General features: G+C 65.0%; 43 protein-coding genes and 1 pseudogene (1 of these 44 only partly in view). 21 read left to right on the forward strand and 23 right to left on the reverse strand.

Features of this window, described 5'->3' with window-relative positions:
* On the reverse strand, positions 1-4,829 hold the 5' portion of the coding sequence (locus tag PQT43_RS29020) for a non-ribosomal peptide synthetase (protein ID WP_272755365.1). 4,468 nt of this gene lie to the left of the window's left edge; 4,829 of the gene's 9,297 nt are visible here — the first part of the coding sequence; the start codon lies at positions 4,827-4,829; the stop codon falls past the left edge of the window.
* Between the two features lie 174 nt (positions 4,830-5,003).
* Here PQT43_RS29020 and PQT43_RS29025 point away from each other — a divergent pair, with 174 nt between their 5' ends.
* Positions 5,004-5,972: a siderophore-interacting protein gene (locus tag PQT43_RS29025; RefSeq protein ID WP_253085619.1), complete on the forward strand. Its 969-nt coding sequence runs from the start codon at positions 5,004-5,006 to the stop codon at positions 5,970-5,972.
* Positions 5,973-6,149: 177 nt separating this feature from the next.
* Here PQT43_RS29025 and PQT43_RS29030 read toward each other — a convergent pair whose 3' ends face one another.
* Both PQT43_RS29030 and PQT43_RS29035 read right to left on the reverse strand, forming a co-directional pair.
* Entirely contained in the window at positions 6,150-6,890 is a 741-nt protein-coding gene (locus tag PQT43_RS29030) for a thioesterase II family protein (protein WP_102880135.1), read from the reverse strand.
* Between the two features lie 72 nt (positions 6,891-6,962).
* Entirely contained in the window at positions 6,963-8,135 is a 1,173-nt protein-coding gene (locus tag PQT43_RS29035; protein ID WP_102880134.1) for an MFS transporter, read from the reverse strand.
* 135 nt (positions 8,136-8,270) lie between these two features.
* On the opposite strand from PQT43_RS29035, the gene PQT43_RS29040 reads away from it, so the two are divergent.
* The 11 genes from PQT43_RS29040 to PQT43_RS29095 all read left to right on the forward strand — a co-directional run bounded on the left by PQT43_RS29040 (position 8,271) and on the right by PQT43_RS29095 (position 18,768).
* A complete protein-coding gene (locus PQT43_RS29040; protein WP_253085620.1) occupies positions 8,271-8,867 on the forward strand; it encodes a TetR/AcrR family transcriptional regulator in 597 nt (198 codons plus the stop codon).
* Between the two features lie 81 nt (positions 8,868-8,948).
* Positions 8,949-9,326 carry a VOC family protein gene (locus PQT43_RS29045; RefSeq protein WP_253085621.1) on the forward strand — a complete coding sequence of 126 codons (378 nt, stop codon included), beginning with the start codon at positions 8,949-8,951 and terminating at the stop codon, positions 9,324-9,326.
* 671 nt (positions 9,327-9,997) lie between these two features.
* Positions 9,998-11,389, forward strand: a complete 1,392-nt coding sequence (locus tag PQT43_RS29055) for an S-type pyocin domain-containing protein (RefSeq protein ID WP_253085623.1) — start codon at positions 9,998-10,000, stop codon at positions 11,387-11,389.
* Positions 11,390-11,402: 13 nt separating this feature from the next.
* A complete protein-coding gene (locus PQT43_RS29060; RefSeq protein WP_253085624.1) occupies positions 11,403-11,864 on the forward strand; it encodes a DUF6392 family protein in 462 nt (153 codons plus the stop codon).
* Between the two features lie 164 nt (positions 11,865-12,028).
* On the forward strand, positions 12,029-12,490 hold the full coding sequence (locus PQT43_RS29065) for a cysteine hydrolase family protein (protein WP_102861767.1): 462 nt from the start codon (positions 12,029-12,031) through the stop codon (positions 12,488-12,490).
* Between the two features lie 83 nt (positions 12,491-12,573).
* Positions 12,574-12,960, forward strand: coding sequence for a hypothetical protein (locus PQT43_RS29070; RefSeq protein ID WP_170003234.1), 387 nt, complete (start codon positions 12,574-12,576; stop codon positions 12,958-12,960).
* A gap of 33 nt (positions 12,961-12,993) precedes the next feature.
* Entirely contained in the window at positions 12,994-13,446 is a 453-nt protein-coding gene (locus tag PQT43_RS29075; RefSeq protein WP_159892243.1) for a hypothetical protein, read from the forward strand.
* Between the two features lie 57 nt (positions 13,447-13,503).
* Positions 13,504-14,307 carry an alpha/beta fold hydrolase gene (locus PQT43_RS29080; protein ID WP_267268657.1) on the forward strand — a complete coding sequence of 268 codons (804 nt, stop codon included), beginning with the start codon at positions 13,504-13,506 and terminating at the stop codon, positions 14,305-14,307.
* Positions 14,308-14,383: 76 nt separating this feature from the next.
* On the forward strand, positions 14,384-14,857 hold the full coding sequence (locus PQT43_RS29085; RefSeq protein WP_265073501.1) for a hypothetical protein: 474 nt from the start codon (positions 14,384-14,386) through the stop codon (positions 14,855-14,857).
* Positions 14,858-14,872: 15 nt separating this feature from the next.
* A complete protein-coding gene (locus PQT43_RS29090; protein ID WP_272755366.1) occupies positions 14,873-16,315 on the forward strand; it encodes a TIGR01777 family oxidoreductase in 1,443 nt (480 codons plus the stop codon).
* Positions 16,316-16,329: 14 nt separating this feature from the next.
* Positions 16,330-18,768: an alpha/beta hydrolase gene (locus PQT43_RS29095; RefSeq protein WP_272755368.1), complete on the forward strand. Its 2,439-nt coding sequence runs from the start codon at positions 16,330-16,332 to the stop codon at positions 18,766-18,768.
* 16 nt (positions 18,769-18,784) lie between these two features.
* Here the strand turns inward: PQT43_RS29095 and PQT43_RS29100 are convergent, their stop codons facing one another.
* Complete coding sequence (locus tag PQT43_RS29100; protein WP_272755371.1) at positions 18,785-19,768, reverse strand: GlxA family transcriptional regulator; 984 nt, start codon at positions 19,766-19,768, stop codon at positions 18,785-18,787.
* A 92-nt stretch (positions 19,769-19,860) separates the two neighbouring features.
* Between PQT43_RS29100 and inhA the strand changes: the two genes are divergently transcribed.
* Positions 19,861-20,550 carry an isonitrile hydratase gene (gene inhA / locus PQT43_RS29105; RefSeq protein WP_267268659.1) on the forward strand — a complete coding sequence of 230 codons (690 nt, stop codon included), beginning with the start codon at positions 19,861-19,863 and terminating at the stop codon, positions 20,548-20,550.
* A gap of 20 nt (positions 20,551-20,570) precedes the next feature.
* Here inhA and PQT43_RS29110 read toward each other — a convergent pair whose 3' ends face one another.
* From PQT43_RS29110 to PQT43_RS29120, 3 genes are all read right to left on the reverse strand, one after another.
* Positions 20,571-20,918 (reverse strand): hypothetical protein, encoded by a 348-nt coding sequence (locus tag PQT43_RS29110; RefSeq protein ID WP_267268660.1) that lies wholly within the window; start codon positions 20,916-20,918, stop codon positions 20,571-20,573.
* A 362-nt stretch (positions 20,919-21,280) separates the two neighbouring features.
* Positions 21,281-22,084 carry an aminoglycoside phosphotransferase family protein gene (locus tag PQT43_RS29115; RefSeq protein WP_272755373.1) on the reverse strand — a complete coding sequence of 268 codons (804 nt, stop codon included), beginning with the start codon at positions 22,082-22,084 and terminating at the stop codon, positions 21,281-21,283.
* A 79-nt stretch (positions 22,085-22,163) separates the two neighbouring features.
* Entirely contained in the window at positions 22,164-22,622 is a 459-nt protein-coding gene (locus PQT43_RS29120; RefSeq protein ID WP_102880120.1) for an SRPBCC family protein, read from the reverse strand.
* A 194-nt stretch (positions 22,623-22,816) separates the two neighbouring features.
* On the opposite strand from PQT43_RS29120, the pseudogene PQT43_RS29125 reads away from it, so the two are divergent.
* The 3 genes and pseudogenes from PQT43_RS29125 to PQT43_RS29135 form a co-directional block, all read left to right on the forward strand.
* Positions 22,817-23,638, forward strand: a pseudogene (locus PQT43_RS29125) (ADP-ribosylglycohydrolase family protein); the annotation flags it as partial.
* Between the two features lie 51 nt (positions 23,639-23,689).
* Complete coding sequence (locus PQT43_RS29130; protein ID WP_311196049.1) at positions 23,690-24,139, forward strand: GFA family protein; 450 nt, start codon at positions 23,690-23,692, stop codon at positions 24,137-24,139.
* A gap of 36 nt (positions 24,140-24,175) precedes the next feature.
* A complete protein-coding gene (locus tag PQT43_RS29135; RefSeq protein ID WP_102880118.1) occupies positions 24,176-24,574 on the forward strand; it encodes a lysozyme inhibitor LprI family protein in 399 nt (132 codons plus the stop codon).
* Between the two features lie 104 nt (positions 24,575-24,678).
* On the opposite strand, the gene peaD is transcribed toward PQT43_RS29135, so the two are convergent.
* From peaD to peaA, 4 genes are all read right to left on the reverse strand, one after another.
* A complete protein-coding gene (gene peaD / locus PQT43_RS29140; RefSeq protein ID WP_102861804.1) occupies positions 24,679-25,797 on the reverse strand; it encodes a quinohemoprotein amine dehydrogenase subunit beta in 1,119 nt (372 codons plus the stop codon).
* A gap of 23 nt (positions 25,798-25,820) precedes the next feature.
* The gene (qhpC, locus tag PQT43_RS29145) at positions 25,821-26,144 is read right to left on the reverse strand and encodes a quinohemoprotein amine dehydrogenase subunit gamma (protein WP_102861784.1); all 324 of its coding nucleotides are present in this window, start codon (positions 26,142-26,144) and stop codon (positions 25,821-25,823) included.
* A 1-nt stretch (position 26,145) separates the two neighbouring features.
* On the reverse strand, positions 26,146-27,579 hold the full coding sequence (gene peaB, locus PQT43_RS29150; RefSeq protein WP_110597151.1) for a quinohemoprotein amine dehydrogenase maturation protein: 1,434 nt from the start codon (positions 27,577-27,579) through the stop codon (positions 26,146-26,148).
* A 79-nt stretch (positions 27,580-27,658) separates the two neighbouring features.
* Positions 27,659-29,239 carry a quinohemoprotein amine dehydrogenase subunit alpha gene (gene peaA / locus PQT43_RS29155; RefSeq protein WP_267268661.1) on the reverse strand — a complete coding sequence of 527 codons (1,581 nt, stop codon included), beginning with the start codon at positions 29,237-29,239 and terminating at the stop codon, positions 27,659-27,661.
* 380 nt (positions 29,240-29,619) lie between these two features.
* On the opposite strand from peaA, the gene PQT43_RS29160 reads away from it, so the two are divergent.
* Together PQT43_RS29160 and PQT43_RS29165 are read left to right on the forward strand one after the other, a co-directional pair.
* Entirely contained in the window at positions 29,620-31,275 is a 1,656-nt protein-coding gene (locus PQT43_RS29160; protein WP_102880115.1) for a WG repeat-containing protein, read from the forward strand.
* 93 nt (positions 31,276-31,368) lie between these two features.
* Positions 31,369-32,034: an HAD family hydrolase gene (locus tag PQT43_RS29165; protein ID WP_268561706.1), complete on the forward strand. Its 666-nt coding sequence runs from the start codon at positions 31,369-31,371 to the stop codon at positions 32,032-32,034.
* Positions 32,035-32,537: 503 nt separating this feature from the next.
* Here the strand turns inward: PQT43_RS29165 and PQT43_RS29170 are convergent.
* Positions 32,538-34,253 carry a 2-isopropylmalate synthase gene (locus PQT43_RS29170; protein ID WP_272755376.1) on the reverse strand — a complete coding sequence of 572 codons (1,716 nt, stop codon included), beginning with the start codon at positions 34,251-34,253 and terminating at the stop codon, positions 32,538-32,540.
* 338 nt (positions 34,254-34,591) lie between these two features.
* On the opposite strand from PQT43_RS29170, the gene PQT43_RS29175 reads away from it, so the two are divergent.
* Positions 34,592-35,359, forward strand: coding sequence for an AraC family transcriptional regulator (locus tag PQT43_RS29175; RefSeq protein ID WP_102861806.1), 768 nt, complete (start codon positions 34,592-34,594; stop codon positions 35,357-35,359).
* 4 nt (positions 35,360-35,363) lie between these two features.
* On the opposite strand, the gene PQT43_RS29180 is transcribed toward PQT43_RS29175, so the two are convergent.
* From PQT43_RS29180 to PQT43_RS29190, 3 genes are read right to left on the reverse strand one after another with little or no spacing between them, the layout of a single operon-like run.
* On the reverse strand, positions 35,364-36,953 hold the full coding sequence (locus tag PQT43_RS29180) for a DHA2 family efflux MFS transporter permease subunit (RefSeq protein ID WP_272755377.1): 1,590 nt from the start codon (positions 36,951-36,953) through the stop codon (positions 35,364-35,366).
* Positions 36,946-38,055 (reverse strand): HlyD family secretion protein, encoded by a 1,110-nt coding sequence (locus PQT43_RS29185; RefSeq protein ID WP_272755378.1) that lies wholly within the window; start codon positions 38,053-38,055, stop codon positions 36,946-36,948. The genes PQT43_RS29180 and PQT43_RS29185 overlap by 8 nt, the downstream gene beginning before the upstream one ends.
* Positions 38,052-39,530 (reverse strand): efflux transporter outer membrane subunit, encoded by a 1,479-nt coding sequence (locus tag PQT43_RS29190; protein ID WP_272755379.1) that lies wholly within the window; start codon positions 39,528-39,530, stop codon positions 38,052-38,054. The genes PQT43_RS29185 and PQT43_RS29190 overlap by 4 nt, the downstream gene beginning before the upstream one ends.
* Positions 39,531-39,850: 320 nt before the next feature.
* On the opposite strand from PQT43_RS29190, the gene PQT43_RS29195 reads away from it, so the two are divergent.
* A complete protein-coding gene (locus tag PQT43_RS29195) occupies positions 39,851-41,341 on the forward strand; it encodes an aldehyde dehydrogenase family protein (protein ID WP_272755380.1) in 1,491 nt (496 codons plus the stop codon).
* A 152-nt stretch (positions 41,342-41,493) separates the two neighbouring features.
* Here PQT43_RS29195 and qhpG read toward each other — a convergent pair whose 3' ends face one another.
* The 7 genes from qhpG to PQT43_RS29230 form a co-directional block, all read right to left on the reverse strand.
* On the reverse strand, positions 41,494-42,813 hold the full coding sequence (gene qhpG, locus PQT43_RS29200) for a flavin-dependent monooxygenase QhpG (RefSeq protein ID WP_267268667.1): 1,320 nt from the start codon (positions 42,811-42,813) through the stop codon (positions 41,494-41,496).
* On the reverse strand, positions 42,798-43,481 hold the full coding sequence (gene qhpE / locus PQT43_RS29205) for a subtilisin-like serine protease QhpE (RefSeq protein ID WP_110653475.1): 684 nt from the start codon (positions 43,479-43,481) through the stop codon (positions 42,798-42,800). The genes qhpG and qhpE overlap by 16 nt, the downstream gene beginning before the upstream one ends.
* On the reverse strand, positions 43,471-45,189 hold the full coding sequence (locus PQT43_RS29210) for an ABC transporter ATP-binding protein (RefSeq protein ID WP_102880105.1): 1,719 nt from the start codon (positions 45,187-45,189) through the stop codon (positions 43,471-43,473). Before PQT43_RS29210 ends, qhpE begins: the two co-directional genes overlap by 11 nt.
* On the reverse strand, positions 45,189-47,093 hold the full coding sequence (locus tag PQT43_RS29215) for a sigma-54-dependent Fis family transcriptional regulator (RefSeq protein WP_102880104.1): 1,905 nt from the start codon (positions 47,091-47,093) through the stop codon (positions 45,189-45,191). Before PQT43_RS29215 ends, PQT43_RS29210 begins: the two co-directional genes overlap by 1 nt.
* Positions 47,094-47,407: 314 nt before the next feature.
* A complete protein-coding gene (locus tag PQT43_RS29220) occupies positions 47,408-48,433 on the reverse strand; it encodes a histone deacetylase family protein (RefSeq protein WP_267268670.1) in 1,026 nt (341 codons plus the stop codon).
* Positions 48,434-48,443: 10 nt separating this feature from the next.
* Complete coding sequence (locus PQT43_RS29225; RefSeq protein ID WP_272755382.1) at positions 48,444-49,673, reverse strand: Zn-dependent hydrolase; 1,230 nt, start codon at positions 49,671-49,673, stop codon at positions 48,444-48,446.
* 19 nt (positions 49,674-49,692) lie between these two features.
* On the reverse strand, positions 49,693-51,006 hold the full coding sequence (locus tag PQT43_RS29230) for an MFS transporter (protein WP_268561714.1): 1,314 nt from the start codon (positions 51,004-51,006) through the stop codon (positions 49,693-49,695).
* Positions 51,007-51,183: 177 nt separating this feature from the next.
* On the opposite strand from PQT43_RS29230, the gene PQT43_RS29235 reads away from it, so the two are divergent.
* Complete coding sequence (locus PQT43_RS29235) at positions 51,184-52,119, forward strand: LysR family transcriptional regulator (RefSeq protein ID WP_170003183.1); 936 nt, start codon at positions 51,184-51,186, stop codon at positions 52,117-52,119.
* A 57-nt stretch (positions 52,120-52,176) separates the two neighbouring features.
* Here PQT43_RS29235 and mrdA read toward each other — a convergent pair whose 3' ends face one another.
* Positions 52,177-54,069, reverse strand: a complete 1,893-nt coding sequence (gene mrdA, locus PQT43_RS29240) for a penicillin-binding protein 2 (RefSeq protein ID WP_102880100.1) — start codon at positions 54,067-54,069, stop codon at positions 52,177-52,179.
* Between the last annotated feature and the right edge of the window lie 278 nt (positions 54,070-54,347).

Genomic DNA, 54,347 nt, shown 5'->3' on the forward strand with positions numbered 1-54,347 from the left:
AGGGCACTCTGCCAGGCATCGGCAAAACGCTGGGGATCAAGGCCGTGGATGTCCAGGCGCAACTGGTTGATGTACGCCTGTTCCTGGGGCTCGTAGAGGGTATGGAACAGCATGCCCTGCTGCATCGGCGTCAGCGGATACAGGTCCTCGATGGCGGCCGCCGGCACCGGCAGCGCGTCGAGCTGTTGCTGGGAGATGCGTGCCAGCGGGAAGTCCGAAGGCGTAGCCTGAGCCTGGTCCAGCCCGCAGCAGTGCTCGATCAGCAGGCGCAGCTCGGCGAGGTAGTCATCGGCCAGCTGCTGGATGCTGGCGTCGCTGAACATTTCCTCGCTGTAACCCCACTGCAACGCCAGTTCGCCGCCGTAGACCTGGCCCTCCAGGGTCAACCAGTTGGCCAAGGGGGCCTGTGGGTCCTGGGCCTGCCCGCTGCTCTGGCTGGCCGGCGTCCACAACGCCTGCTCATCGAACTGGCGGTCGAACTGGCCCAGGTAGTTGAAGGTGATGCGTGGCTGCGGCAATGCCGCCAGCGCCTGACGCTGGGCCGGGCTGCCCAGGTAGCGCAGCAAGCCGTAGCCCAGCCCCTTGCCGGGGATCGCGCGCAACTGCTCCTTGATCCCCTTGATCGCGGCCCCGGCTTGCTCGGCTGGCTGCAGACGCACCGGGTACAGGCTGGTGAACCAGCCCAGGGTGCGGGTCAGGTCCAGATCGTCGAACAGGTCCTCGCGGCCATGCCCTTCCAACTGGATCAGGGCCGAAGCCTGCCCGGTCCAGCGGCACAGTACGCGAGCCAGGGCGGTCAACAGCAGGTCGTTGACCTGGGTGCGATAGGCGCTCGCAGCCTGCTGCAGCAGTTTGCGGGTCAATCCCACATCCAGTCGCGACTCGATCTTGCGGCCATGACGGTTCTGCAGGCCGCCCGCCGGGTCGTCGCAGGGCAAGTCGCCGGCTCCGCTCTGCTGCGCCAGCCAGTACGGCATTTCGGTCTCGCGCTGCGGCGCATGCTCCTGCAAACGCCGGGCCCAGGCCTGATAGGCGCTGGTCTTGGGCGGCAGTTGCACCGTCTGAGCCTCCGCCAACTGCCGGTAGGCCTGTTGCAGGTCCTCCAACAGCACCCGCCAGGACACCCCATCCACCACCAGGTGGTGGATCACCAGCAACAGTTGTTGGCGACCCGACTCGCGCTCCACCAGGACCGCGCGCACCAGCGGGCCGGCTTGCAGGTCCAGACTGCGCTGGGCCTCGTCGCACACTGCCGCCAGGGCCTGGTCATGCTCGACCCGGCACTGCCACAGGTCGAAGTGGCTGGCAGGCTCGGCATAGGCCTGCTGCCAACCCTGCTGCGTGCCGACAAAGCGCAGGCGCAAGGCATCGTGATGATTGACCACCTGCAACAGCGCCGCCTGCAACAGCGCTGGCTGCAAGGGCTGGCGCGGGTCCAGCAGCAACGACTGGTTCCAGTGCCCCGGTCGAGGCACCTCCTGAGCCAGGAACCAGTGCTGTACCGGGGTCAACGGCACCTCACCGGTCACTGCTCCCTGGTCGATCTGCGGCTGATCGTCGAGGACCGCGACCTGGGCCAGGCTGCGCACGCTCTGGTACTGGAACAGGTCCCGGGGCGCCAGACGGACCCCGGCCTGACGGGCGCGACTGACCACCTGGATCGAGATGATCGAATCACCGCCAAGTTCAAAGAAATTATCGTCAAGACCCACTTGGGCCAGCCCCAGCACATCGCACCAGATGCCCGCCAGGGCCTTCTGCATGGCGCTTTCCGGGGCCACGTAGGCCAGTTGCGGCGCCGCCTCGGGCAGCGGCAAGGCCCTGCGATCGAGCTTGCCGTTGGCGGTCACCGGCAAGCGATCCAGGGCCAGCAGGTGATGGGGCACCATGTACTCCGGCAGGCTGCTGGCCAGCCAGGCCTTGAGTTCGTCGGTCCACCCCTGGGCCTGGGCGCCCTCTTGCAACACCAGATACGCCACCAGGTGCTTGGCGTTCTGCACCAGCACCACGGCCTCACGCACGCTCGGGTGCTGCATCAGCCGGGCTTCGATTTCACCCAGCTCGATGCGCAGGCCCCGCAGCTTGACCTGATGGTCCAGGCGGCCCAGGTATTCGATCACCCCATCGGCCCGCTGGCGCACCCGGTCGCCGGTGCGATACAGCCGCGCCCCCTGATGGAAGGGGCAAGGTACAAAGCGCTCGGCGGTCAGGGCCGGGCGCCGGTGATAACAGCGAGCCAACCCGAGGCCGCCCAGATAGAGCTCACCGGCAACACCCGCCGGTACCGGTTGCAACTGGGCATCCAGAACATGGGTGCGCAGGTTGGCGATCGGCTGGCCGATCGGCACGCTGCTTGCGCCTTCGTCGACACAGGTCCAGTGGGTGACGTCGATTGCCGCCTCGGTCGGGCCGTAGAGGTTGTACAGGCCAGCGCCCGGCAATCGGGCGAAGACCTGCTGCTGGGCATCCAGGGGCAAGGCCTCGCCACTGCAGACGATGCGTTTGAGGCTGGCGCAGGCCGACACGCCCTGCTCATGGATGAAGGCCTGGAGCATCGAGGGCACAAAGTGCAGGGTGCTGATGCCGTGGTCGATGATGGTGTCGATCAGGCGCGCCGGCTCACGGTGAGCCCCCGGGGCCGCCACCACAAGCCGGGCACCGGTCATCAGCGGCCAGAAAAATTCCCAGACCGAGACGTCGAAACTGAACGGGGTTTTCTGCAGCACCGCGTCACTGGCGTCCAGGCCATAGGCCTGCTGCATCCAGTACAGACGGTTGACCAGCGCCGCGTGGCTGTTGCCCGCCCCCTTGGGCTTGCCGGTGGAACCCGAGGTGTAGATCACATAGGCCAGGTTCAGCGGGTCGACCAGCGTCTCCAGCGGGCCGCTGTCATAAGCCAGCAGCGCGTCCTGATCCTGGTCCAGAAGGATGACCTTGAGCGCCTCTTCATCGGCTTGGAAATCCAGCAGCGGCAGCAGCGAACGCTGGCTCAGCAAAAGGCGGATGCCGCTGTCCTCGATCATGTAGGCCAAGCGGTCCCGGGGGTATTCCGGGTCCAGGGGCACGTAGGCGCCACCGGCCTTGTGGATCGCCAGCAGGCCCACGACCATTTCGATGGAGCGTTCGATGCAGATGCCCACCAGCACATCCGCCGCCACACCCTGCTCACGCAGCAAGCGAGCCAGCCGATTGGCTCGGGCATCCAGTTCGGCGTAGCTCAGTTGCTGCTCGCCGAACACCAAGGCGCAGGCCTCGGGGGTACGCCGGACCTGAGCTTCGATCAGTTGCGGCATGCTCAACCCGGTGGGGTAAGCCTGCGCCGTAGCGTTCCAGTCGTGCACCAGGGTCTGGCGCTCCCGGGCATCGAGCATCGGCAACTCGCCGATGCGCTGCTCGGCATCCTCCAGCATGCCTTGCAGCAGCGCGGTCCAATGCCGCGCCATGCGCGCGATGGTGCCGGCGTCAAACAGATCATCGGCGTAGGTCAGGGCGGCGTACAGCTTGCCGGACTTCTCGTAGGTGTCCAGGGTCAGGTCGAACTGGGTGGTGCGGCTCTGCCATTGCACCAGGCCCAGCTCCAGCCCGGACGCCGTCTGTACCGTGCTGATATCCGCCACCTGGGGCTGGTGGTTGTACATCACCTGGAACAGCGGTGTGTGGCTCAGGTTGCGCTCCAGCTTCAAGGCTTCAACCAGTTGCTCGAACGGCAGGTCCTGATGAGCCTGGGCACCCAGCGCCGCTTCTTTGACGGCCTGCAGCAGTTCGCTGACCCGGGTCTGGCCGGTGAGCTGGGTACGCAGCACCTGGGTGTTGACGAAAAAGCCGATCAGGCCTTCGACCTCGGCACGGTTGCGGTTGGCGATGGGCACGCCGACGCGAATATCGCCCTGGCCGCTGTAACGGTGCAGCAGCACATTGAAGGCCCCGAGCAACAGCATGAACAGGGTGACGTTGTGCTGTTTGGCCAGGGCCCGCAGCTGCTCGGCCAGCTCCGGCGCCACGGCAAAGTCATAGCGGGTGCCACGGTAGCTGGGCATCGCCGGGCGTCCATGGTCAGTGGGCAGTTCCAGCACCGGATGCTCGCTCCCCAACTGCGCCTGCCAGTACTCCAGCTGCCGTGCCTGCTCCCCCGCCTCCAGCCAGCGCCGCTGCCACAGGGCATAGTCGCTGTACTGGATTGGCAACGCCGGCAGTTGCGGCTGATCACCCCGTTCGAAGGCGTCGTAGCAACGGATGAACTCGTCGATCAGCACGTTCATCGACCAGCCGTCAGAGACGATATGGTGCAAGGTCAGGAGCAACACGTGCTCCTCGGCGGCCAGCCTGATCAGCTTGACCCGCAGCAACGGACCGGTTGCCAGGTCGAACGGCTGCAGCGACTGCTGCTGCGCCTGTGCCGCCACCGCCTGCTCCTGTTCCGATGCGTCGGTTGCACTCAGATCCAGGTATTGCACGGCCAGCTCGACCTCTGCCGCAGCCTGCTCCAGACGATCGTCGGCGTGGCGCTTGAACACCGTGCGCAGGGTCTCGTGGCGCGCCATCAGGGCGGCGAATGCCTGCTCCAGCGCCTGGTGATTCAGCGCCCCTGTCAGACGCACCGCCCCCGGTAGGTTGTAGGCGCCACTCTCGGGGTCCAGCTGCCACAGGAACCACATGCGCCGCTGCGCGTAGGACAGTTCCTGACGGTCCTCCACGGCCACGTCGGCCGGGATTGGAAACAACGAAAAGTCGATATTTTCCGCCCGCAGACTATCGAGGAACAACCGGCGCTTCTCCAGCGGCAGCTCGATAAATCGGCGTGCAAGTTTCAGGGACTTTTCAGCGTTCATCTGGATTCATCCGTACATGTTGGGTATCGAGCGTTGGCTCGGCTATCCCTACGAAACGGATGGGCCTGGTGAAAAATTAACCCTCTGCGCGACAGGCAGATCAGGGCTTGCACGGTAAATTCCAGCGCTTGCGGCTCGTCAAATCAGGACCTTCCCCTTAATAAGGTCGCGATCATGTCCTCAGCCACTTCCCTGGCCAGCTCACTGGCAAATGGCTTGCGCAAGCTGGTAGGTGCCGGCGCCCAACAACCCCGGAGCTACCGGCTGATCAACGTCGAACTCAAGCAACGCATCGACCTCAGCCCCTCCATGACCCGCCTGGTGTTCGGCGGCGAGGACATCGCCCAGGCCCGCACCCTGGCCCCGGACCAGCGCATCAAGCTGCTGTTTCCCGGGGCCGACGGCACGCCTGCGCAATTGCCAGTGGACGGCGACTGGCAAGCGGCCCGGCGCCAGTTGCCGGCCGAGCAGCAGCCACCGATGCGCACTTACACCATTCGTGCCTTGCGCATGCAGCCGGCAGAGATGGATGTGGATTTCGTGCTGCACGGGGTCAACGGGCCGGCCTCCGCCTGGGCCACCCACGCCCGGCGCGGCGACCGCCTGCAGATGGTGGTGCCGAACAAGGCCTACAGCGGCGACCCCGGCGGTTATGAGTGGTTGCCGCCGGCGGGGATTGGCAAGGTGCTGCTGATGGGCGATGAAACCGCCCTGCCCGCCATCGCCGGGATTCTGGAGGAGTTGCAGGATTACCCGGATTACCCGGACGTGCAGGTGTTCATCGAGGTGCCCTACGAAAGCGACTGCATCGACCTGCGCTGCAATCCGCAGACCCGGGTCAACTGGCTGCCTCGGGACGTGCTCAATGCCCAACACGGTGAAACCCTGATCCACGCCGCCCGGGAGCTGGCCGAGCTGCCGCCGGCCAATAGCGGCCGACGGCCGCTCAAGGTTTCCGAGCGCCACGACGCGCAACGGCTTTGGGACACCGCAGCGCCGGCAGACAACCATTTCTATGCCTGGGTAGCCGGCGAGTCGGCGACGGTGATGAGCATCCGCCGCCACCTGATCAACGAGCGCGGCCAGGAGCGGCGCAACCTGACCCTGATGGGTTACTGGCGCCTGGGTATGTCCCTAGGTTGAGCCCACCAACCGCCCCCTATTCCCTATAGCCGCTGCCGAGCCCGCGAAGCTGCGCAAAGGCCCGAAGGGCCTTGCTTGGCGATCGCCAGTCGAACCTTTGGAGCCCTCAGGTTTTTTGCGTCCCTGCGGGCCGTGCGCAGCCTGCGGCAGCGGCTACAGGAAGCCTGTCTGTAGCCGCTAGGAAAGCGCGGCTACCGGTTGCAGGTGGCGCCGGCGGTGCACTTCCAGATGGCCCTTGATCAGGCTCAGCACCTTGGTTTCCTGTTCGTGGATGAAGAAGTGCCCGCCCGCGAGCATGTCCACGGAGAAGCTGCCGCAGGTTTCCTGGCTCCAGCCAATCAGTTGTTCGGTGGTGGCGCGGTCGGTCGTGCCACCCAGCACATGCACCGGGCAATTGAGCAACGGGCGCTGCAGCGGACGAAAACGCCCGCACAGCAGGAAGTCGGCCCGCAGGATCGGCAAGGTCAGGCTCATCAGTTCCTGGTTGGCCAGCACCTCTTCGCTGGTGCCATTGAGGGTGCGCAGCTGCTCGATCAGCTGTTGGTCAGTCTTGGCCTCGGCAAACCCTCGGTCGTATTCGCTGCGCAAGGTCGGTGCCGCCGTCCCGGAAGCGAACAGCGCCACCGGTTCCGGACACCCCAGGGCGCGCAGGGCGTGGGCCAGCTCACAGGCCAGCAAGGCCCCCAGGCTGTGGCCGAACAGGGCATAGGGCGCGCGCAACGTGCTCTGGATTTCCCGGGCAAGCTGCATCGCCAGCACCCGCATGTCGGTGTGCAGGGGCTCGGTGTAACGGGCGCCGCGCCCGGGCAGTTCCACGGGCGTCAGGTGCAGCCACTGGGGCAGCTTGCGCCGCCAGCGGCTGTAGACCATGGCGCTGGCGCCGGAATACGGCAGGCACAGCAGGTTCAATTGGGTCACGGTTTATCCCTCGACAGATGATCTGTTAAGAACAACGCGGCACGGGGCGGACAAATTAGTCCGACGGTCGCTTCAGCGCAGGCGTCGATAACTTTGCAACGCCGCCCCCAGCACCACCGCGCCGCCGCCCAGGGCCAGCCAGAAGCCGCTGCGGGCGCCGAAATGGTCCACCAGGAGCCCGGACCCCGCCGCCCCCAGGGCCACGCCAATGCTCAGGCCGGTGACCAGCCAGGTCAGGCCCTCGGTGAGCTTGGCCGGGGGCACGATGCGTTCCACCAGGGCCATGGCGACGATCAGGGTCGGGGAGAAAAACAGCCCGGCGACGAACACCGCCAGGGACAGGCCAAAGATGTTGCTCGCCCAGAGCAGCGGCAAGGTGGCCAGGGCCGTGGCGATACCGCCGTACATGAACAGCCGGGGCAAGGGCGTGGCCAGTTTCAGCGCGCCGAAGGCAATGCCCGCCAGGCACGAGCCGATGGCGTACACCGAGAGCACGACACTCGCCGCCGCCGGCTGCCCCTGGTGCTGGGCGAAGGCCACGCTGACCACATCCACCACGCCGACTATGGTGCCCATGGCCACCATCAACAGGACCAGCAGGCGGATTTCAGCGGAGCGAATGATCGAGCCTGTATGCCCCTCCTCGTGGGGGTGCACCGGCGGCTCGGTGCTTTTCTGCATGACGAACACACTGACCCCCAGGGCCAGCATCAACAGCGCGGCCAGGGGCCCGGCCTCGGGGAACAGCCCCACGCACAGGCCCACCGACACCGGGGGACCGATGATGAAGCAGACCTCATCGAGCACCGATTCCAGGGCGTAGGCGGTCTGCAACTGCGGCTGACCACGGTACAGCTCGGTCCAGCGGGCGCGGACCATGGCCGACATGCTGGGCATGCAGCCGGCCAGGGCGGCGCAGATGAACAGGGTCCAGTGCGGGGCCTGCAAACGCGTGCACAGCAGCAGGGCCAGCAAGGCGCCACCTCCAAGGCCCGCGGCCAGGGGCAGCACCCTGCCCTGGCCGAAGCGGTCCACCCAGCGTGACACCTGGGGCGCGCAGAAGGCCGTGGCCAAGGCGAAGGTGGCCGCCACGGAACCGGCCAGGGCATAACCGCCATGGAGCTGCGCGAGCATGGTGATCAGGCCGATGCCGGTCATGGAGATCGGCATGCGCGCGATCATCCCGGCCAGGACGAACGCCCGGCTGCCGGGGGCCTTGAACAGTTCGCGATAGGGGTTTGCCATTTACAACGACTCCTTGGGGGGCTGCAACTTGCCACAAAGTGCTCGCGCAGTAGAAATACATACGCCGCGTATGTCAAAAATCATGTAAACATACGCTGCGTATGTCAACCCACCCTTTGTTGGAGAACTGTGATCATGAGCAGCCGCCCTCGCGCCGAGATGATCGAAGCCACCCGCGCCAGGCTGATTGCCAGCGCGCGCCAGGCCTTTGCCCGCCTGGGCTATGCCAAGACGTCCATGGACGACCTGACCGCCGAAGCCGGCCTGACCCGCGGCGCGTTGTATCACCACTTCGGTGACAAGCAGGGCCTGTTGGCGGCGGTGGTGGAGCAGATCGACGGGGAAATGGATCAACGCCTGGAGGCCATCTCCAGCGAGGTTGCCGATCCCTGGGAGGCTTTCTGCCAGCGTTGCCAGGCCTATCTGGAGATGGCGCTGGAGCCGGAAATCCAACGCATCGTCCTGCAAGACGCACGGGCGGTGCTGGGGGACGTCACCCAGGCCGGCGAGGATCAGTGCATCGACACCCTTGGCGCCCTGCTGAGCCGGCTGATCCAGGAGCAGGTGATCGAACCGGCGTCGCCCCAGGCCCTGGCGCGATTGATCAACGGCAGCCTGGTGGAGGCAGCGCTGTGGATTGCCGCCGCCGAGCAGCCTGAGGCCCGCCTCGATGAGTCGCTGCAGGGGCTTGAGCTGCTGCTGCGCGGGCTGCGGCGGCAGCAACCGAACTGAACGCTCTGACACCCTGAGCCCGGCTCCGGTGCTGACCGAAGCGCTCAGCCCTTTGTGCCCGCCAGAAACGGAATTGGCCCCATGCCCGACTCTCCGATCATCGCCGTGATGATCCACGCCGCCGACTGGCGCGCTGCGACCCTGTGGTACGCCCAGGCCTTTCCCCAGGCCCGCCGGGTGCTGCACGAGCCGGATGATTTCGGCCATTTGCAGCTCGATGGCCTGTCCCTGGAAATCGTCCCCAGCGACGCCAAGGTGGGCCAGGGCCCGGCGGGCACAGTGGTGTATTGGCAGGTCAGCGACCTGTCCGCCGAGGTGCAGCGCCTGGTGGCCCTGGGCGGGCACCTGTATCGCGGCCCCCTGGCCATCGAAGGCGGTGAATGGATCTGCCAGGTGCAGGACCCCTGGGGCAACTGCATTGGCCTGCGCCAGCCGGCCCGTCAGGGGCAAACGTCATGAACCAGGTGCTGTTGATCATCGATATAAAGCCCTGTTTCAACCCTTCGCGATGGTTGGTGAACGGCATAAACGGATTGCTCGGGCGACACAGCGTTAGAGTCCGAACCTCGCCCTCCTCCACAAGCCCCTCATGAGCGGATCTGCACCTTGAAGCTGACAAGCATCTGACTCAGGCGCAGCTCGGCCGTTTGCTGCAAGGCCTCCCGTGAACCGAGGTGCTCTGTCTGCCCGGCGCTATCCAGACCACGTACCCCTAAGCCTTGAGCCTGCACTGCGAGGATTCGGAACCTGCGCCACTGATCCGCGCCGAAGACCGCAAAAGCTGCGACTTCGCCGTCGGGCTGCGCTACTACTTGCGGATCAAGGCCCAAAAAAACCGGGGGCCACAGTTCCCTGGAGGGCATCCATCGGCTGCTGCAAACCATCGTCCAGCACTGCGATTTGACACCTACAGCTCTGGCGTTCCCGTGGAGACCATTGCGAATGGTGCTCAAGGAACTGCACAGGAGGAAGCGAGCCCTATCGCTTACAAACTGAAGGATCGACGCGACTCTATGTCAATTCTGACAGTCCCGCAGGTATTCACCTGTGACTTTTCAGATACCTCTTACAGAACAAATCCGGATCGACGCAACAATTAGTGCCAACTAATTAAAACGCCGAGGGATCGTATGCGTTTAATAAAAAGCTCTGATCCAGGAGCACACAATGCTGAGCCGTCACATTCTGCTGAGGCCACAGTCCGTAAAGCGTTGGAGAGTAATCGATCCAGTCTTGAAGGCCTGGATGAGTTGTTACGCGACCACTACACCATCAACAGCAATCGGGACATTCTCGATGCAGTCAGGAATGGTGACTGGGTGTTGGTCGAAAACAGCTCCAATGCAGGAGGGGGCGGCGGCTTTGCCCGCTCCACCTTTGAACCGGAGCCGGTCTACATTCAGGAAGACCCGTGGCCTGACCCCAAGCCCCGTACTGACCTGATTTTTGCCAAGTCCATCAGCTCTGCACCCTGGGGCACCATCAAGGCGGGCACCGACAGCGAACCTGCGGCGAACTTCGGTAAAACCATGGTCATGGCCTCCTCCACGGCAGAGGCCGGGCTGGGCAAAATCGCCGGAGACCTCATCCTAAGAAGTTTCGTTTGGTCACTGGAAGCCACTGGTACGCTGCTAAAAAATGCTGCAGGTCCCGTGGGGCGTGTCGTGATCCTGGCGATGACCCCGACCATGCTTGGCGACGGTTCGTTCTACAGCGAGAAACAGTTGCAGGACATGCGCGCTGCTACCACGCGGGTTCGCTTCCAGTTCCGCCGCGACAGCCAGGGCGCTCTTCAGATCTACGGCATCCACACCAGCGCCCAGTCAGGACAGGACGCCGTTCCGGTGATCAAAGCCAAGTGGAACGCAGACAAAAGCGCCATGGAGGCCCACCTCGGCACGATCACAATCATCTGGACGCCCAATCACGGGCCGTTGGTAACGACTCCCAGCGCTTATCCAGGGGTGACCGATGAACTGGCCAACATCATGGTCCACCCCATCAGCGAAGCGGGTGACAGCAAGCTCGAAGGGGCGCCCATCGATGAGTTCAAAGTCGAGGACTGCATCATCACCTTCCCGGCTGACTCCGGGATCAGGTCGCTGTATTTGGTGTTTGCCAAGCCGATGGTCAATCCGCTGGAGGTGGGGCCAGCCAATGATCTTTCCAGTAGAAGTGCGAAGGATGGGCTGGATATTGATCACATACCTTCGCAGGCGGCTTTGAGAGTTTTTCTGATGGCAAACACTCCGGACATCTCCAAAGAGCAAATCAAAGAAGCGCTACGCAAAGCACCAAGTATCGCAATTCCTCGCGATCTGCATCAAAAGTACAGCGAAACGTACGGAGGTAGAAACAACATGGTTCAGCAAAATAAGGACGCTGAAGACCTGCGCACGGCGGTAGACGCCAACTTTGATGTCATCAAGCCTTTCTTGAAAGAAGAAGGCTTTACCGAAGAGCAGATTGAAACTGCACGCACTAATCTACATAACCTGCATCAGGAACAAGGTTGGTATTGATATGAACGCAGCAATGATCGACGAGCTGGTTAAAAGCCTTGGGCGTACTTACCCCGAAATGATCTCTTCCGGAATGTATCTTCCAGGCGGTCCACCAGAGGGAATGTTTGGGAATAGTGACACCGTAGAGTTTTCACCTGAGCCGGGTATCGAGTTAAGATTTTGGGCCAGCACTAAACGTTTTGAAAAATTATTTGTCACTTTTCTAGAAGGCTTCGAAGGAGAACAAATTTACACAGGAAGCCTGCCCTATGAACTCAGGAACCGTATGAATCAGGCTTGGGTCAGATCCCAGTATGGCGAACCGTTGGATTCAGGCGCGCCCTATAGAATCCCTGTGCTTGGTATGACTGGAGGGTGGGATTCATATCGACTCCCAAGGATGTCCAAAGACATCAATGTGCTGTTTAAATACAACACTAAAATGGAAGTTGATGGAGTCGTCTTTAGGCTGAACGAACAATCACACGCCTGAAGAGAAGCGACAGATCTGCGTATAGCATTAGAACTTGCACAACCTCTATCAGAAACAAGGCCGATCAACTTGCCGCACGGTTGCGGCAAGTTGATCGGAGCTTCCCAAACAAGTTGGGCGGCACACTGACGAGCTTTTCACCCGCCCCCCCAAGGAGAAACGGCATGCATCAGGTGCTGCTGATCATTGATGTGCAACCCTGTTTCAACCCACCGCCATGGCTGGTGGAAGGCATCAACGCACTGCTGGGACAGATGCCCTCGGTGGCCACGGTGGAACGCCATGATGAAAGCCGCACGCCCTTCGCCCGGCAACTGGGCTGGCAACCGGCGGCGGACGACCAGAGCCTGGTGGCCGCCGATAAGGTTTTCATCAAGCACGGCTATGGGCCAACGGCAGAGATACTCGACTACCTGAAAAGCCTCTGTCCCGAACGCGTGCTGGTGTGCGGCATCCAGACCGACACCTGCGTGCTGGCCGCCGGCTTTGCCCTGTTCGATGCCGGATTGCAGCCGACCCTGCTCACCGACCTGACCGTAGGCTCATCCCTGGACCGCAGCGGCGGCCTGGGTATTGACCTGTGGCGACATCACTTCAAGCACCTGATCCGCAGCGACGAACTGTAGAAGCCGGCGTGCCGGAAGCGATCTTGCGGGTGACACCACGCTAGAATCCGCACCTCGCCCCATCGTACCGACAAGGAAACCCCATGAGCCTGGACCTGCACCTTGAAGCCGACCAACGCCTGACTTCGGCGCTGCTCGGCCGTTTACTGCAAGGCTTCCCGGGCACCGAGGTGCACTGTCTGCCCGGCGCGGTCCAGGCCTGGTTCCCCTCAGGCCTGAGCCTGCACAGCGAAGACTCCAGCCTGGAACCCGAGATCCGCGCCGAAGAGCGCAAGGGCTGCGACTTCGCAGTCGGCCTGCGCTGCTACCTACGGATCAAGAGCCCCGAACCCGAAGGCCACAGTTCTCTGGATGACACCCGCCGCTTACTGGAAGCCATCGCCCAGCACTGCGAGGCGCGATTCATCCTCTCGTTCCAATACGAATCCACCCTTTACTGGCGCGATGCTGACGGGCTGTGTGAAGCCTGAGCCGCGAAAACACAATGGAGTGATTGCAGCCCGATGAAAAAACTCTTCGCCCTGCTTGCCCTGCTGTTCTGCAACCCCGCCTTGTGCGCCTCGTTCAGCGATTCGCCCGAAGCGCTGGTCCGGCAATTCATTGCCGACTATCAGCAGTGGAGCGACAGGGCCAGTGCACGCCAAGCGGACAACGCGCCCATGCAATCGATGGATTTGGCGCAGCAGGAGTACGCCCGGTTGCTGGCCAAGTTCTGCCTGCCGGGCTTTCAGGGCCAGCCCATTGCCTTCAGTTCCCCGGCCAGCCACGGCACGGCGTATGAGCAGATCCTCTCCAGCAGCCGAACCGCGGATCGTGCGCTAGTGAAAACCCGGGCGATCAGCCCCGGCGAGGGCTTTGCCGCCGATTACCACTACCACCTGATCTTCAGCGGCCAGCGCTGGTACCTCAGCGAGGTGTTCTACGTCGACCAGGACGGCCAGTACGAGTCGCTCTAGATCAGCCGTAACCGTTTTGAGCTAGGGTGTTTCAAGCCACCGAACCCCGGAGCCACCATGCCCAGCTCAGTCTCCCTGCGTCAGGTCACTACCCCCAGCCTGCACCTTGCCTATGAAGAACACGGCCCGGCCAACGCCGAACCGGTGATCCTGCTCCACGGTTTTCCCTACGACGTGCGGGCCTACGACGAGATCGCCCCGCCGCTGGCCGAGCGCGGCTATCGGGTCATCGTCCCCTACCTGCGGGGCTACGGCCCGACGCGCTTTGTCAGCGAGCAGATCATGCGCTCCGGGCAGCAGGCCGCCCTGTGGCCGCAGCGGGTCAAGGGCCTGATGAGCGCCGACGGCTACAACATCCAGGACATCCCCGGGGCCTGCGAACCCAGGGCGCCAGAGACCGAGCACGGGTTGTGGTACCAGTACTACTTCAACACCCAGCGCGGGGTGGATGGGCTGACCGCCAATCGCCGGGCGTTCTGCGAGCTGTTGTGGCGCCAGTGGTCGCCGACCTGGAACCAGGGACCGCAGTGCTATGGCCTGAGCGCGCCGTCCTTCGACAACCCGGACTTTGTCGAAGTGGTGATCCATTCCTACCGCCATCGCTTCGGCTACGTACCCGGCGACCCCAGCCTGGAAAGCATCGAGCAGGCGTTGCAGGCACAACCGCCGATCCAGGTGCCGACCATCGCCCTCTGTGGCGCCGATGACGGGGTCGGCCCGGCCACCGAGCCGGACCCCGATATCGGCCTGTTCAGCGGGCCCTATCAGCGCAGTATCCTGCCCGGCGTCGGCCATAACCTGCCCCAGGAAGCCCCGCAAGCCACCCTCGACGCGCTGCTGGAGTTGCTCCAGAACGCCTGAGAAGAGCCGCAGGCTGCACGCCATGCCGGGGAAAAATCGGTACACTTCGCGCCTTTGATCCCCCACAGGACATGGAATGTTACCCGCCACGACTTCCCCCCGGCCCGGCCTGCGCCGGGCCCTGGTGCTTTGGCTGTACGCCGTAGGTGCCGGCCACCTGCTGGCCGGACTGCTGCTGACCTGGGCCGGCCACAGCGGCCTGTTCAACGACTACCTGGCCAGCATCGAACAGGCCTTCTGGGGCGCCGCCGCACCGGCGCCGGCCCGGGCCCAGCAGATCTGGTGGCTGGGTCTGTTCGGCGCCACCCTGCAAAGCTATTCGTTGTACCTGCTGGGCCTGGTGCACCTGGGCAACCGCCTGCGGGCCCCGGCGGCCTGGGCTTGGCTGATGGCCGGGATTGTGCTGTGGGCGCCCCAGGACATGTGGTTGTCGTGGCAGATGAACATGACCGCGCACCTGTGGATCGACAGCTTCGCCCTGCTGGTGCTGCTGCCACCGTTACTGTGGCTGCAGCGCCACGACCGCCGTACCTCTCGTCTTCCCTCGTAAAAGGACTTCACCATCGTGGCTGATTTGCCAATCCTGCAGTGGGCCATCGCCCTGTTGCTCGCCCAAGGCGTGCTCGGCGCCCTGGACACGATCTACCATCACGAACTCACCGTGGCCCTGCCGCAACGCCACGGCGCGCGCAAGGAGCTGGCGATCCATGCCCTGCGCTCGTGCTTCTACGGCGTGCTGTTCATGGGCATCGCCCACCTGGCGTTCCAGGGCATCTGGGCCCTGGTGATCGCCGTGCTGTTCGCCCTGGAAATCGGCCTGACCCTGTGGGACTTCGTGGTCGAGGACCGCAGCCGCAAGCTGCCGGCCATCGAACGCATCATGCACACCGTGCTGGCGATCAATGCCGGGGCCTTCTTCGCCTTGTATGGCCTGCAACTGCTGGAGTGGTCGCGCCTGCCCAGCGCCTTGAACACCATCGATCTGGGTTGGCAAGGCTGGGCCCTGAGCCTGTTTGCCGTCGGCGTGACAGCGTCGGGCATTCGTGATGGCCTGGCGGCGTTGCGCTTGCAACGCCAGGGCCAGGGCGCCAATCCCTTTGCCGGTGGCCGCGGCAAACGGGTGCTGGTCACCGGTGGCACCGGCTTTATCGGTGAAACCCTGGTCAACCAACTGCTGGATGCCGGGCACACCGTCAGCGTGCTGGCCCGCGATCCGCTGCGCGCCGCCTACCTGTTCGACGGTCGTGCCCGCTGCTTGCGCTCGTTGAGCAAGCTGGGCCACGGCGAGGCCTTCGACGTGATCATCAATCTGGCCGGCGCCCCGGTGGCCGGGCCGCGCTGGTCGGCCAAGCGCCAGGCGCAACTGTTGGCCAGCCGGGTTGGCACCACCGAAGCCCTGCTCAACTGGCTGCAGCACGCCCAGCACAAGCCGGAGCTGTGGATCCAGGCGTCGGCCATCGGTTTCTACGGGGTGCGCGACGCCAGCCAGAGCCTGGATGAAAACGCCGAGCGCGGTGAAGGCTTCATGGCCGATCTGTGCGCGCGCTGGGAATCCTCGGCGGAACCGGCGACGCGCTTCGGCGTGCGCCAGGTGGTGCTGCGCTTAGGCATCGTGTTCGGTCCCGGCGGCGCCCTGAAACCCCTGCTGCTGCCCTTCCATTTCGGCTTTGGCGGACGCATGGGCGATGGCCAGCAGATCATGAGCTGGGTGCACCGCGACGACGTACTGCAAGTGATGGCCCGGGCGATGAACGACGCGTCCCTGTCCGGCACCTACAACATGGTGGCGCCGGAAGCGGTGAGCCAGGGCACCTTCGCCACCACCGTCGGCAAGGTGCTCAAGCGTCCGGTGTGGCTGCATGTGCCGGCCGCGCCGGTGCGGGCCCTGGCCGGGGAAATGGCCGAGCTGTTCTTCGACGGCCAGAAAGTGGTGCCCGCGCGCCTGCTGCAGGCCGGCTACCGCTTCCGTTACCCGACCCTGGACGCCGCCCTGCGCGACCTGACCTGAGCTGAGGAATGCCCATGAGCAAGCCCCTGTTGTACCTGCTGGCGGGCAATGGCAGCGCCGCCGACTGGTGGGACGATGCCCTGCCGCACTTTCAGCGCTATCAGGTGCAGCCGCTGGAACTGCCGGGGTTTGGCGACAACCCGCTGCCTCCTTGCAATGACCTCGCTGAGTACGCCGAGGCCTTGCTGGGCATGACCGAGCCGGGCCAGGGAATTGTCGCGGTGGGGGTCAGCGCGTTGATCGTGCTGCACGCCTTGCAACGCCGCCCCGGGCATTTCTCGCGCAGTGTGCTGCTGTCGCCGGTAGGGGCCTTTCTCTGGCAACGGCGCCTGCCGGCGCTGATGTCGCCGCTGCCGGCGCGCCTGCTGATTCATGGCTTGCTCAGCCATAAACCGACTTTGTTCGCCGGTAAATTCTCGCGCCAGCCGTGGACGCCGCAGCAGTACCAGCGCATGGGTTCAGGCTATGCCCGCTGCCGGGCTTTCGTGCCCCTGTGGGAACAGCTGCGGGCCGACACCGCGCTGCCGCTGCTGGAGTGGATCAAGGACCCGGTGCAACTGGTCTGGGGCGACCAGGACCGACTGCTGGGGATGGCCCAGGCTGCGGCCTGGTCGGCGATCCTGGCCCGGGCCGACCTGCGGATCAGCCTCAAGCCGGGCTGGGGCCATTACCCCTGGATCGATGCGCCGGCGGCGTTCGTCGACTGGCTGGAGTCCGGCGACCCGGGTTTTGTCGCCCACACCAAGGGCGGCCGCCTGCGTCTGGCGGAACTGGCCGGGCAGCCAGTGCCCAGCGCACTGTCCCTGGACAGCGCCGGCGACCCGCGCCTGCCGGCCCTGCTCGCCAGCCAGCCGGAGGCCCTGTGGGCGGTGCGCTCTTCCAGCTACGGCGAGGATCAGGCCGACTCGGCCAATGCCGGGCTGAGCACCACTTACCTGCGGGTCCCCCGGGATCAGGTGGCAGCGCGCATCGGTGAACTGCGGGACGCCGGCGTCGAGGAAGTGGTGGTGCAGCGCTTCATCCAGCCGACCCTGTCGGGGATCGCCTTCGTGCGTCATCTCGCGGTGGAGCTGGAGTGGGTCGAAGGCCATCTGGAAAGCCTCGCCGACGGTCAGGTCAGCCCCCAGCGGGCGGTGCTGTCGCGCCTGGGCAGTGCCTGGGAAAGTGGCCACTTCGCAAGCACCCAGGGACTCGACGCCAGTGCCTTGTGGGACTTCCTGCAAGGGGTGCTGAAGGTCTTCCACTATGTGCCCGGCGATGTGGAGTGGGCCTGGGACGGCCAGCAACTCTGGCTGCTGCAATACCGACCCATCAGCGACTACGGCTGGCGCCGGCACCTGACCGCGGCCAATATCGCCGAAATCCTGCCGCCGCAACCCAGCCGCTTCGTCGAGTACGGCCAGCGCCGGGCAGCGGCGAGCATCCCGGCGATCATGGCCCGCTGGGACAGCCGGGTGCTGCAGGACAACGAACCCTTCACCGCGGTGTTCGGCGGCGCCTCCTATATCAACAACGACCTGTTCCTGGCGCGCCTGGCCGATTGGGGCCTGCCTTCCTCCAGCTACGCCGGGGAAGTCGGTGGCGCCACCCCGGAGCTGCCCCTGCGCCCGCTGCGGCTGCTGCGCTCGCTACCGCGTTTCCTGCGCATGCAGCACGTCGCACGAGGCCATCTGCTGACCCTGGAACGCGGCCTGCGGCGCTTCGATGACGAGTTGGCGCAGTTGCACCAGAGCGCTGCCGATGGCCAACAACTGGCGGACTGGTTCAGCCGTTTCTATGTGTTCGTGGTGCAGGGCAACCTGTGCATCGCCACCGCCCTGGCCAGCAGCGGCGGCGCGCTGTTGGGGCGCCCGCCCACCGCCTACGACAACCTGGACAACAGCCCCCATCGCCTGCCCTGGGAAACCGACCCCGGCACCCCGCGCCCGCCCTGCACCGAATTGCCACTGCAGGCTTTCCCGCACTGGAGCCCGGCCATCACCCTGGCCCACCGCCTGGGTTTGCCGGGCATGCGCGGCTACTACCTGCAAGTGCGCGAGTGGTACCGGGACAACCTGATGCGGATCTTTTTCCGCCTGCACCACGCCGTGCCCGAGGCCGATCGCGACTACTGGTTCGCCCCCCACGAGCATCCGCGCAGCCGCGGCGGCAGCTTCTGGCAGGACGGCCGCGAAGGCAGCGAGCAGGCCGCGGGCTTCATGATCTATCCGGGGCAGGTCCAGGGCGTGCTGGGGGTCGATATCCTCCTGGAGGACACCCTCGATCCCGGGCGCCACGCTCACTACCAAGCGGCCCGGGCCGTGATCGCGCGCATGGGTGGGCGCCTGTCCCACGGCTCCACGCTGCTGCGGGAACTGCGCAAGCCGTCGGCGGTGCTGCCGCAAGTGGACCCGGCCTGGGTCGGCCGCGAAGTGCTGTATAGCGACGGCCAACTGAGCCTGGTCGAAGGCTGAACCCCGCGCCCCGGGCTCAGGCCTGCTCGGTGCTGGCAAAACGTTCGCGGTAGGCCTGGGGCGTCACCCCCAGGGCTCGCAGCAGGCTGCGGCGCAGGGTCTCTTCACTGCCAAAACCGCATTGGGCGGCGATGCGCTTGATCGGCAGGCCGGTATCGGCCAGCAGGCGCCGGGCGGTTTCCACGCGGATCAGTTCGATGGCTCGGGCCGGGGTCTGGCCGGTGTCGGCGCGGTAGTGACGGACGAAGCTGCGCTCGCTCATGCCCGCCTGCTGGGCCAGGATCGGCAGGGTCAGCTCGCGACTGAGATTCTCGGCAATCCAGGCGTGCAGCCCATCGAAACGCCCGCCCTTGTTTTGCAGCGACAGGGTCACGCTGAACTGCGACTGGCCGCCCGGGCGCTTGAGAAACACCACCAGTTGCCGGGCCACATCCAGCGCCGCCTCGCGCCCCAGGTCGGCCTCCACCAGGGCCAGGGCCAGGTCGATACCGGCGGTGACTCCGGCCGAGGTCCATACCGGGCCATCGTTGATGAAGATCGGATTGGGCTCCACCCGCAGTTGCGGGTATTGCTCGGCCAGTTGATCGCAGCGGGTCCAGTGGGTCACCACCCGGCGCCCGTCCAGCCAGCCACTGGCGGCCAGCAAAAAAGCACCGGTGCAGACCGAGGCCACCCGCCGCGAGACCGTTGCGCGCTGCGCGACCCAGGCCACCAACTGCGGGTCCCGAGCCGCCTCGTAGACGCCCCAACCGCCGGCAATGATCAAGGTATCGCAGGCCACCTCCGGCGCCGGCAAGGCATCGGCCAGCAGCGCCAGCCCCGATGAGCTCAGGGTCGCCCCGCCCGGGTTGGCAATGACCCTGGGGTTGTAGGGCAAGGGCAAGCCCAGGCCACGGGCCCGGTCATTGGCCGAAGCGAACACCTGCAACGGGCCGGTGACATCCAGCAACTGAGCATTGGCAAAGGCCAGGACAAACACGTTTTTCGCGGAGCTGGACATGATTGGCGTAAATCGAGGGCAGGTTGGCGTATGCGCCAAATCCTAGAACGCTAGAGTCAAGCCGTCCACCCCACCCACACAAGGAACAGGCCATGACAGTGCAGATAGGTTTTCTGTTGTTTCCAGAGGTTCAACAACTGGACCTGACCGGTCCCTACGACGTGCTGGCATCGCTGCCCGACGTACAGCTGCACCTGCTCTGGAAGGAAACCGGGCCGGTGATCGCCAGCTCCGGCCTGGTGCTGCAGGCCACCACGAACTTTGCCGACTGCCCGCCCCTGGATGTGCTCTGCATTCCCGGGGGCGCCGGTGTCGGGCCCCTGATGGAAGATCCCCAGACCCTGGCGTTCATCCGTCGGCAAGCGGCCCGGGCGCGGTATGTGACGTCGGTGTGCACCGGCTCCCTGGTGCTTGGCGCCGCAGGCCTGCTGCAGGGCAAGCGCGCCACCACCCACTGGGCCTACCACGAATTGCTGGCGCCCCTGGGGGCGATGCCGGTGCGCGAGCGGGTGGTGCGTGACGGCAACCTGCTGACCGGCGGCGGCATTACTGCCGGCATCGATTTCGCCCTGACCCTGGCCGCCGAACTGTTCGACGCCGCCACTGCGCAGCGGGTGCAACTGCAACTGGAGTACGCCCCGGCGCCGCCGTTCGAGGCCGGCAGCCCGGACACCGCCCCGGCCAGCGTGGTGCAAGAGGCCCGCAGCCGGACAGCGGATTCCCTGCACAAGCGCCGGGAGATCACCCTAAGAGCGGCGCAGCGCTTGCATCAAGCAAGATAGCTTTGACCCAGCCTCTCGGCTCACGAGCTGGGAGGTTCCTGCGAATCCGTCTGTTGTGTCGAGACAGGTGCCTGCGGATCGAGCCAACGTCGCCAGATCGAGCGGATTTTCCGGGCAATCATCCATAGCGCCCCCAGCACATTGAGCCCGACAAACATCAGCACCAGATGAATCAGCGTCTCCATCAAGGTCGGACAATTCGGGCCTGTGCAACCCCCTCCCCCCAATCCCAACGCGGGCAGAGGCACGATGGTCAGCCCCCAAAACCAGCTGACTCGCCCCCAGTTGCGCACGCGCCCAGTTGTCTTGCCGGGCAGAAAAAAACTGACTACGGCGCTAAAAAGTGCAGCAAAGAAAAAACTTGTCATGGCCATATTCCGCTGTTCCAAGTAGCAAGCCGGCCATTGCCGAAAAGCACCTGGCCCGCCCAGACTGATCCAGTCTATGCGCCCCGGGACACCAAAGCACCCGCCGCACAACACCGCTGACAAGCCGCCTTGGCCGTTATCGACAGACGAAAAAAAACCCGCCGAAGCGGGTTTTTTCCAAGACCATCATGACTTCCTGTCTGCAGCATCCGTGCTAATGGTCGATCTTCCTTGATCCTGAGCGCTTCCTGCGCTGCAGTTGTGGGAAAGAAGATTAAACACAAAGCCCGGTGCGCAGAAGGCGCATTGAATTACAGCGCGTGTAGGAAATTCGCTATAGCTCACTTACGCAAACCCCTAGTTCAACACGCCAGTGCCTGAATGGCCAAAGCCGCGACTTTGAGCTGGTGGCGGGCTCCGGCCTGGTGGTCATCCTGGAGGAACCAGGCGGCGGACAGGCCACTGAATGCCAGCACCCATTGCACCAGGCGTCGAGGATCGAGCTGCGCCGCCGCGGCGATCACCTGCACCTGCCGGGCAAAGCGCAGTGGATCGGTGGCGCTGGGCAAGTCCGGATTGCAGATCAGGTTGGCAAAGTCGAAGGTACGCTCGCCGTATACGCGCTTTGGGTCAATCACCCGCCAGCCGCGCTCGCCGAAGTCCAGCACATTGTCGTGGTGGACATCGCCGTGCAGTACCACGAGGTCCCGAGGCGCAGCCAACAGTTGCTCGGCCATGGCCAGGCTATTGAGCAACAAGCCACCCTGCTGTTGCGCTGCCTCGCGCAGATCCTTGAACCAATGATCCAGGGGCAGCAACGCCGGCCAGGGTTGCGCACGTGGCGCATGCAGGCGCGCCAGCGTGGCGCAGACAATGTGGATGACGGCGTCATGCTCGCCCGCCAGGGCCATGCGCATCAATGAACGCGAGCCCTGCGCGCGCTCCATCAACAGCGCCTCATCCTCCTGGGCATAAACCTGCGCCGCGCCCTCCCCGGCCCACCAGGCCATCAGGCGGTTACCGCCCTGCTCGTCCTCATCCAGGGCGAGTTTCAGCATCGCTGGCGCGCCGTCTTCCAGGCGTACGGGCAGCAAACGGCTGCCCAAGGTGATGATGGCCTCGCCATCGGGCAGCAGACGCCAACGTTCGAGATAGGTTGCGAACAAAAGAACAGCTCCAAGCGGTAAGCGGCAAGTTTCAAACACCACGACTCGATCCGCAACGTGCCGCTTGCCGCAAACGACTTCAGCGCAGCTGCAAGTAATTTTCTATGTTGCTCATCTGCTCGTCCCAACCACGGCTGTTCATGCGAAAAGCCTTGAGCCGGCGCTCGCTGGGAATGCCGTCGAAGCCCGATTCGACCACCCGCAGCAAGGTGCCGCCGCCATGCGGTTCCAGTTCGAACTGCACCAGGGTGGTGGGCTCCGCCGAGTAGTCATGGGCCGGGTCAACGGGGTAGGGATGCCAGCGAAAGGAAAACAGCTCTTCGGGCAGCATCTGCTCCACCTGCACATCCCAGGTCAGGTGTTCATAACCTGGGTAAGTGACCGCCCCCCGGGTGCGTTGGCCGGGAGCGAAATGCTGGCCCTGCAGGGCCACGCCGAACCAGCGACCGAAGGTCTCGGCTTCACTCAGTGCCGCCCATACCTGCGCCGGGCTGGCATGCAGCAGGATCTTGCGTTCGATGCGATCTGAAGAGTTCATGGATCACCTCCAGTGATGAGCACTAGCTCTGTACGGAAACTACCTGATCTTCGTTCGGCGGGTTTTCGTACAGACCTTAGACCTCTGTGAGTCCAGCGCAACCTTTATCTGGCCGAAGGCGCGACTGATCGTCCCCAACGAAAAATGCTACTGTCGCCGGCGCCACTGCACCTCTACTTTGCAAAGGATCTGCCATGCCCCTCTCCCTTATCGACCGCTACCGCGGCAGCCTGCTGGGCCTGGCCTGTGGCGACGCCGTCGGCACCAGCGTCGAATTCAAGCCCCGTGGCAGCTTCACGCCAGTCACCGATCTGCTGGGCGGCGGCCCCTTCAACCTCAAGCCCGGACAGTGGACCGACGACACCTCCATGGCCCTGTGCCTGGGGGAAAGCCTGTTGCGCAAGGACGGCTTCGACCCGGCCGACCAGATGGGTCGTTACCTCAACTGGTGGCAATGGGGCTATTTGAGCGCCACCGGCGAGTGCTTCGATATCGGCATGACCGTGCGCCAGGCCCTGAGCGACTTCCAGGAACACGGTCAGCCCTTCGCCGGCGCAACCGACCCGCAAACCGCCGGCAATGGTTCGTTGATGCGCCTGGCGCCCGTGGTGCTGTTTCACTACCCCGACCTGGCCCGGGTCCGTGAGTTTGCCGGCGCCAGTTCCCGCACCACCCACGGCGCCGCCGAAGCCGTCGAATGCTGCCAGTTGTTCGCCGGGCTGATCGCCAAGGCCCTGGGTGGCGCCAGCAAGGTGGAACTGCAACAGCTCGATGATCAGGCTTTCAGCCAACCCAAGGTCACAGCCCTGGCCCAGGGCGGCTACCTGGAGAAAAGCCGCGAGCAGATTCGCGGCAGCGGCTACTGCGTCGACTCCCTGGAGGCCGCGCTGTGGTGCTTCCAGCACACGGACAGCTACGCCGAAGCGGTGCTCGCCGCCACTAACCTGGGGGACGACGCCGACACCACTGCCGCCATCGTCGGTCAGCTGGCCGGAGCCTTTTACGGGGTCCAGGGGATACCACCGCACTGGCTGGCCCGGCTGCACATGGGCGATGACATCCAGGCCATGGCCGACGACCTGCTACAGGCCTCGCAACGCCACGCATCTGCCCGACCACTCAACGGCAGCTGCCTGTGCCAGGGCGTGCAATATCAGGTGCAGCGCCTGGACATGCCCATCGGCCACTGCCATTGCCAGACCTGCCGCAAAGCCCATGCCGCGGCCTTTGCCTCCACCGCCGGAGTCATGCGCGAACACTTTCGCTGGACCCGGGGCCAGGAGCTGCTGAGGGCGTTCGAGTCCTCGCCGGGCAAGCTGCGGCACTTCTGCTCGGTCTGCGGCTCTCACTTGCTGGCGGAGCGGCCGGGCCAGCCCCACGTGATCCTGCGGGTGGCGACCCTGGACGATGATCCGGGGCAGACGCCACAGGTGCATATCTGGACCTCCCACGATGTACCCTGGCTGGCCGACGAAGCGCTGGAGCGCTGGCCCGAGTGGCAACCCAGCCGCGGCTAGACTGTTTTTTCTCATTGACCGATTGCGAGACTTTCCATGCGTCCGATCCTGCTTCTGGCCCTTGCGCCGCTGCTGCTGGCTCCATTGGCCCAGGCCTACGACTGCAACAGCAGCACCCAGACCGATATGACCCTGTGCGCCAACGCCCTGAACAAGGCCGCGGACAAGGAGCTGAATACCCTTTACCAACAGATCAACCAGCGCCTGAAAGACCAGCCACACAGCAAAAAGCTGCTGGTCAGCGCCCAACGCGCCTGGCTGGCGTTCCGCGATGCCGAGTGCCGTTTTTCCACCTCGGGGGTGGAAGGTGGCAGCCTGTATCCGGTGGCCTACAGCAACTGCATCACGGCCTTGACCAAGACTCGGGTGGAAAGCTTCAAGCAATACCTGAAGTGCGAGGAAGGGGATTTGAGCTGCCCGGTGCCTAGGCAGTAGGTGCGGGCTTACCCGCAAAGCATCGGTGAGGACGCCCCACAGCGTGCGGGCCTGTTCGCCGGCAAGCCGGCTCCTACCACAGGAGCCGGCGGCGGGAGACGCAGTCAGCGGATGAAGATCTGCGCGGTGGTGATCGCCATGTCGCCCCCGGGCAAGGTGATCTTGCCGATCTGCTGCATGCTCTGCACATCGAAGATCGCTACGTCGTTGAAGGTCCCCGACAGGTAGATCTTGGTCCCCGCCCGGTTGAACGAAATGCAGTAGTAGGAGTGTTCCAGGGTTGCGGCCTGGAGCAGCTTCTTCTGCTTGATGTCGTACTTGGCCAGGCGGTTGAGCACGCCGAACATCAGGTTCGGGTCCTTGGGCGAACGCATGCCGCTGAAGTAGATTTCGGTCAGGGGGCCGAAGTCGGTGGTCTCGGTCTTGCCGGTCGCAAGGTCGACGCTGAACAGTCCGTACAGCGGCTCGGCGGTGGCTGGGTCCTGCTGCTTGTCCTTGAACTTCGCGGCGGTGTAGAGCAGCGAGAAGTCATGCCGGTAGGTTTGCTGGTTCCACACGTAGAGCACGTCCGGAGCGCTGTAGTTGGGACGTTGCCAATGGCGGCTGGGGATCAGCACCTCGAACTTGCCGGTCTTGACGTCAACCTTGTACAGGTCCGGCCCGGCCACATACAGGGTGCCGTCATCGCCGCTCTGCATGATGGTCAGCTGGCGCGGCGCGGGGAAGCTGCGCACCGGCTTGGCATTGAGCCCAGCGTCGGTGGCGTAGACATCCAGCCGCGGTTCCTTGACCTCGTAGCGATCATTGAGCAGCAAGGTCGGGTTGGCCACGGTGTACAGCTCCTTGCCGTCGTGACTGACGGTGAAGGCGAACATCGAGCGCGCCTTCTCCCCCGGGTGCTGGGTGATGCTGGCGTGGAACACCTGCTTGCAGCTGTCGAGCTCGACGCCGTAGACATCCGCGTAGTGGTTGTTCAACACGTAGGCGATCTTGCGGTCCGGCGACAGTTGCACGGTGCCGGGGCCGAAGGCGTCGGGCATCTTGCAGGTCTTGTACAGGCTGTCGCTGGCCAGATCGATGACGTGCAGGTTGTTCGGGTAATTGGTGGTCACCATGTACTCGTGACCGCTGTTGAGGGCCAGGCCTTCATCGGCCAGAACGCTGAACGAGCAGGCGCCGAGAACCGCGAGTGCGACCAGGCCGCAGGCTTTGATGCTGTGCATGCTGGAATCCTTCTTCTTGTTCATCACTTGTCTTTGGGGAAGACAGTGCCGAGGTTGCGCCAGTTGTCGTTGGAAGCCTGGGCGTCCTTGTTCCAGTCGGGGTAGGTGCTCATCATGTCGGGCACCTGGGCCGGCCACCAGCACGGGTCGGAGCAGCCATAGAGGTCGGCCTCCATCGGCTGGCACAGGGACGAGACGCCACCAAAGGCGTCGATTTCCCAGCCTGGGTCGGTGGTGGAAGCGCAACCGGCCACGGAGTTCATCGCCAGCACGTCTTCGATCCGGTCCTGGGCCGCAGCCTCGGTCAGTTTCTGAGCTTTGTTATTGATTGGCTTGAGATGTTTCATGTCAGTGGGCCTTGCGCGGAGTGATGTAACTGCTGATGAACGCAGGGTTGTGCGCCATGATCCGGCTGTAGACTTCGATGCCGAAATCCACCCAGTCACGCATCAGTTCGCAATAGTGATACGTCGGGTGCGCCGGGTCGCCGTAGCGGGCGTAGCTCTCGTGGTAGCAGCCACCGGAACACAGGTTGCGGATGCGGCAACTGTCGCAACCGGTGTGGGTCCGGTCCAGGCGCTGGGACAGAAAGTCGTTGAGTTGCACCTGCTTGACCCCGCCGTCATGCACGTTGCCGAAGGTCGGCAAGGATGAGCCGGTGAAGCGGTGGCACAGGTTCAGTTCGCCCTTGTGGTCCACCGCCAGCATCTTCAGCCCCGCGCCACAGGGCAGCGCCTTCTTGTGGCCTTCGTGGATGTCGGTGATCAGCTGGTGCAGGTTGGAGAAACCGATATTGCGGTGCTCCAGCGCCGCCTCCAGGTAACGCCGCCCCAGGCGCTTCATGCTGGCGAAGACTTCGATCAACTCCTCGCTGCTGAGGTTGAAGCTGCTGATGTCTCCCGAGGTCACCGGGGCGAATCCCACCTCGGCAAACCCCAGCTCGTTGAACAGGTGGTCCCAGATGGTCTCAAGGTCGGTGACCCCGGTGGTCAGGGTCACCCGCGCCCCCACAGGGCGGCTGTTGTAGCGTTGCAGGAGCATCTGCGCCTTGCGCCGCACCACGTCATAGGTGCCCTGCCCGCCCACGGTGATGCGGTTGCGATCGTGCACGGTCTTGGGCCCGTCGATGCTCACCGACAGCCCGAAACGGTGGGCGTTGAGGTAGTCCACCACCTCTTCGGTGAGCAAGGTGGCGTTAGTGGTCATGACGAACTCAACGAACTTGCCGGCCGCGCTAAAACGCTGTTCGCAGTAGTCCACCATGGCCTCGATCAGCGGCCGGTTGCTCAGGGGCTCGCCGCCGAAGAACACCACGGTGTAGCGCTCTTCGTCCGGGGATTCCTGAAGCAGCATCTCCACCGAGGCGATGGCCGTGTCCAGGCCCATCTTCTTGCCCGCCGAGGGCTTGTCCAGGTCTTCCTTGTAGCAGTAGGTGCAGCTCAGGTTGCAGCCAGTGTTGACGTTGAGCACCACGGTATTGATCGCCGTGCGCTCGACCCGCTTGACGCCGATTTCCGGGGTCAGGGGCGAGCCGTCGCTGACCAGCTCCAGGGCGATCAGCTCACGCAGGGTGTCGCTGATATCCAAGCCGTCGTAAGCGCCAGCCAGCTGTTGGATCAAGTCTTCCGGGGTACAGCCGGGCCCGCGCAGGGCATCGATGATGCTGCAGGTCAAGGCATCGCTGGCGAACAGCGAACTGCTGGGGATATGGAACAGCATGCGGTCGGCGTCCACCTGCACTTCATGCAGGTTGCGCTCCACCAGATTCAGAATTGCGCCCATTACAACCTCCTGTGCAAGCCCCGCTTTCGGGGCCTGCGGTCATTGCCTGAAAGTGTCTGTCGGTAGCGTTCGACGGCCCTCAGGGAATGGGTGGATTGTTCCAGCGTTGTACGGTGACGATCAGTTGGCCCTCGCCGGTCAGGGCCTTGCCGGCGTCATCCACGGCGGCGATCACCTTGAGGTTGCCGGCGTTGTTGGTGGACATCTTGCGCTGCGGGTTGGGTCCCGCATCGCCGGGGGTGAACACCCCGCTGTCGGCCTGCATGCTGCCGGCGTACTTGACGTCTTCGTCCTTGGCCGCCTGCTCGTCGAAGGCCTCGACCTTCCATTGCGCCGGCATCACGCCGATGCGATAGGCCTTGCCGTCGGCGCCCTGGCCCCAGGCCTCGGCATCGAAACGCCCCTGGACCTTGGGCGTCGAACCGCCGCCGTCACCCACTCGCGCCACGGCGAACGCCGGCACCACCTTGACCTCGGCGATGCGGTTGTACACCGCCAGCGTGGCGCCCTTGAGGCTGCCGACACTGACTTCGCGCAGCCCCGGCTGGGCGCTGGCCGCCGCCTTGAGCTTGAGGCGAATGCGCTCCGGGCTCTGCTCCAGCACCTGCACCACCTCGACGCCCTTGCCGAAGCTCGGAGTGCCCGCAAGACCGGCGCCCACCAGGGTCACTTCGGCCTCCTCGCCAGCCTTGAGGTAACCCGGCTGCACCGCCAGCAGCCGGCTGCTGCCCTGCTTGGCGGCGATGAAGTCCAGGCCGCGCTCGTCGTGCTCGGCCTCGAACATCCGCCCTTGCAGGGTGTTGCCCTGGGCCGCCAACACCTGGCGCATGACCACGCCGTCGACCGTGACGTTGCCGCGCCACTCATAACCGCTGTAGAGGATCGCGCTGCCCTGGCCATTGAACGGGCTGCCATCGGCGTACTGGCCCTTGACGCTGACCTTGAACTGATCGCCTGCCCCGGCGCTGACGCTCATCACCCCGGCCAGTTCGCCCTTGCCCGGCAGGTGGCCGCTGAAGCTCCAGTCGCCGGCCAGTGCCGCCGCTTGCGGGCGGGCCTGTTGCCAGGCCTTCCAGGACGGGTTGTCGAGGGGGTAACGCTGGGCCAGCAAGGGCACCATTTCCTTGAGGGCGGTGGGCAACCACTCGCGGTCCCGGGACAGGGCCTGGTACTCCAGGGACGGCCACTGGCCGAGGTGGAAGTTCACCAGGCGCTCCCATTCCTGGGCCGGACGCCGTTGCAGGGCGATGCGCGCGCCAGAGTGACAACGAGCGCACATCTGGGTGGTCTGCTCGTCGAAATGCTCGACAGTGTTCAAGCGCCGCTCCAGGGCGTAGCGCACGCCGTCGGTCTCGCTGGGGGCCAGGCCCTGGGTATCGGCGAGGTACTTGACCAGGGTGCGGCGGTCGTCATCGCTGATTTGCAGCCCGTGCATGACCTGCATGCGGGCAATGCTCATCAGCCAGCCTTCCGGGGTCTTGCGCTGATGGCTGATACGGCTCAGGGCACCCCCGGCCTCGGGGGTGTGGCAGCCCTGGCAGGTTTCCTTGAGGATGCTCTGCGCATCCCGGGCGGCGAAACTCGAAGGGGCATGCAAGGCGCTACAGGTGGCAATGGCCAGCAGGCTGGCGCTCAGCCTCAGGCGGAGTTTTCTCTTCATCAGGGTCGAACCTCCCACGGTGCTTTCTTATTTTTAGCGAGTCGTTTTTTTGGTTTCTGCCATGTCCGGCGATACCGGCCATGGAGGCAAGAGAAACGTCTGAAGCTATGCAATACACGGAGCGTGCCAGCTTACAAACCAGCGCCCGATCAATGACTTAGACAGATGCCCGGGGCGCCATCGGGCTGCTGGGTGTTACCCGCCGTACAATTTCGCGACAACCGTCTCAGTCTGAGACAGGGTTTAGCGCTGTACCTGTGGTTTTCTTTGCAATTGGATCTTGCATTTATCCGGCGCCACCGCAGAATCTCCCGCGCTTTGCCCGCCCCGAGTTTCGGGGCGCTCTGCACTACCCCTCATTTACAAGGAACCTGAAGTTCATGGATAGAAGCGCCTGTGCCCGTCTCGGCTCGCTGATCCTCTCGTTGTCTGCTCTGACCCTGGTCGGATGCAAGGAAGACTCCAGTCCCAAAACCACCACCCTCGCGCCGGCCCCGGCTCCGGCGGCCATGGTCATGCCGATCTGCGCCAATGGCGAATGCGCCGTACTGGACCAGAACGGTGCGGTACTGGTCAGCGCCGACAATGACTACGACGCCGTGGTCGCCATGCCCCTGGAAAAGAGCTTCCTGTTCGCCAAGGACGGCACCTGGAACCTGGCCAGCGCCGATGGCAAGCAAATCATCAAGGCCGACTTTACCGATGACCTGCGTCTGCTGACCCCCGGCCTCTTCGGCTTCGGCCAGGACGGCAAGCTGGGGATCATCGACCAGGCCGGCCAGCAGATTCAGCCGCCGCGCTTCGACGATCTGTACGTGGGCGGCAACGACGATTTCATCGTCTACGAGATCGGTGGCAAGCGCGGCATTCTCAGCGCCACCGGCCAGGTGATCACCGAAGCGGTGTTCGACAGCAGCATGGTCCGCGACGATTTCGCCAAACGCGGCTGGTGGATGATCGCCGAGCGTGGCAGCGACAAGTGGGCGCTGAACCTCAAGACCGGCGAGCAGAAAAAGATCGACTTCGACAGCATCGACTACTTTGCCAACCAGCATCTGGTGGTCAGCACCGAACAGGGCAAGGCCCTGGCCGATGCCAAGGCCCAGTTGATCAGCGCCGCCACCTACAACTGGATGGGCGAGCCGGGTGACGGCCTGGTGGCCTTCCGCGAACAATACGACAGCCCCTGCGGCTACATGGACTTCCAGGGCAAGACCGTGATCCAGGCCCAGTTCGGCACCTGCCAGGTGTTCGGCAAACAGGGCGCGCTGGTCACCGCCAAGAACGCCGACGGCAGCTCCGGCAAGGCCGGGCTCATCGATCGCCAGGGCCAGTGGAAGGTACAACCGGTCTATGACTCGGCAGACCCAGCCGGCTTCAGCCCCCTGGGGATGTTCAAGCAGGTATCGGGGCTGAACCAGGTCGCGGTGCTGCAGAACGTGTTCAGCGCCACCTTCGGCATCTTCGATGTGGACAAGGGCGTCGAGCTGTTCAAGCCCACCTACGCCCAGATCGGTGCGATCAACGCCGACCTGTTCGTGTTCAGCACCGCCAACAGCCCGACCAAGCAGGCCACCCTGTTCGGCCAGGCCACCCAAGTGCGCACCGTGGGCCTGATGGACGCCAGCGGCAAGGTGCTGGTGGAGCCGGGCCAGTACGTCGACATCCATCTGGATGCCAGCGGCCACTACCTGCTGGCCACCGACGACACCTCGCCCCTGGCCACCTCGGCCCTGTATGACCTCAAGGGCAAGCGCCTGATCGCCAGCAAGTGGCAGGAACTGGTGGTGGACCAAGCCCGCGGCGCGATCTTCGGCTATGCCGTGGAAGGCCTGGGCGACGACCAGACCCGCAGCCTCAAGGCCCTGTATCGCCTGGACGGCACCCCGAGCTTCCAGGTCAGCCAGGTAGAATGCGGCGCCGAGCAGGTGCGTGACGGCCAGGACAAGGTGCTGTGGCCGGCCAACCCGCAGGAGCACTGCCCGCAACCGGACGAAGAAGAAGACCAGGGCGAAGGCGACAACGCTCAGGGCTGAGGCCACCGGTCACGGTTGGGATCAAGCCTGCTAGGATGCGGGCTTGATCGATTCAGCCAACCGGCCCGGATGGGGCCCGACAGGAACTGTCCCATGCTCAACGCTCTGCTTTTCGACCTCGATGGCACCCTGACCGACACTGACGCCCTGCACCTGCTGGCCCTGCAACAGTTGTTGTGGGAAGAAGACCGCCGGGTGTTCACCGAGCAAGAGTTCGCCGCCCACGTCAGTGGCCAGGCCAACGCCAACATGTGCCGCTACCTGTTCCCCGAGCGCAGCGTGGCGGAACATGAAGCCTTCGCCGAACGCAAGGAAGTGCGTTTTCGTCAATTGTCCCCCCAACTCAAACCCATGCCCGGCCTGCTGCGCCTGCTGGACTTTGCCGCCGAGCACGACATTGGCGTGTGTGTGGTGACCAACGCCCCGCGGGCCAACGCCGAGCACATGCTCAAGGTGCTGGGCCTTGAGGAGCGTTTCCAGACGGTCCTGGTGGCCGAGGAACTGCCCCGGGCCAAGCCCGATCCCCTGCCCTACCTCAGCGGCCTGGAATGCCTGCAAGCCAGGGCCGAGCATTCCCTGGCCTTCGAGGACTCGGTCCCCGGGCTGACCGCCGCGGTCAAGGCTGGCATCTGCACCTTCGGCCTGGCCACCAGCCAGCAACCACAGACCCTGCTGGATGCCGGCGCCCATCGGGTGATCCAGGACTTCGACGACCCGCAACTGTGGGCCGAGATTCATCGCCGCCTCAACCTGGCCTGAAGGACGGGCCGCCACGCAGCCGGGCACCCATAAAGGCACTGAGCATGGATCAGGTCTTGAAAGGAATGTCGCTGGAGCGTGCAGCGGGACGGTTGGCGCAGGCCAATCAGAGCGGAAACAACAGGTGAGGAGCGATAGCTGGGAAGCAAACAGGTGGGAAACGAGAAGCAGGAAAAAGCAGGAAGAAAAAAGTGCTCGCCCATCACTTCGGCAGTGGCACCTAAGCCGAAGTACCCCCTTTGGCTGGGCGAGCAGGGAGGAATATACGCAGGTGCTGGGGACGGTCCTATCGGACAGATCCTAAAACGCCGTGCGATCTGGACAAATGACTTTAGGCTTTTTCCTCAGCACGACCTTTTTTTCACAGGACTTTCACCTCGCCTCCCTTAGATTGATGGCCACTCCTGAACGAATCCCATTTGGCCCGCCTCTATAGCGGGCTTTTTTTTGTCCGGGCATCCAGCGGCCGGCACAACAAAGGGCCGGCCACGGACCTGAGTCGCTCAGCGAGTCGCGGGCTCCAGGACGGATTCCGAGGCTGGGGTGAACCTCAGCACTCGTTCCGGATAAAACCGCGCCGCGGCATTGATCACCGCCTGCACCGAAGCGGTGACGGTGTTGGCATGGCACCCGGCGCCAAAGCGGGAACCGGCAACCCCTGGCCACGCCGCTTCAACAATGGCCAGCGCCTGTGCATCGGCCCCTGCTGCCAGGTTGCGCTCTTCAAAACTGTCGATGCGTAGCGGCAAGCCCAGGGCGGCCGAGGTCGCGGCGACAGGTCCGTTGCCCACTCCACGCAAGCACAGCGCCGGGTTTCCGGGGATGGCGATCCGCAACTCGATGCCCTGCCCCTCGGGGGCATCGAACAATCGGTGACCGAGATACTGCAGGCCGGCCGTTGCCTCTGTGCAAGCCAGATAGGTGCGCTGGAACACCTCCCATAAAGCGTCACTGCTCAACTCGGCATCACTGGCATCGGCCAGCTTCTGCACGATGGCGCTGAATTCGATCTGCATGCGCCGAGGCATGACGATGCCGTGGTCGCGCTGCAGCAGGAAGGCGATTCCACCTTTGCCGGACTGGCTGTTGACGCGCACGATGCTGTCGTAGGTCCGCCCCAGGTCCTGCGGATCGATGGGCAGGTAGGGCACCTCCCAGAAACCGTCGGCCGCCTGGGCGGCAAAGCCCTTGGCAATGGCGTCCTGGTGCGAGCCGGAAAAGGCGGTGAACACCAGATCGCCGACATAGGGATGGCGCGGGTGGATCGGCAGCGCCGTGCACGCCTCGGCGACCCGGGCCACCGCAGCGATATCGGAAAAATCCAGCCCGGGGCTGATGCCCTGGGTATAGAGATTCAGGGCCAGGGTCACCAGATCCAGGTTGCCACTGCGCTCGCCATTGCCGAACAGGCAACCCTCGACCCGCTGGGCCCCGGCCAGCAGCGCCTGCTCGGCGCAGGCCACGCCGGTGCCCCGGTCGTTGTGCGGGTGCACCGACAACGTCACCTGATCACGGCGCTCCAGGCGCTTGTGCATCCATTCGATCTGGTCGGCAAAGACGTTGGCGGTCGCCACCTCGACGGTGGTCGGCAAGTTGATGATGATCGGGCGCCCGGGGCCGGCGTCCCAGGTGCGGATCGCGGTGTTGCACATGCGCAGCGACACCTCAAGCTCGGCCATGCAGAACGTTTCGGGGGAGTACTGCAACACCCATTGGGTTTCCGGCTGCTGGTCGGTCAACTCGCGCAACAGCCTTACATGGCGCTCCACCAGGGCCTCGACCTCGTCCACCGAAAGCCCGAACACCACCCGCCGCCAAACGGGGGCGATGGCGTTGTACAGGTGGACGATGACCCGGCGCGCGCCCTGCACACTGCGTACGGTTTCGCGGATCAGGTCCTCACGCAATTGGGTCATCACCATGGGCGTGACGTCGGCGGGAATCCGTTGCTGTTCCACAAGCTCACGAACCACCTCGAAATCGGTACGCGAGGCGGCGGGGAATCCCACTTCGATTTCCTTGAAGCCCAGGCGCACCAGCTCCTCGAACAGGCGCAACTTGCGCTCGCGGTTCATCGGCTCGAACAGCGCCTGGTTGCCATCGCGCAGGTCGGTGGAGAGCCAGATCGGAGCCTGGGTGATGGTGCGTGACGGCCACTGGCGCGAGTCCAGGTCCACAGGGGCAAGGGCACGATATTTGGTATGGGGATGGGTGAGCATACTGACCTCGAAAGAAGCATGGAGAAGGCGATGGATCTCCCCCGCTTTCAGCATGGAAAGCGCTTCGAGGCCGGAGTCTGGGGGAGATCAGCCTGGGTGCCAGCTTCCTGGCAGCACCGGCAGACCCCGGCCGTAAGGCAGGGGTAGGGCTAGTAGCAGGGTCAGCAAGCGGGGATTCATGGGCGGTGGCAACCGTCTGGAAGAAAGGAATGACTGGCAGTCTAGGGGGCTGTCACCTGAATGTACTGCGCTAAACAGCCTTTTATTGTCGCGAAATGGACATTTGAATTTATGATGGTCGCCCCATGATCCCTTCCGCTCCGGAGGCGCTGCGCTGCATGTCCGATCTGCTGGTTGTCTCGTCCATCGATAGCCTGGCGCTGCCGGTCACCAGCATCGCCGTGGATTACCCCAACGGCCATGCAATACCGGCCCACAGTCACCCTCGCTCACAACTGGCCTATGCCATCGAAGGCGTGCTGGTGATCGACACCGAATCCGGACGCTGGGTGGTACCGCCCAGTCGCGGGGTGTGGCTGCAGGCGGGCGTCGAACACCGGGTGCGGATGCGCGGCGCAGTGCGCATGCGCAGCCTGTTCATCAACGCTGATGCCATAGATGGCCTGCCCGAGCATGACTGCGTGATCGAGGTCTCGCCTTTGTTGCGCGAGTTGATCCTGGCCGCCGCCCAGGTCGGCACCCAGTATGCGCCGGACAGCCGCGACGGCCGCCTGATGCGCCTGATCCTCGATGAGATGCGCTCGCTGCCGGTGCTGCCGTTCAGCCTGCCCTGGCCCCATGAGCCACGCATGCTGCGGGTGTGCCAGGCGCTGGCGGACGACCCGGCGGACAATCGCACCGCCGAGCAATGGAGCGACTGCCTGGCCATGAGCGCCAAGACCTTCCATCGCCAGTTCCAGCGCCACACCGGCATCACCTTTGGCCGCTGGCGCCAGCAGGCGCGCCTGCTGATGTCCCTGGAATGCCTGGCCGAGGGCATGCCGGTGGTGCAAGTGGCGCTGCAACACGGCTACGACAGCCAGAGCGCCTTCGCTGCCGCCTTCAAGCGCCAGTTCGGCACACCGCCGTCGGAGTTCTACCGCTGAAGGCTCAGACCCGGCGCAGCAGCAGGCCGGCCACCACGCACAACAGCATGGCCAGCCCCGCCAGCAGGAAGGCATCGCTGTAGGCCAGCAGCAAGGCGTCGCGGTGCAGCACCTTGTCCATCAGGCCCAGGGCTTGCTGACGCAACGGCGCCAGCGCCGCCGAGTGCAGGGCCCTGGCGGACTCCACCGGCGCCTGGGCCAGCAGCCGCACCAGCTCCAGCAAACGCTCCTGGGTGGCCTGGGCAAACAGGTTGATGGATTCGCCAATGCGCTGGGCATGGAGCTTCTCGCGCTCCAGCACGATCTGGCTGGACAGCGCGATACCAATCGCCCCACCCACGTTGCGCACCATGGAGAACAGCCCGGAGGCCGAACCCACCTGATCCTTTTCCAGCCCCTGGATCGCCATCACCCCCAGCGCCACCACCACCAGCGACTGGCCGATACCGCGCACCACCAGCGACGGCACGATGACGTTGACCGAGGCATCGGGGTTGAGGTGGATGTTCATCAGGCAGCCGATGCCGGTGATGGCGAAGCCGGCAATGATGATGGTGCGGGCACTGGTCCAGCGCATCAGGCGCGGGGTGGCGAACGACATGACGAACTGGATCAGGCCGTAGGGGATCATCATCAAACCGATCTGCCGGGCGTTGTAGCCATGGATCTGGGCAAAGTAGTTGGGCACCAGGAACACCACGCCGAACACCACCGCACCGAAGGTGAATTGCATCAGGCTGGCGATGCCGAAGTTGTAGCGGCCCAAGAGGCGCAGGTTGATCAGCGGCTGCTCGCGGCGCAGTTCGATGGCCACGAAGGCCAGCAGGCCGACCGTGGCCAGGACCGCGCAGTTGAGGATGAAGCCCGAGGCGAACCAGTCATGGCGGCCACCCTCCTCCAGCATGATCTGCAACGCCGAGAGGCCCACGGCCATGCTGGCGATCCCGCCCCAGTCACCGTGGCGCAACGTTGCCAGGACCATGGGCTGGGGCCGCACCGACCAGCCGATGGCCGCCAGCAGCAACAGCCCCGGTGGCACTTGCAGGTAAAAGATCCAACGCCACGAATAGGCATCGGTGAGCCAGCCGCCCAGGGACGGCCCCGCCGCCTGGGCCACGTTGTTGGCCACGGCGAACAGGGCCATGCCCATGGGGTGCCGGGCCGCCGGCAGCTCGGTGACGATCAGCTGGAACGACAAGGGAATCAGCACCCCGCCAAAGGCCCCTTGCAGCACCCGGGCGAAGATCAGGCTGTGGATAGTCGGTGCCAGGGAGCAGGCAATCGAGAACAGCACGAAACCGGCGGTGCCCACCATCAGCACCCGGCGCATGGAAAACACCGAGACCAGCCAGCCGGTCATGGGAATGATGATGATCTCCGCCACCAGGTAGGCGGTGGTGATCCACGAGCCCTCCTCGAAGGTGGCGCCCAGGGAACCCCGCACGTCCGGCAATGAAGCGTTGGTCACGTGCACGTTCATCCCGGCCATGAAGCAGCCCACCACGCTGCCCAGCACCGCCACCCAGGTGCGCAGGGAAATCGCCTGCGCGCCCGCCTCGCCCGCTGTGTCCTGTACCGCCTGGGCACTAGTCATGACGGGTATCCACGCTCACCACCACCGACATTCCGGGGCGCAGTTCCGCCTGTCGCGCCTGCCCCGGATCAAGACGAATGCGCACCGGCATGCGCTGCACGATCTTGGTGAAGTTGCCGGTGGCGTTGTCCGCCGGCAGCAGGGCGAATTCGGCGCCGGAGGCCGGGGCAAAACTCTCCACCCGGCCCAGCAGCACGTGGCCGCCCAAGGCATCGACCTCGACCCGCGCCGGCTGCCCAGGGCGCATGCCGTCAACCTGGGTTTCCTTGTAGTTGGCCACCACATAGGCGTCCTCAGGCACCACCGCCAAGAGCGGCGCGCCGACTTCGACGTACTGCCCCAGACGCAGGCGGCGCTGGCCGGCAATACCGTCCACCGGGCTGCGGATCAAGGTGCGCGCCAGATCGATACGGACCAGCTGCCGCTGGGCACTGACCCGGGCCACGCCCGCTGCGAGCTTGTCCAGTTGCGCCCGGGCGCTTTGCTGCTCGGTATCGAGCACCTGCACCTGCTGGCGCCGCGCCGCCAGCGTAGCCCGGGCCGCACCCAGCGCGGCATCGGCCTGACGCGCCAAGGCCGCAGCGTTTTCCAGTTGCTGCACGCTGCTGACCTGCTGGCTGGCCAGGTGCTGCTGGCGCCGCCCTTCCTGGCCGGCCCGTTGCGCCTCGGCCTCGGCAGCGCCGACCCGGGCCTGGGCCTCGGCGATCAGGCTCTGTTGCTGTTGCTGACGGGCCTTGAGATTGGCCAGCCGCGCCTGCCCGGCACGCTGTTCGGCCAGGGCCTCGCGCAGCGCCGCCTCGGCCTGTTCGACCCGGGCCTGATAGTCGCTGTCATCGATCCGTGCCAGCAGGTCGCCGGCCTTGAGCGGCTGGTTGTCCTGGACCTCGACCGCGGCCAGGTAACCGGCCACCCGTGGCGCGATGGTGACGATGTCCGCCCGCAGGTAAGCGTCGTCGGTCTCCACCTGGAAACGCCCGCTGAACCACCAGTTCAGGCACCAGGCGAGGATCAGCAACAACACCAGCGCCAACCCGGCATAACCGAGGAAGCGACGGCGGGTGACGGCTTGCGCCGGAGAAGCGGAAACAGGGTTCTGGGTCATTGCACAGGCTCGTCGGAAGTTCGCAGGAAAAGGTTGGCCGCCGCCCGGTTCGGCGGCGGCAGGACAATCGGCGGCGCGCTGCGCCAGCCACCGCCCAGGGCCTTGAACACCAGCACCTGGGTATCGATCACCGCCGCATCGGCCTGCGCCGCCGCGGCCCGGGTGCGCACGGCGCTGCGCTGGGCGTCGAGGTAATCCAGGGCGCTGGAAGCACCGGCCGCGCGGGCCAGCCCGGCCAGGTGCAAGGCCTGATGGTCGCGCTCGGCCGCCAGGTGCAGGGCCCCCTGGCGCTGCAATGCGGCCTGGTAGTCGCTCAAGGCTTGCTGCTGTTCCTTCAAGGCCGCCAGGATGCTGCGGTCAAAATCCGCCAGTGCCGCGCTTTCCCGGGCGTCGGCCTGGGCGATGCGCGCGCGGGCGGCATTGAGGTTGGGCAAGCTCCAGGACAGCAGCGGCCCCAATTGCCAGACCGAAGCGTCGCGCTCGTCGAAACCCGAGGGCTGGTGCGCCGACGTGTAGACACCAGCCCCCAGGCTGACCCGCGGATAGAGATCGGCCCGGGCCACGCCGATGCGCGCCGTGGCCGCCGCCAGCCGACGCTCGGCCTGACTCACATCGGGACGCCGGCGCAGCATGGCCAAGGCATCGCTTTGAGGCATGGGCGAACCCAGGCGCGGGGCCTGGTGACAAGCCTTGGCCGCCGCCGGTGCATCGCCCGGGGGACGCCCGAGCAATACCGCCAGTTCCGCCAGGGCCCGCTGCCGCCCGGCCTGCAACGGCGGCAGGCTGGCCTGCACCTGGCCCACCAGGCCCTCGGCGCGCACCACATCCAGGGTTACTGCGGCGCCGGCCTGATACAGCTGGGCGCTCAGGGCCCGGCCCTGCTCCACCAGCGCCAGGGACTCGCCGGCCACCTGCAGGCGCTGGCCGTAGCTGCAAGCCTGCAACCAGGCGCGGGTGGTTTCCGCGGCCACCACCACCCGCAGGCCATCTTCGGCGGCACGCGCCGCCTCGGCATCGGCCCGGGCAGCATCCGCCAGACCGTGCAAACGGCCGAACAAGTCAGCCTCCCACTGCACATCCAGGCCAAGCCCATAGCGGCTGCCGGTGCGAATCCGCTCGCTGTCCTGCAAGGCGGCTTCCAGCTGGTCATCCGCGGTACTGCCGTAGCCGGCCCGGGCCGTCACCTGGGTGGCGGGCTGACGCAGGGTATCGGTCTCGCGCAGCAGCGCCCGGGCCTGCAGCAGGTTGGCCGCGGCCATCCGCAGATCGCGGTTCTGGCTCAGGGCCTCTTGCACCGCGGCGTTCAGATCCGGGTCACGGTAGAGCTGCCACCACTGGTCGAGCCCCTGCTCGGCGTGCATATCCAGACCGCTCACAGGCAGGGGCACGGTGCTGCCGGGCGGCTGCTCCGGCCCCAGGGTGCAGCCGGCCAACAGGGCGCACAGGGCCCATGCAGGCCTTGGGTAAATGGGCATGGGAAGTACTCACGGATTCAAAGCGGCTACTGTAGAAACCCTCACTGGCGACCGTCTAACGAGAACCTCCTTTCAATTATCGCGAAATGGTCAACTTTCATTCTGAGCCGCTTCGCTCCAGGCTTGCGGTCATGGGCCCAGACCGACGAACCGGTGCGTCTCTTGAATCTCACCGGGCTGTCGCAGTTTGCGAAAAGCCACCGCCGCGCCAGCCTCGGCAGCGCGCCCAAGCCCCCGCAATCCCGAGGCCACGCCCCCACGACGGAACTGGCATAGCCATTGCGAAAGCCCCTGCCTCACCTACAACAAGAGGCTTCGCCATGGCTATTGCCCCACTGCTCGCCGCTACCACGGCGTTTATCCAGCGCGCCCCGCGCATGTTGATCGGTGCCCACTGGGTCGAGGCCGCCGATGGCCAGACCATGCCCCTGCGCAACCCCGCCACCGGCGAACAGCTGTGCCTGGTGCCCCGGGCCACGGTGGACGATGTCGATCGCGCAGTGCTGGCAGCGCGCCAGGCTTTCGACGACTCGCCCTGGACCCGCACCCGTCCCCGGGAGCGGCAGAACCTGCTGTGGAAACTCGCCGACCTGATGCAGCGCGACGCCGAGCTGCTGGCCCAGCTGGAATGCCTGAACAATGGCAAGAGCGCCGCTGTGGCCCAGGCCATGGACGTGCAATTGTCCATCGACTTCTTGCGCTACATGGCCGGCTGGGCCACCAAGATCGAAGGCACCAGCGTCGAGGTTTCGCTGCCGCTGATGCCCGACGATCAATTCCACAGTTTCATCCGTCGCGAAGCGCTGGGCGTGGTCGGCGCCATCGTCGCCTGGAACTTCCCCTTGCTGCTGGCCTGCTGGAAACTCGGCCCGGCCCTGGCCACCGGTTGCACCCTGGTGCTCAAGCCGGCGGATGAAACCCCGCTCAGTGCGTTGAAACTGGCAGAACTGGTACAGGAAGCCGGTTACCCCGACGGCGTGTTCAACGTGGTCACCGGCACCGGCATCACCGCCGGCAGCGCCCTGACCCACAACCCTCTGGTGGACAAACTGACCTTCACCGGCTCCACCGCCGTGGGTAAGGAAATCGGCAAGATCGCCATGGGCTCCATGACCCGGGTCACCCTGGAGCTGGGGGGCAAATCGCCGACCATCGTCATGGCCGACGCCGACCTGGGCAGTGCCGCCGCCGGGGCCGCCAGTGCGATCTTCTTCAACCAGGGCCAGGTCTGTTGCGCCGGTTCGCGGCTGTATGTGCAGCGCAAGCACTTCGACAACGTGGTGGCCGACATTGCCGGCATCGCCAATGCCATGAAGCTGGGCAACGGCCTGGACGCCAGCGTCGAGATGGGCCCGCTGATTTCCGCGCGCCAGCAGGAACGGGTCTACCGCTACATCGAGATGGGCCGGGACAGCGGCGCCACCATTGCCTGTGGCGGCGAGCAGTTCGGCCCGGGGTATTTCGTCAAACCGACGGTGATCGTCGATGTCGACCAGAAACACTCGCTGGTCCAGGAAGAAATCTTCGGCCCGGTGCTGGTGGCGATTCCCTTCGACGACGAGGCCGACGCCCTGCGCATGGCCAACGACAGCCCCTATGGCCTGGGCGCAAGCATCTGGTCCAACGATCTGGCAGCGGTGCACCGGATGATTCCGAAGATCAAGTCCGGCTCGGTGTGGGTCAACTGCCACAGCGCCCTGGACCCGGCACTGCCGTTTGGCGGCTACAAGATGTCCGGGCTCGGCCGGGAAATGGGCCACGCGGCCATCGAGCACTACACCGAACTGAAATCGGTGCTGATCAAGCTCTGATCCACGGCCAGGGCGAACGCCCGTGGCCTGCCGGATGACGCCAGGGATGATTCCAGGGATGACGACGCGGGATGGCCGCGGGGCGGTTCGCGAGCAAGCTCGCTCCTACGGGGTGGCATCCACGTAGGAGCCGGCTTGCCGGCGAATGGGTCCTAAGGTCGGTAGCCCTGGGCCAGCAACCAGCCCCGCACCACCCGCCCCTGCTCCGGGCTCAGGTCCGCCAGGGCCTGGCTCGGGGGCTGGTGCTGCAAGCGGCGCAACAACGGCGCCAGCTCCACGCCCTGCACATGCCAGATGCCCAGGGGCTGGTCCGGGGTGATCACCACTTCGGCCTCATCCACCAGGCCATCGCGCAGTACCGGGGCGTGCTCGATACGCAAGGCTGCAAAGTCCACGGCCGCGTGCGCCGGCTGCTGGTCCGGCCAGTGCCGGCGGGCCTGCCAGAACGGTTGCTCGGGCCAGCGCTGCTCGTCGGCGTAGAAATCCCGGCCGATGCGGGCAAACCGCAGGAACAGCTGCTCCACCCGTTGTTGATGAAAGCGCCCGGCCAGGGCTCTGCGCTCCGGACGCTGCAACAGGGTGTTGATCACCGCCGGCGCCTGCAGGGCCGAGGACAGAGACTGGAAGATGCCATTGCCTGACAGCGGGTCCACCGCCATGGCCGCATCCCCGACCCGCAGCCAGTGAGCGCCGCACACCTGGGGGCAGAGAATCGCCGTGCTGCTACGGGCGTGCAGCTGCAGATCCTGTTCGGCACCCCCGGCAAAAAAATCCGCGGCCAGGGCAGACGCCTGACGGCGCTGGCGGCAGTACTCCAGCAACTGCGCCTTGCCCGGCAGTGCGGCGCTGGCCACATCCAGGGTCAGTTGCCAGTAGCACTGGCCGTCGCTGCGCCGGGCCATCCAGGCCCAGCCGTCCTCCAGGCTGTGCACGGCACTGGCGGCAGTGCCAGACGGCCCTTGCCAGCGGTTGAGCAGGCTGAGGGTTTCCGGGCCACGCCGGCCATTCCCGACGCCGTGCTGCAGTGCCTTGTCCAGCGCAGGCGCCTGACGCCCGCGGGCTTCGACCAGGAACTCGCCGAGCTGCTCCTCGTGCCCCTGCACCTGCACCCGGTGCCCGAGCGCAGTGGACTGCACACTAAGTACACGGCCGTGGATCAGCGTCACCCCGGCCTGATGCAGGGCATCGCGCAGGCCACGGTCGAATGTTGGTCGATCCAGCAGGTATTCGATGTTCTGCGCATGCTGCGCGCCGTTCCACGCCACTTGCCGCTGGGAAGGATGCAGGGCCTGGGCCAGTGCCGACTCCAGACCGGCGCCGCGCAAGGCTTCCAGCACCCGCAGCGAGACCCCTTCCAGCGCCGGAAAACGCCGCCAGTCGCTGATCAGGGTCACCGGGTAACCGAGGCGCCGCAGCCCCAGGGCCACCGCCGCGCCGGCCGGCCCTGCTCCCAGGATCAGGATCGGTTGCATGGCACGCTCCGGCGCTCGGGCCCCTGGTAGGCGGCCTGCTCCTGCAGCCACTGGCGCACCTGCAGATTGCTCGCGCCGGGCTGGGTCTTGAGGTAGGCGGCGATATGCCCGCTCAAGGCAGCACAGCCCAGGCTGGCACCGGATGGCCCCGGGCGGGCGGCGCGCACGCAGGCGGCGAAATCGGCCTGGGCCGTGTTCAGCCAGGACCACTGCTGCGCACTGCAACGCGCATCGCCGGTAACCCGCAACACGCCGGGATAGCGGGCCGGGAATACCGGCTCGCCCTGGGCCGGGCTGGACGCGCAGAGCAGCACGCCGCGTGCCACGGCCTCAGCGCAGGCGGCGCGCAGTGAATCGCGATCCTGGCGCAGCCCGAGGCTGAGGTTGATCAGGCGTACATCCTGTTCCAGCAGCCAATACAGGGCGGCACTGACTTGCGCGGCGCTGGTCACCCCGCGCTGATCGAACACCTGGGCCAGATACAGCTGGGCATCGGGCGCGCGCTGCTCGATGGCCTCGATGATCGCGCTGCCATGGCCAAGGGCGTCCTGCTGCAACTCGCCCTCGCCCAAGCCTTGCGCCAGCAGAAAGAAACGCCGGCCGGCCGCCACCCGTTGATGGGGGGCATGGCCGCTGTCGATCACGCCGATGCGCAGCTCAGGCTTCATGGGCCACCACCACGCTGTGCAATACTCCGTCCAGCAACTCGAAGCGCAGGTCAGCGTCGGCCAGGGTCGAAGGCCGGTGGCTGATCAGGATGCGCGTGCGCCCGGCGAACAGGCGGTCGATGGCTTCGATCACCTCGCGCTCGGTGGCTTCGTCCACCGCCGAAGTGGCTTCGTCCAGTACCAGGATCATCGGGTCCTGCAGCAGGGCCCGGGCGATGGCGATGCGTTGTTTCTGCCCGCCGGACAGCTGCTGGCCACGCTCGCCCAGGGGGCTGTCCAGGCCCTCGGGCAGGGACTCGATCAGCCCCTGCAGTTGCGCCAGCCGTGCCACTTCGGCCACGGCCTCGCGGCTGGCAGCGGGCACGCTGTAGGCCAGGTTGTCCGCCAGGCTGCCGCGAAACAGCACGATGTCCTGGCTGACCACCGCCACTTGGCGGCGCAGTTGCGCCAGGTCCAGTTGACGCAGATCGATGCCCCCCAGCAGCACCTGCCCGGACTGAGGGTCGTGGTGGCGCTGCAAGAGGTCGATCAAGGTGCTTTTACCGGCCCCCGAAGTGCCGCTCAGGGCCACCTTGAGGCCGTAGGGAATCCGCGCTTCGATGCCTTTGAGGGTCGAGCCGCGCCCCGGATGACTGAAGTGCACATCCTTGAAGTGCAGCTCGCCATTGTCCGGCACCGGCAACGGCGCCGTGGGGGCGCTGATGCCCGGCTCCTCGCCGCGCAGCTCCATGACCCGGCCCAGGCTCACGGTCATGCGCTGGATCGCCACATACAGTCCCAGCAGGCTCTGCACCGGTCCCACCGCCATGCCCAGGTAGGTGGAGAAGGCAATCAGCGCCCCCAGTTGCCAGGTGCCCTGCACCACCCAGTAACCGCCAATCAGGAAGGCGCAAGCCCGGGACAATGAGGTCAGGGTGCCGGGCACCGCCTGGGTGAAGAACTCGGTGACCTGCAGCTTGAGCAACTGGTTCATGTAGCCCTGGCCGAGGCGGTCCAGGCGCTGAGCCTCTCGTTGCTGCTGGCCGGCGCTCTGGATGAATTTCATCACTGGCAGGGTTTCCACCATGAACGAGGACATGTCCGCGGAACGCTCGCGCAACTGGCGTACATCGCGCTCCACCTTGCGCCGCATCCAGCGCAGCCAGAGCACGTCCAGGGGAATCAACACCAGGGCCAGCAGCGAGAGTTGCCAGGACAGGGTCAGGAGCATGGCCAGGGCGACGACAAGACCGATCACGCTGGACACTGCGGAAAACAATGAGTCGACGGCAAAGCGCTGGATCTCCGCCACATCGCCGTCCAGGCGCGACATCAGGTCGCCGATTCGCCGCTGCCCGTAGAAGCTCGGCGACAGCCGTTGCAGATGGCGATAGAGGTCGTCGCGCAGGGCGAACAGGATGCGTCCGGACAGGCGCGTATGCAGGTAGCGATTGACCCCGGACAGCAGCGTGCCCAGCAGACCGGCAAGGATCATCAAGCCGGCGATCAGCACCAGTTTGGAGAAGTCCCGGGCCAGCAGGCCGTCGTCGATCAGCAGCTTGGTCAGCCAGGGTTGCACCAGCACCAGCAACGAGGCGCACACCGACAGCCCCAGCAGGCCGCCGATGGCCAGCCGATGGGGCCGCACGAAACTGTAGAGCCAGCCCAGGGCGGCACTCAGGGCCTGGGGGTCGCGGCTGTCCACCAGCCGGGTGATCAGGCGCCGCATCAGGCGCGCAACTGCTTGAGCTTGCGGTACAGGGTCGCGCGGCTGATGCCCAGGGCGTCCGCAGCCGCCGAGACATTGCCCTGATGGTTGTCCAGGGCACTGCGGATCAGCTCCAGCTCGTTCTCGCGGATGCTCCCGGTCTGCGGCCGCTCGCTGGCCTGCAGATCGTCGAGCATGCTGTCGGGCAGATGTTCCAGGCCGATGTGGCACTCGCCTTCTTCGCGCAGGGCCAGGGCGGTGCGCAGGACCATCTCCAGCTGGCGGATATTGCCCGGCCAGTGGTAGTCCGTCAGCAGCCGGCGCAGTTCGTCGCTGAGGCTCACGTCGGCGCCGCCGAGCCTGGCCAGCAGGCTGTCCACCAGCGGCTGCAGGTCTTCGCGTTCACGCAGGGCCGGCAGCAGCACGCTGATGCCGTTGACCCGGTAGAACAGGTCTTCGCGAAAGGCCTGGTCCTGCACCTGCTGCTTGAGGTCGCGGTGGGTGGCACAGATCAGGGCAATGTCGATGTCCTGCTCCTCACCGGCTCCCAGGGGCGCGACCTTGCGGTCTTGCAGCACTCGCAGCAGGCGGGCTTGCAGGGCCAGGGGCATGTCGCCGATCTCATCGAGGAACAAGGTGCCACCGTGGGCCTGTTGCAGGCGTCCGATCATGCCGCCGCGGCGCGAGCCGGTGAAGGCGCCTTCGCGATAGCCGAACAGTTCCGACTCGATCAGGCCTTCGGGAATCGCCGCGCAGTTGACCGCGACAAAGGGTTTCTCGGCACGACTGCCCGCACGATGCAGGGCCCGGGCCAGGACTTCCTTGCCGGTGCCGGTTTCTCCCAGCAACAGCACTGGCAAGCCGTTGGCCAAGCCCTGGCGGGCCATGCGCAGGGTGCGGGCGTAGCGGCTGTTGCCCCCGGCCAGGGCTTCCAGGTCCTGGGGCATGGGCGTGGCTTTCGGTGTGCTGCGGGGCGCGCGGTGCAGGTTCAGCGATGGCTGCGGCGCCCGCAGGGCCTTGTAGAACAGCTCGCCCTTGGCGGTCTGCAGGCTGCCCACGGCGCCTTGCTGCAGGCGGGCCAGCAGTTGCAGGCCGTCGAGCCCGAGGAACTCTTCGCAACGCCGCCCCACCAGGGCCGCGCGCGGGGTGTTGAGCAACTGGCAGGCCTGGCCGCTGACCGCAAGAATCTGCCCGCCCAGGCTCAGGGCCAGCAGGCCTTGCCAGGGCGATTCGAGGTATTGCCGACGACTGTGGAAGGCCAGGACGATCTGCTCCGGGTAGGACGCGTGGAACACTCGCGCCTCGATCTGGCTGACCGCCATGGACAACAGAGCGGTGCTGTCCTGAACGCGGCCCAGGGGGCCTTCGCGGGTCAGGTCAAGAACGCCGAGGATCTCGCCCTGGGGGCATTGGATGGGCACCGATGTGCAGGAGAAATGGCTGAGGCGATCCAGGTAGTGTTCGCCGCAATCGATCAGGGTCGGCCGGGCTTCCACCAGGGCCGTGCCCAGGGCGTTGGTGCCACGGGTGGCCTCGCTCCAGCAGGCGCCGAGGGTGATGTCCTGCACGCCGCTGTCCTTGAGCCGGTCGGCCCGGCCTTCGATGGCCAGGATGGTGGCGTCGGCGTTAGCGAGGATGATCAGGCCATCCTGGCCCTGATGCTGGGTCAGGTAGTCGATGGCCGGGGTTGCCGCGTCCAGCAACAGGCGGTTGCTGGCCAGCAGCACCTCGAGGCTCGCGCTGGATTCCAGGGTCAGTTGATGCTGACTGCCAAAGTGCACGCCATGGCTGAGGCTGCGTCGCCATGAGGCATCGATTTCCGCACGCAGGACCCCGTCGGGGATCTCGCCTTCCAGGTGCAGCCGCTCCCGGGCCAGCCGGGCTTCGTGTTGCTGCTCACCCTTTGTTGTTTTTATAAGAGTCATCAAGCGCTCCGAATCGGTCCGCCCGCTGTACCCGCTCCACTCCCTTGGATTGCGCGAGGCACGCAAGCCGTGGTCAATGTCTACACCGGGTTCAGAGGGCAGTAAAGGGGCTTTGTCCGGATCATCGGGCAGCCCTGCATTGCTTACCCTGTCATTCGAGATCAAGCAAAACCTGCGCCAGTGGAATGGGCGCCTGAGCATCTTGACGTTAACGTAAAGCAAATGGCAAGTACCCCACGCCTCCTCCCAGCCCCTGCTGCAGGAGCTGGCTTGCCGGCGAAAAGGGCATTGAGCGGAACACCGCCCGGCTGGTCCTAGAGGGCCCAGGCGGCGCTGTCGGCAAAGAAGGCGCGGGCGTTGTCTTCCAGGCTGTCCAGGTGGTAACCCCCTTCCTGGACAATCAGACACGGCAGGCCAAGGCTGCGGATGCGCTGGCCAAGGATGGCGAAGCCGTCTCGGGTCACCGCGACCTTGCTTTGCGGATCGAGCTCGTAGATGTCGAACCCCAGGGACAGCACCAGCACCTCGGCACCAAAATCCTTCACTGCCGCCAGGGCCTGTTCCAGGCGGGCGAGGAAATCCGCTTCGCTGGCGCCATGCGCCATCGGCAGGTTGAGGTTATAGCCCTCCCCCGCGCCACTGCCACGCTCCTCGGTGAAGCCGGCCACCCCCGGGTAGAAGTTGGTCGGGTCGCCATGCACCGAGACATACAGGACGTCGGCACGTTCGTAGAAGATTTCCTGAATGCCCTGGCCGTGGTGCATGTCGGTATCGAGCACAGCCACCCGGGCGAACCGCTCCCGCAGTACCTGGGCGGCAATCGCCGCGTTGTTCAGGTAGCAGAAACCGCCAGCGGCTTCGGCCCGGGCATGGTGCCCCGGCGGGCGGCACAGAGCGTAGGCGGCCGGCTCGCCATCCAGCAGGGCACGGGCCCCGGCAATGGCACTCTGGGCCGACCAGTAGGCCGAGCGCCAGGTCTGCTCGCCCACCGGGCAACTGCCGTCCGCCAGGTAGCGTGCCGCCTGGGCGAGGATGCCGCGCAGGGCATTGGGCTCGCGCACGAAGATGTTGGACATGACTTCATCGCCCCAGTCCTCGGGGATTTCCTTCCAGCGTCGATGGGCCTCTTCAAGGAATGCCAGGTACGGCGCGCCGTGCACTGCCTGCAGCGGTTGCAGGCCGGCGTCCTCGGGTTGCCTGACCTCGAACCCGAGGGAGTGCGCGGCCTGCACCAGGCGTTGGGCACGCTCGGGGACTTCCTGGGGCGTGCGCATCTGGCCGCGGGAATAGTAGCTGCGGGGATGGTGAAGCAATTGTTCAGGGTGGAAAAAACTGCGCATCAAAGTCTCCTCAGGCCACCCGGCCGGCACGGGCCAGCACGGCGTTAAGCAATACATCGGCGCCCTGGCACACGTCCTCGGGCAACACATCTTCGGCTTCGTTATGACTCAAGCCTCCGACACAGGGAATGAACACCATGGCGGTGGGGCAATAGCGCGCCAGCAGGATGGCATCGTGGCCCGCGCCGCTGACGATGGACTGCTGAGGATAGCCAAGCCCATCCACCGCCTGCTGCACCGCCGCCACGCACTCGGCATCAAAGGGCGTGGCCGGGCTCAGCCAATGGCGGTCGATGCGGACCTTGAGCCCGCGCTCCCGAGCAATGCGTTCCAGGCGTTCCTCAACCTGCTGCTCCATGTTGGCGATCTGTTGATCATGGTGGTGGCGCAGGTCGACGGTGAAGGTCAGCCGCCCGGGAATGGTATTGCGCGATGACTTGGCAACGCTCAGCTCTCCGACAGTGGTCAGGCCTTGCGGGGCAAAATCCGCTGCCACCTGCTCCACGGCGAGGATCATCTGCGCGGCGCCATACAGGGCATCCTTGCGCAGTGGCATCGGCGTAGTGCCAGCGTGGGCGGCCATGCCTTCAACCTGAACGTCGAGCCAGCGGATCGCCTGACCGCCACTGACCACGCCGATGCTCTTGGCGTTGTCTTCAAGGATCGGGCCCTGTTCGATATGGGCTTCGAAATAGGCATCCACTGCCCCGCCCAAAGGCCGATTGCCGGCGTAACCGGTGCGTTGCAGGGCCTCGGCGACGCTGATGCCATCGGCGTCGCGCACCGCCAGGGCGGCGTCCAGGGACATGACCCCGGTGAACACCGCCGAGCCGAACATCGCCGGGGTGAAACGCGCGCCTTCCTCGTTGGTCCACACCACCAGCTCCAGAGGCTTGCGAGTCTGGACTCCGAGATCATTGAGCGTGCGCAGCACTTCCAAGCCGGCCAGCACGCCGTAGACACCGTCGAAACGCCCGCCCTCGGGCTGGGTGTCGAGGTGGCTGCCCATCATCACTGGGGCTGCGTGCGGGTCACTGCCGGGACGCCGGGCAAACAGGTTGCCGATGGGGTCGACGCTCAGGGTCATGCCAGCTTCTGTGCACCAGTGGGCGAAGAGTTCGCGTCCGGCCCGGTCCTCATCGCTCAGGGCCAGACGGCAGCTACCGCCGCGAGCGGTGGCGCCGATTTCGGCCATGGCCATCAGGCTCGCCCAGAGGCGTTGGCCATTGATTTTCAACATCGATCGTGTCTCCGGACAATCAAGCGTGGGACGCCATTTCCAGGCGATGGGCGTGGGCGTGACGGCGCGACAGGGCCAGCACGCAGATCAGCGATACCGCGGCGATCAGGCTGTAGAACAGCGCCATCGGCCACCATTGGCCGATGAACCTGTGGGCCAGCCAGGTGCCGATCAGCGGGGTCAGGCCACCGGCCAGGGCACCGCAGACTTGATAGGCCAGGGAGATGGCGGTGTAGCGCACCCGCGTCTCGAACATGCCGCTGACGTAACCGGCGATCACCGCGTAGAAGGAGGCCATGCACACCACTGCCAGGGCGATGCCGAGGATCATCAGTGGCGCCTGGCCGGAGCTCACCAGGACGAACATCGGATAGGGCGAGGCCATGGCCAATACTGACACCAGGCATAGAAAGCGCGTGGCGCCGATTTTCTCGGCGGTCCAGGCCGCCAGGGGCTGGATGCAGAACTGGATGATCGCCACCACGAACAGGCATTCGAGAATCAGCGAACGGGGAATCTCCAGTTGCTGGGTGGTGTAGGCAATCATGAAGGTGTTGGTGAAATACACCCCGGCGATCCCCAGGGTATTGGCGCCGATGCACAGCAGCAGCGGACGCCAGGCCGTGCGCAGCACTTGCATCACAGGTGCCTGTTCCTTGCGCAGCGATTTGGCCGCCTGCTCGCGGCTGGCGAGAAACTCCGGCGACTCGTTGACCCCCAGGCGAATCGCCAGGCCTACCAGCAGCAACAACGCGCTGGCGAGGAACGGCAGGCGCCAGCCCCAGCTCATCAACGCGTCCTCGGGCAGGCGGGTCACGGCGCTGAAGGCCAGTAGCGAGAGAATCAAACCCGCCGGGCTGCCCAATTGGGCGAAGGAGGCGAAGAAGTTGCGCCGGCCCTTGGGCGCATGTTCGCCGGCCATCAGCACCGCCCCGCCCCACTCGCCTCCCACGGCAATGCCCTGGACGATGCGCAGCAGGATCAGCAGCACCGGGGCCAGGGCGCCGATCTGTGCATAAGTCGGCAACAGGCCGATGCACACGGTAACCACGCCCATCATCAGCAAGGTGATGACCAGGGATTTCTTGCGGCCGATACGGTCGCCGATATGGCCGAAGATGATGCCCCCCAGGGGCCGGGCGAAGAAGCCCACAGCGAAGGTCCCGAAGGCGGCCATGGTGCTGAACAGTTTGTCGTCGGAGGGGAAGAACAAGGCACCGAACACCAGCGCCGCAGCGGTGGCGTAGATGTAGAAGTCGTACCACTCGATCATGGTGCCGATAAAGGCGGCGGCCGCGGCCCGGCGTGGCTGCGGCGAAGCGGAAGGCTTCATGGTTGGCTCCTTTGGTTATTTTTGTGGCAGGAGAAAGGGTCAAGCGCAGGGGCTTCTGTGGGCGCCTGTCTGGGAGGGATTTATCCGTTTCGCCAGATAATTAGTCAATTTTCTATTGGTTATCTCGATTATTATCCTGGCTTATTATTCGCCTAGATCCCGATCCAGAGCCCTGCCATGTCCGACCGCGATGCCCGACGCCTGCTCAATGACCGCCTCGACTGGAACCTGCTGCGCACCTTCCGGGTGATCGGCCAGGAACTGAGCATCAGTCGCGCAGCGGCGCGCCTGCACCTGACCCAACCGGCAGTGAGCCAAGCCCTCAAGCGCCTGGAAGAACAGCTGGGGCGGCAGTTGATCGCCCGACGCGGGCCGCGCTTTGCCCTGACCGAAGTGGGCGAACAGATCTTTGCCCTGGCCGGGGAAATCTACGGCCAGATGTCCCAGGTCAGCAGCGTGCTGGAGCAGCCCGCCGACGAGGTGATCGGCAAGGTGCGACTATTGATCATCAGCCGGATCTTCAATGAGCGTTTCGATGACTTTCTGGCCGACTTCCATCGCCAGCATCCGCGCGTCGACCTGGAGGTCGAGGTGATGCGCAGTTCGGATATCGTCAGCGCCCTGCAGGAGAAGACCGCGACCCTGGGCCTGAGCCTTAATCGGCGGCCACAGCCACGCCTGGAACAACGGCTGTTCCTGCGGCAGCGCTACGCATTTTTTTGCGGCAAGCATCACCCGCTGTTCGGGCGTCAGGACGTGGCCGAGGGCGATCTGCAGCGAGAGAACTTCGTCAGTTTCACCAGCGACCAGATCGGCGGCATGCTCTCGCCACTGACCATCTTCCGTGACCAGCAAGGCTTCAGCGGGCGCATCGTCGCCTCCTCGCCAAGCCTGGAGGAAGTACGGCGCCTGGTGATCGCCGGGTTTGGCATCGGCTGCCTGCCGGAGCATGTGGTGGCGGCCGATGTCGACGCCAGGCTGCTGTGGCGCCTGCCGCCCCACGACGGCATCGCCGATGTCGACATCCATCTGCTGTGGAACCGTGAACAACGCATGAGCCGTGCCGAGGTGCTGTTCCTGGAGCTGCTGCAGGAACGCCTCACCGCTCAGTGACGCAAGGGACGCTCGGGCGGACTCACAAGATGCCGGGCAGCCCGGTGTTGCAACGACTCAGACGTGGGGATCGCCAGAGGCCTTGGCGGGTGTAGCGTATTGCGGCTTGAGGTGGCCGTTCTGGTCCAGCAGCCAGGCGTCCATGATCTGTCGCACCACGGGCCCGGCGACCCGGCCGCCGGCCTCACCGTTCTCGATCATGACCGCGATCACGATCTGTGGGTGCTCGGCGGGGGCAAAGCCGACGAACAGGGCGTTGTCGCGGTTGCGCTCGCGGGTCTTGAGGCGGTCATAGCGTTCGCCCTGCTTGATCGCCACCACCTGGGCGGTGCCGCTCTTGCCGGCGATACGGTACTGCGCACCGGCGGCGGCAGCGCGGGCGATGCCCCGCGGGTCGTGCATCACCATCTGCATACCGTGGCTGACCTGATCCCAGTCATGGGGATTCTTCAGCAGGATGTTGGGCATCGGGTGCTCATCCACAGGAGCCACGCCATCGATGGTCTTGGCCAGGTGCGGGCGGTTCCACACGCCCTTGTTGGCGATCAGCGCTGTGGCCTGGGCCAGTTGCAGCGGCGTGACCTGCATGTAGCCCTGACCAATGCCGAGGATCACGGTTTCCCCCGGGAACCAGGGCTGGCGGCGGGTGGCGCGCTTCCAGTCTTGGGATGGCATTAACCCGGGGGATTCCTCGAACATGTCCAGGGAGACTTTCTGACCCAGACCGAACATCGCCATGTAGTCGTGCAGGCGGTCAATGCCGAGCTTGTGGGCCAGATCGTAGAAGTAGGTGTCGTTGGAGCGCATGATCGCTGCGTCCATATCAACCCAACCATCGCCGCTGTGGTTCCAGTTGCGGTATTTGTGATCGAAGTCCGGCAATTGGTAGTAACCGGGATCGAAGACTCGGGTCGAGGCGGTCACCACGCCGGTGTCGAGGCCGGCAATCGCCACTTCTGGCTTGATGGTGGAACCCGGTGCGTAGAGGCCGCGCAGCACCCGGTTGAATAGCGGGCGATCTATGGAGTCGTGCAGCGCGGCGTATTGCTTGAAGCTGATGCCGGTGACGAACAGGTTGGGGTCAAAGCTTGGCTTACTGACCATGGCCAATACTTCGCCCGTGGCAGGGTCGAGGGCCACCACTGAGCCGCGACGGTCCCCCAGGGCCTCTTCGGCAGCTTCCTGGAGCTTGATATCCAGGCTCAGGACGATGTTCTTCCCGGGGATAGGATCGGTGTGTCTGAGCACGCGCATGACCCGCCCCTGGGCGTTGGTCTCCACCTCTTCATAGCCGACGTGACCGTGCAACTCGGACTCATAGAACTTCTCGACGCCCGTCTTGCCAATGGATTGGGTGCCACGGTATTCCACCGAGTCCAGGGTCTTGGTTTCTTTCTCGTTGATCCGCCCAACGTAGCCAATGGAGTGGGCAAAGTGTGCGCCCATGGGGTAATGGCGGACGAACTGGGCTTGCACATCCAGTCCTGGCAGGCGGTACTCGTTGACCGCAAGGACGGCGATTTGCTCTTCGGTGAGCTCGTAGAACAGGGTCACGGGGACAAAGGGGTGGCGAGCCTGCTTCATTTCCTTGTCGAACAAGGTGCGATCCTCTGGCGGCAGGTGCAGCAGGTCGATCACCGTGTCCAACTCACCCTTGAGATCGGTGGTGCGTTCGCGGGTGATGGTCAGGTTGAAGCTGGGGCGGTTGTCCGCCAGGACCACGCCATTGCGGTCATAGATCAGCCCGCGGGTCGGGGTGATCGGCAGCACGTGGACACGGTTGTTTTCCGAGACGGTGGAGTGATAGTCGAACTCCACCACTTGGAGGAAGTACATACGCCCTACCAAGGCGCAAGTAATGGCCACCACCAACATAGCGCAGGCGAGCAGGCGCTTGTTGACCAGGCGGTTCTCTTTTTCGTGGTCCTTGATCGGAATCGCTTCGGGCATTGCTACAACTTCTCGTTGAATAGAGGTCGACGCTGATCCGTGCGGGTGAACTCAAGTCCTTAAAAAGAGCTGCACCATAGCAAAAACCACTCACTGTTTTTGAGGGGATTTCCATCACGAGTGATCAATGGTGCTGGCCCTCACTGCGGTTGTGGGGCTATGCGTGGGCAATGTCCTTTCTGGTCGCTGTAGGACTTGGCTTTTTCTCCGCGCAAAAACAAAACCCCAATTGCTTTCGCAATTGGGGTTTCGGAATTTAATCTTGACGATGACCTACT

The organism is Pseudomonas sp. BLCC-B112 (assembly GCF_028550695.1).
GTDB classification, from domain to species: Bacteria; Pseudomonadota; Gammaproteobacteria; order Pseudomonadales; family Pseudomonadaceae; genus Aquipseudomonas; species Aquipseudomonas danubii.

Bases quoted from the DNA above. Each gene is read 5' to 3' on its own strand.
- PQT43_RS29025 (WP_253085619.1), top strand. From the start codon at position 5,004: ATGTCCTCAGCCACTTCCCTGGCCAGCTCACTGGCAAATGGCTTGCGC.
- PQT43_RS29135 (WP_102880118.1), top strand. From the start codon at position 24,176: ATGCGTCCGATCCTGCTTCTGGCCCTTGCGCCGCTGCTGCTGGCTCCA.
- peaA (WP_267268661.1), bottom strand. From the start codon at position 29,239: ATGAAGAGAAAACTCCGCCTGAGGCTGAGCGCCAGCCTGCTGGCCATT.
- PQT43_RS29215 (WP_102880104.1), bottom strand. From the start codon at position 47,093: ATGACTCTTATAAAAACAACAAAGGGTGAGCAGCAACACGAAGCCCGG.
- PQT43_RS29235 (WP_170003183.1), top strand. From the start codon at position 51,184: ATGTCCGACCGCGATGCCCGACGCCTGCTCAATGACCGCCTCGACTGG.
- qhpE (WP_110653475.1), bottom strand. From the start codon at position 43,481: ATGAAGCCTGAGCTGCGCATCGGCGTGATCGACAGCGGCCATGCCCCC.
- PQT43_RS29055 (WP_253085623.1), top strand. From the start codon at position 9,998: ATGCGTTTAATAAAAAGCTCTGATCCAGGAGCACACAATGCTGAGCCG.
- PQT43_RS29100 (WP_272755371.1), bottom strand. From the start codon at position 19,768: ATGTCCAGCTCCGCGAAAAACGTGTTTGTCCTGGCCTTTGCCAATGCT.
- qhpG (WP_267268667.1), bottom strand. From the start codon at position 42,813: ATGCAACCGATCCTGATCCTGGGAGCAGGGCCGGCCGGCGCGGCGGTG.
- inhA (WP_267268659.1), top strand. From the start codon at position 19,861: ATGACAGTGCAGATAGGTTTTCTGTTGTTTCCAGAGGTTCAACAACTG.
- PQT43_RS29110 (WP_267268660.1), bottom strand. From the start codon at position 20,918: ATGACAAGTTTTTTCTTTGCTGCACTTTTTAGCGCCGTAGTCAGTTTT.
- PQT43_RS29060 (WP_253085624.1), top strand. From the start codon at position 11,403: ATGATCGACGAGCTGGTTAAAAGCCTTGGGCGTACTTACCCCGAAATG.
- PQT43_RS29225 (WP_272755382.1), bottom strand. From the start codon at position 49,673: ATGTTGAAAATCAATGGCCAACGCCTCTGGGCGAGCCTGATGGCCATG.
- PQT43_RS29075 (WP_159892243.1), top strand. From the start codon at position 12,994: ATGAAAAAACTCTTCGCCCTGCTTGCCCTGCTGTTCTGCAACCCCGCC.
- PQT43_RS29185 (WP_272755378.1), bottom strand. From the start codon at position 38,055: ATGACCCAGAACCCTGTTTCCGCTTCTCCGGCGCAAGCCGTCACCCGC.
- PQT43_RS29190 (WP_272755379.1), bottom strand. From the start codon at position 39,530: ATGCCCATTTACCCAAGGCCTGCATGGGCCCTGTGCGCCCTGTTGGCC.
- peaD (WP_102861804.1), bottom strand. From the start codon at position 25,797: ATGCACAGCATCAAAGCCTGCGGCCTGGTCGCACTCGCGGTTCTCGGC.
- PQT43_RS29120 (WP_102880120.1), bottom strand. From the start codon at position 22,622: ATGAACTCTTCAGATCGCATCGAACGCAAGATCCTGCTGCATGCCAGC.
- PQT43_RS29180 (WP_272755377.1), bottom strand. From the start codon at position 36,953: ATGACTAGTGCCCAGGCGGTACAGGACACAGCGGGCGAGGCGGGCGCG.
- mrdA (WP_102880100.1), bottom strand. From the start codon at position 54,069: ATGCCCGAAGCGATTCCGATCAAGGACCACGAAAAAGAGAACCGCCTG.
- PQT43_RS29160 (WP_102880115.1), top strand. From the start codon at position 29,620: ATGGATAGAAGCGCCTGTGCCCGTCTCGGCTCGCTGATCCTCTCGTTG.
- PQT43_RS29210 (WP_102880105.1), bottom strand. From the start codon at position 45,189: ATGCGGCGCCTGATCACCCGGCTGGTGGACAGCCGCGACCCCCAGGCC.
- PQT43_RS29095 (WP_272755368.1), top strand. From the start codon at position 16,330: ATGAGCAAGCCCCTGTTGTACCTGCTGGCGGGCAATGGCAGCGCCGCC.
- PQT43_RS29035 (WP_102880134.1), bottom strand. From the start codon at position 8,135: ATGGCAAACCCCTATCGCGAACTGTTCAAGGCCCCCGGCAGCCGGGCG.
- PQT43_RS29175 (WP_102861806.1), top strand. From the start codon at position 34,592: ATGTCCGATCTGCTGGTTGTCTCGTCCATCGATAGCCTGGCGCTGCCG.
- PQT43_RS29220 (WP_267268670.1), bottom strand. From the start codon at position 48,433: ATGCGCAGTTTTTTCCACCCTGAACAATTGCTTCACCATCCCCGCAGC.
- PQT43_RS29065 (WP_102861767.1), top strand. From the start codon at position 12,029: ATGCATCAGGTGCTGCTGATCATTGATGTGCAACCCTGTTTCAACCCA.
- PQT43_RS29040 (WP_253085620.1), top strand. From the start codon at position 8,271: ATGAGCAGCCGCCCTCGCGCCGAGATGATCGAAGCCACCCGCGCCAGG.
- PQT43_RS29085 (WP_265073501.1), top strand. From the start codon at position 14,384: ATGTTACCCGCCACGACTTCCCCCCGGCCCGGCCTGCGCCGGGCCCTG.
- PQT43_RS29230 (WP_268561714.1), bottom strand. From the start codon at position 51,006: ATGAAGCCTTCCGCTTCGCCGCAGCCACGCCGGGCCGCGGCCGCCGCC.
- PQT43_RS29080 (WP_267268657.1), top strand. From the start codon at position 13,504: ATGCCCAGCTCAGTCTCCCTGCGTCAGGTCACTACCCCCAGCCTGCAC.
- qhpC (WP_102861784.1), bottom strand. From the start codon at position 26,144: ATGAAACATCTCAAGCCAATCAATAACAAAGCTCAGAAACTGACCGAG.
- PQT43_RS29045 (WP_253085621.1), top strand. From the start codon at position 8,949: ATGCCCGACTCTCCGATCATCGCCGTGATGATCCACGCCGCCGACTGG.
- PQT43_RS29070 (WP_170003234.1), top strand. From the start codon at position 12,574: ATGAGCCTGGACCTGCACCTTGAAGCCGACCAACGCCTGACTTCGGCG.
- PQT43_RS29195 (WP_272755380.1), top strand. From the start codon at position 39,851: ATGGCTATTGCCCCACTGCTCGCCGCTACCACGGCGTTTATCCAGCGC.
- peaB (WP_110597151.1), bottom strand. From the start codon at position 27,579: ATGGGCGCAATTCTGAATCTGGTGGAGCGCAACCTGCATGAAGTGCAG.
- PQT43_RS29130 (WP_311196049.1), top strand. From the start codon at position 23,690: ATGGCCGACGACCTGCTACAGGCCTCGCAACGCCACGCATCTGCCCGA.
- PQT43_RS29165 (WP_268561706.1), top strand. From the start codon at position 31,369: ATGCTCAACGCTCTGCTTTTCGACCTCGATGGCACCCTGACCGACACT.
- PQT43_RS29170 (WP_272755376.1), bottom strand. From the start codon at position 34,253: ATGCTCACCCATCCCCATACCAAATATCGTGCCCTTGCCCCTGTGGAC.